The sequence below is a fragment of the Streptomyces sp. NPDC093149 genome, assembly GCF_044754145.1.
Classification (GTDB): Bacteria; Actinomycetota; Actinomycetes; order Streptomycetales; family Streptomycetaceae; genus Streptomyces.
This window is the reverse complement of the sequence record NZ_JBIVON010000004.1, coordinates 271,495-328,483: the sequence shown is the minus strand read 5'-3', so window position 1 is coordinate 328,483 and position 56,989 is coordinate 271,495. Positions and strand designations below refer to the sequence as shown.

Annotated in this window: 51 protein-coding genes and 1 pseudogene (2 of these 52 running past the window's edge); 22 read left to right on the top strand and 30 right to left on the bottom strand. The window is 70.8% G+C overall.

All coding sequences use genetic code 11. The features are described 5' to 3' along the window. From ACIQCZ_RS15075 to ACIQCZ_RS15010, 14 genes are all read right to left on the bottom strand, one after another. Positions 1 to 251: the start of a sirohydrochlorin chelatase gene (locus ACIQCZ_RS15075; RefSeq protein WP_402282567.1), read on the bottom strand. The gene continues 502 nt to the left of window position 1, outside the view; 251 of the gene's 753 nt are visible here — the first part of the coding sequence; the start codon lies at positions 249 to 251; the stop codon falls past the left edge of the window. Between the two features lie 8 nt (positions 252 to 259). Next, entirely contained in the window at positions 260 to 1,138 is an 879-nt protein-coding gene (locus ACIQCZ_RS15070) for an ABC transporter permease (protein WP_402282566.1), read from the bottom strand. Next, positions 1,125 to 1,913 carry an ABC transporter ATP-binding protein gene (locus ACIQCZ_RS15065; protein ID WP_402282565.1) on the bottom strand — a complete coding sequence of 263 codons (789 nt, stop codon included), beginning with the start codon at positions 1,911 to 1,913 and terminating at the stop codon, positions 1,125 to 1,127. The genes ACIQCZ_RS15070 and ACIQCZ_RS15065 overlap by 14 nt, the downstream gene beginning before the upstream one ends. 36 nt (positions 1,914 to 1,949) lie before the next feature. Next, positions 1,950 to 3,065, bottom strand: a complete 1,116-nt coding sequence (locus tag ACIQCZ_RS15060; protein ID WP_402282563.1) for an aliphatic sulfonate ABC transporter substrate-binding protein — start codon at positions 3,063 to 3,065, stop codon at positions 1,950 to 1,952. Positions 3,066 to 3,309: 244 nt separating this feature from the next. Continuing rightward, on the bottom strand, positions 3,310 to 4,692 hold the full coding sequence (locus ACIQCZ_RS15055; RefSeq protein ID WP_402282561.1) for a sulfate adenylyltransferase subunit 1: 1,383 nt from the start codon (positions 4,690 to 4,692) through the stop codon (positions 3,310 to 3,312). Continuing rightward, entirely contained in the window at positions 4,693 to 5,628 is a 936-nt protein-coding gene (gene cysD / locus ACIQCZ_RS15050) for a sulfate adenylyltransferase subunit CysD (protein WP_402282560.1), read from the bottom strand. Continuing rightward, entirely contained in the window at positions 5,625 to 6,170 is a 546-nt protein-coding gene (cysC, locus tag ACIQCZ_RS15045; protein WP_376220848.1) for an adenylyl-sulfate kinase, read from the bottom strand. The genes cysD and cysC overlap by 4 nt, the downstream gene beginning before the upstream one ends. Before the next feature lie 23 nt (positions 6,171 to 6,193). Next, positions 6,194 to 6,910 (bottom strand): phosphoadenylyl-sulfate reductase, encoded by a 717-nt coding sequence (locus tag ACIQCZ_RS15040; RefSeq protein ID WP_402282558.1) that lies wholly within the window; start codon positions 6,908 to 6,910, stop codon positions 6,194 to 6,196. Continuing rightward, positions 6,907 to 7,086 carry a hypothetical protein gene (locus ACIQCZ_RS15035; RefSeq protein ID WP_402282556.1) on the bottom strand — a complete coding sequence of 60 codons (180 nt, stop codon included), beginning with the start codon at positions 7,084 to 7,086 and terminating at the stop codon, positions 6,907 to 6,909. The genes ACIQCZ_RS15040 and ACIQCZ_RS15035 overlap by 4 nt, the downstream gene beginning before the upstream one ends. Next, complete coding sequence (locus ACIQCZ_RS15030; RefSeq protein ID WP_402282554.1) at positions 7,083 to 8,780, bottom strand: nitrite/sulfite reductase; 1,698 nt, start codon at positions 8,778 to 8,780, stop codon at positions 7,083 to 7,085. Before ACIQCZ_RS15030 ends, ACIQCZ_RS15035 begins: the two co-directional genes overlap by 4 nt. Positions 8,781 to 8,895: 115 nt before the next feature. Beyond that, on the bottom strand, positions 8,896 to 8,979 hold the full coding sequence (locus tag ACIQCZ_RS15025; protein WP_317864749.1) for a putative leader peptide: 84 nt from the start codon (positions 8,977 to 8,979) through the stop codon (positions 8,896 to 8,898). A gap of 168 nt (positions 8,980 to 9,147) precedes the next feature. Beyond that, positions 9,148 to 9,741 carry a GNAT family N-acetyltransferase gene (locus ACIQCZ_RS15020; RefSeq protein ID WP_376220841.1) on the bottom strand — a complete coding sequence of 198 codons (594 nt, stop codon included), beginning with the start codon at positions 9,739 to 9,741 and terminating at the stop codon, positions 9,148 to 9,150. A 243-nt stretch (positions 9,742 to 9,984) separates the two neighbouring features. Next, a complete protein-coding gene (locus ACIQCZ_RS15015; RefSeq protein WP_402282552.1) occupies positions 9,985 to 11,271 on the bottom strand; it encodes a GAF domain-containing protein in 1,287 nt (428 codons plus the stop codon). Positions 11,272 to 11,583: 312 nt separating this feature from the next. Further along, positions 11,584 to 13,221 carry an acyl-CoA dehydrogenase family protein gene (locus ACIQCZ_RS15010; RefSeq protein ID WP_402282550.1) on the bottom strand — a complete coding sequence of 546 codons (1,638 nt, stop codon included), beginning with the start codon at positions 13,219 to 13,221 and terminating at the stop codon, positions 11,584 to 11,586. A 17-nt stretch (positions 13,222 to 13,238) separates the two neighbouring features. On the opposite strand from ACIQCZ_RS15010, the gene ACIQCZ_RS15005 reads away from it, so the two are divergent. Next, entirely contained in the window at positions 13,239 to 14,417 is a 1,179-nt protein-coding gene (locus ACIQCZ_RS15005; protein ID WP_402282549.1) for a YihY/virulence factor BrkB family protein, read from the top strand. 254 nt (positions 14,418 to 14,671) lie between these two features. Beyond that, positions 14,672 to 15,409, top strand: coding sequence for a DUF6597 domain-containing transcriptional factor (locus ACIQCZ_RS15000; RefSeq protein ID WP_402282547.1), 738 nt, complete (start codon positions 14,672 to 14,674; stop codon positions 15,407 to 15,409). A 185-nt stretch (positions 15,410 to 15,594) separates the two neighbouring features. Here ACIQCZ_RS15000 and ACIQCZ_RS14995 read toward each other — a convergent pair whose 3' ends face one another. Then, positions 15,595 to 15,987, bottom strand: a complete 393-nt coding sequence (locus ACIQCZ_RS14995) for a VOC family protein (protein WP_402282545.1) — start codon at positions 15,985 to 15,987, stop codon at positions 15,595 to 15,597. A gap of 241 nt (positions 15,988 to 16,228) precedes the next feature. Further along, a complete protein-coding gene (locus ACIQCZ_RS14990) occupies positions 16,229 to 17,788 on the bottom strand; it encodes a 3-hydroxyacyl-CoA dehydrogenase (RefSeq protein ID WP_402282543.1) in 1,560 nt (519 codons plus the stop codon). 269 nt (positions 17,789 to 18,057) lie between these two features. On the opposite strand from ACIQCZ_RS14990, the pseudogene ACIQCZ_RS14985 reads away from it, so the two are divergent. Next, a pseudogene (locus tag ACIQCZ_RS14985) lies at positions 18,058 to 18,276 on the top strand (LysR family transcriptional regulator); the annotation flags it as partial. A 91-nt stretch (positions 18,277 to 18,367) separates the two neighbouring features. Next, a complete protein-coding gene (locus tag ACIQCZ_RS14980; RefSeq protein ID WP_402282541.1) occupies positions 18,368 to 19,597 on the top strand; it encodes an acetyl-CoA C-acetyltransferase in 1,230 nt (409 codons plus the stop codon). A gap of 80 nt (positions 19,598 to 19,677) precedes the next feature. Here the strand turns inward: ACIQCZ_RS14980 and ACIQCZ_RS14975 are convergent, their stop codons facing one another. The 4 genes from ACIQCZ_RS14975 to ACIQCZ_RS14960 form a co-directional block, all read right to left on the bottom strand. After that, entirely contained in the window at positions 19,678 to 21,144 is a 1,467-nt protein-coding gene (locus tag ACIQCZ_RS14975; protein ID WP_402282540.1) for a sialate:H+ symport family MFS transporter, read from the bottom strand. A 63-nt stretch (positions 21,145 to 21,207) separates the two neighbouring features. Continuing rightward, positions 21,208 to 21,888, bottom strand: coding sequence for an N-acetylmannosamine-6-phosphate 2-epimerase (locus ACIQCZ_RS14970; protein ID WP_402282539.1), 681 nt, complete (start codon positions 21,886 to 21,888; stop codon positions 21,208 to 21,210). Next, complete coding sequence (locus ACIQCZ_RS14965) at positions 21,885 to 23,012, bottom strand: ROK family protein (RefSeq protein ID WP_402282537.1); 1,128 nt, start codon at positions 23,010 to 23,012, stop codon at positions 21,885 to 21,887. Before ACIQCZ_RS14965 ends, ACIQCZ_RS14970 begins: the two co-directional genes overlap by 4 nt. Continuing rightward, positions 23,009 to 23,968, bottom strand: a complete 960-nt coding sequence (locus ACIQCZ_RS14960) for a dihydrodipicolinate synthase family protein (RefSeq protein ID WP_402282535.1) — start codon at positions 23,966 to 23,968, stop codon at positions 23,009 to 23,011. Before ACIQCZ_RS14960 ends, ACIQCZ_RS14965 begins: the two co-directional genes overlap by 4 nt. A 154-nt stretch (positions 23,969 to 24,122) precedes the next feature. Between ACIQCZ_RS14960 and ACIQCZ_RS14955 the strand changes: the two genes are divergently transcribed. Further along, positions 24,123 to 24,821 (top strand): FadR/GntR family transcriptional regulator, encoded by a 699-nt coding sequence (locus tag ACIQCZ_RS14955; protein WP_402282533.1) that lies wholly within the window; start codon positions 24,123 to 24,125, stop codon positions 24,819 to 24,821. Between the two features lie 152 nt (positions 24,822 to 24,973). Here ACIQCZ_RS14955 and ACIQCZ_RS14950 read toward each other — a convergent pair whose 3' ends face one another. Next, positions 24,974 to 25,564 (bottom strand): TetR/AcrR family transcriptional regulator, encoded by a 591-nt coding sequence (locus ACIQCZ_RS14950; protein WP_376216453.1) that lies wholly within the window; start codon positions 25,562 to 25,564, stop codon positions 24,974 to 24,976. A gap of 110 nt (positions 25,565 to 25,674) precedes the next feature. On the opposite strand from ACIQCZ_RS14950, the gene ACIQCZ_RS14945 reads away from it, so the two are divergent. Next, on the top strand, positions 25,675 to 26,796 hold the full coding sequence (locus ACIQCZ_RS14945) for an ABC transporter permease (protein ID WP_402282531.1): 1,122 nt from the start codon (positions 25,675 to 25,677) through the stop codon (positions 26,794 to 26,796). After that, the gene (locus ACIQCZ_RS14940; RefSeq protein ID WP_402282529.1) at positions 26,793 to 27,485 is read left to right on the top strand and encodes an ABC transporter ATP-binding protein; all 693 of its coding nucleotides are present in this window, start codon (positions 26,793 to 26,795) and stop codon (positions 27,483 to 27,485) included. The genes ACIQCZ_RS14945 and ACIQCZ_RS14940 overlap by 4 nt, the downstream gene beginning before the upstream one ends. Before the next feature lie 185 nt (positions 27,486 to 27,670). On the opposite strand, the gene ACIQCZ_RS14935 is transcribed toward ACIQCZ_RS14940, so the two are convergent. The 4 genes from ACIQCZ_RS14935 to ACIQCZ_RS14920 all read right to left on the bottom strand — a co-directional run bounded on the left by ACIQCZ_RS14935 (position 27,671) and on the right by ACIQCZ_RS14920 (position 32,469). After that, positions 27,671 to 29,107, bottom strand: coding sequence for an exo-alpha-sialidase (locus tag ACIQCZ_RS14935; RefSeq protein WP_402282527.1), 1,437 nt, complete (start codon positions 29,105 to 29,107; stop codon positions 27,671 to 27,673). 119 nt (positions 29,108 to 29,226) lie between these two features. After that, positions 29,227 to 30,522, bottom strand: a complete 1,296-nt coding sequence (locus ACIQCZ_RS14930; RefSeq protein ID WP_402282526.1) for a GDSL-type esterase/lipase family protein — start codon at positions 30,520 to 30,522, stop codon at positions 29,227 to 29,229. 14 nt (positions 30,523 to 30,536) lie between these two features. Further along, on the bottom strand, positions 30,537 to 31,550 hold the full coding sequence (locus tag ACIQCZ_RS14925; protein ID WP_402282525.1) for an acetylxylan esterase: 1,014 nt from the start codon (positions 31,548 to 31,550) through the stop codon (positions 30,537 to 30,539). A 187-nt stretch (positions 31,551 to 31,737) separates the two neighbouring features. After that, the gene (locus tag ACIQCZ_RS14920) at positions 31,738 to 32,469 is read right to left on the bottom strand and encodes a FadR/GntR family transcriptional regulator (protein ID WP_402282524.1); all 732 of its coding nucleotides are present in this window, start codon (positions 32,467 to 32,469) and stop codon (positions 31,738 to 31,740) included. 162 nt (positions 32,470 to 32,631) lie between these two features. Here ACIQCZ_RS14920 and ACIQCZ_RS14915 point away from each other — a divergent pair, with 162 nt between their 5' ends. From ACIQCZ_RS14915 to ACIQCZ_RS14895, 5 genes are all read left to right on the top strand, one after another. After that, positions 32,632 to 34,227, top strand: coding sequence for an ABC transporter substrate-binding protein (locus tag ACIQCZ_RS14915; protein ID WP_402282522.1), 1,596 nt, complete (start codon positions 32,632 to 32,634; stop codon positions 34,225 to 34,227). A gap of 116 nt (positions 34,228 to 34,343) precedes the next feature. After that, positions 34,344 to 35,294: an ABC transporter permease gene (locus ACIQCZ_RS14910; protein WP_402282520.1), complete on the top strand. Its 951-nt coding sequence runs from the start codon at positions 34,344 to 34,346 to the stop codon at positions 35,292 to 35,294. A gap of 1 nt (position 35,295) precedes the next feature. Next, a complete protein-coding gene (locus ACIQCZ_RS14905) occupies positions 35,296 to 37,263 on the top strand; it encodes a dipeptide/oligopeptide/nickel ABC transporter permease/ATP-binding protein (RefSeq protein ID WP_402282518.1) in 1,968 nt (655 codons plus the stop codon). Then, on the top strand, positions 37,260 to 38,267 hold the full coding sequence (locus tag ACIQCZ_RS14900) for an oligopeptide/dipeptide ABC transporter ATP-binding protein (protein ID WP_376271805.1): 1,008 nt from the start codon (positions 37,260 to 37,262) through the stop codon (positions 38,265 to 38,267). Before ACIQCZ_RS14905 ends, ACIQCZ_RS14900 begins: the two co-directional genes overlap by 4 nt. Further along, positions 38,264 to 39,199 (top strand): dihydrodipicolinate synthase family protein, encoded by a 936-nt coding sequence (locus ACIQCZ_RS14895; RefSeq protein ID WP_402282516.1) that lies wholly within the window; start codon positions 38,264 to 38,266, stop codon positions 39,197 to 39,199. The genes ACIQCZ_RS14900 and ACIQCZ_RS14895 overlap by 4 nt, the downstream gene beginning before the upstream one ends. A 117-nt stretch (positions 39,200 to 39,316) precedes the next feature. Here the strand turns inward: ACIQCZ_RS14895 and ACIQCZ_RS14890 are convergent, their stop codons facing one another. Beyond that, complete coding sequence (locus tag ACIQCZ_RS14890; protein ID WP_402282514.1) at positions 39,317 to 40,180, bottom strand: chaplin; 864 nt, start codon at positions 40,178 to 40,180, stop codon at positions 39,317 to 39,319. A gap of 437 nt (positions 40,181 to 40,617) precedes the next feature. Between ACIQCZ_RS14890 and ACIQCZ_RS14885 the strand changes: the two genes are divergently transcribed. The 6 genes from ACIQCZ_RS14885 (at position 40,618) to ACIQCZ_RS14860 (ending at position 44,064) form a co-directional block, all read left to right on the top strand. Continuing rightward, positions 40,618 to 41,019: a rodlin gene (locus ACIQCZ_RS14885; RefSeq protein ID WP_402282513.1), complete on the top strand. Its 402-nt coding sequence runs from the start codon at positions 40,618 to 40,620 to the stop codon at positions 41,017 to 41,019. A 294-nt stretch (positions 41,020 to 41,313) separates the two neighbouring features. After that, positions 41,314 to 41,547 carry a chaplin gene (locus tag ACIQCZ_RS14880; protein WP_402282512.1) on the top strand — a complete coding sequence of 78 codons (234 nt, stop codon included), beginning with the start codon at positions 41,314 to 41,316 and terminating at the stop codon, positions 41,545 to 41,547. Between the two features lie 243 nt (positions 41,548 to 41,790). Beyond that, complete coding sequence (locus tag ACIQCZ_RS14875) at positions 41,791 to 42,081, top strand: hypothetical protein (RefSeq protein WP_402282928.1); 291 nt, start codon at positions 41,791 to 41,793, stop codon at positions 42,079 to 42,081. 184 nt (positions 42,082 to 42,265) lie between these two features. Continuing rightward, positions 42,266 to 42,676: a rodlin gene (locus ACIQCZ_RS14870; RefSeq protein WP_402282510.1), complete on the top strand. Its 411-nt coding sequence runs from the start codon at positions 42,266 to 42,268 to the stop codon at positions 42,674 to 42,676. 657 nt (positions 42,677 to 43,333) lie between these two features. Beyond that, positions 43,334 to 43,534 (top strand): hypothetical protein, encoded by a 201-nt coding sequence (locus ACIQCZ_RS14865; protein ID WP_351073775.1) that lies wholly within the window; start codon positions 43,334 to 43,336, stop codon positions 43,532 to 43,534. 119 nt (positions 43,535 to 43,653) lie between these two features. After that, a complete protein-coding gene (locus tag ACIQCZ_RS14860) occupies positions 43,654 to 44,064 on the top strand; it encodes a rodlin (protein WP_402282509.1) in 411 nt (136 codons plus the stop codon). 164 nt (positions 44,065 to 44,228) lie between these two features. Here the strand turns inward: ACIQCZ_RS14860 and ACIQCZ_RS14855 are convergent, their stop codons facing one another. Beyond that, positions 44,229 to 44,729 carry a DUF5949 family protein gene (locus ACIQCZ_RS14855; RefSeq protein WP_402282507.1) on the bottom strand — a complete coding sequence of 167 codons (501 nt, stop codon included), beginning with the start codon at positions 44,727 to 44,729 and terminating at the stop codon, positions 44,229 to 44,231. Positions 44,730 to 45,107: 378 nt separating this feature from the next. On the opposite strand from ACIQCZ_RS14855, the gene rsgA reads away from it, so the two are divergent. Both rsgA and ACIQCZ_RS14845 read left to right on the top strand, forming a co-directional pair. Then, positions 45,108 to 46,292, top strand: coding sequence for a ribosome small subunit-dependent GTPase A (rsgA, locus tag ACIQCZ_RS14850; protein WP_402282506.1), 1,185 nt, complete (start codon positions 45,108 to 45,110; stop codon positions 46,290 to 46,292). A 72-nt stretch (positions 46,293 to 46,364) separates the two neighbouring features. Continuing rightward, positions 46,365 to 47,711, top strand: coding sequence for a DNA-3-methyladenine glycosylase 2 family protein (locus ACIQCZ_RS14845; protein ID WP_402282927.1), 1,347 nt, complete (start codon positions 46,365 to 46,367; stop codon positions 47,709 to 47,711). A gap of 54 nt (positions 47,712 to 47,765) precedes the next feature. On the opposite strand, the gene ACIQCZ_RS14840 is transcribed toward ACIQCZ_RS14845, so the two are convergent. The 3 genes from ACIQCZ_RS14840 to ACIQCZ_RS14830 form a co-directional block, all read right to left on the bottom strand. Then, positions 47,766 to 50,162, bottom strand: a complete 2,397-nt coding sequence (locus tag ACIQCZ_RS14840) for a glycosyl hydrolase family 95 catalytic domain-containing protein (protein ID WP_402282504.1) — start codon at positions 50,160 to 50,162, stop codon at positions 47,766 to 47,768. A gap of 163 nt (positions 50,163 to 50,325) precedes the next feature. Beyond that, positions 50,326 to 50,808: a DUF456 domain-containing protein gene (locus ACIQCZ_RS14835; protein WP_376271781.1), complete on the bottom strand. Its 483-nt coding sequence runs from the start codon at positions 50,806 to 50,808 to the stop codon at positions 50,326 to 50,328. Between the two features lie 129 nt (positions 50,809 to 50,937). Further along, positions 50,938 to 51,927, bottom strand: coding sequence for a helix-turn-helix domain-containing protein (locus ACIQCZ_RS14830; protein ID WP_402282503.1), 990 nt, complete (start codon positions 51,925 to 51,927; stop codon positions 50,938 to 50,940). 209 nt (positions 51,928 to 52,136) lie between these two features. Here ACIQCZ_RS14830 and ACIQCZ_RS14825 point away from each other — a divergent pair, with 209 nt between their 5' ends. Both ACIQCZ_RS14825 and ACIQCZ_RS14820 read left to right on the top strand, forming a co-directional pair. Further along, positions 52,137 to 55,901, top strand: coding sequence for a S8 family peptidase (locus ACIQCZ_RS14825; protein WP_402282502.1), 3,765 nt, complete (start codon positions 52,137 to 52,139; stop codon positions 55,899 to 55,901). 126 nt (positions 55,902 to 56,027) lie between these two features. Next, on the top strand, positions 56,028 to 56,989 hold the 5' portion of the coding sequence (locus tag ACIQCZ_RS14820) for a protein phosphatase 2C domain-containing protein (protein ID WP_402282500.1). It continues 556 nt past the right edge of the window; the window shows 962 of its 1,518 coding nt (coding positions 1–962); the start codon lies at positions 56,028 to 56,030; the stop codon falls past the right edge of the window.

The following is a 56,989-nucleotide window of genomic DNA, read 5'->3' as shown; positions in this document are numbered from 1 at the left end:
GTCGGGATGTCGGACTTGGCGTGGAAGGCCCGCGTGAGGAGCAGGGGAAGCGCGATGACGTCCCCCGCTCCCTGCGCGGCCAGCCGTTCCAGCACCCTGGGTACCGAAGGCGCGTTGAAGTCCAGGAAACCGGTCTCCACGCGCAGTCCCGGCCGCAGCGACCGCACCCGCGCGGTGAGCGCGTGCACGGTCGCGGCGTGCCGCGGGTCGCGGCTGCCGTGGGCGATGACGAGGAGTACCGGGGCGGTCATGGTGCGGCTCAGTTCCTGACGAGGAGACCGCGGCTGCGCAGCACCCACCGCTCCAGCGGACTGAAGATCAGCAGATCGATCGCGATACCGACGAACAGGATCAGGATGATGGCGAGGAAGATGCCCGGCATGTCCGCGTTGTTGCGGCCGTTCTCCAGCAGCTGACCGAGCCCCAGCCCGAGGTCGGGGGAGGACGCGATGATCTCGGCTGCCATCAGCGAACGCCAGGAGAACGCCCAGCCCTGCTTGAGCCCCGCCAGATAGCCGGGCAGTGCGGCCGGCAGCACGATGTGCCAGGTCCCGCGCAGCCCGGTGGCGCCGAGCGTGCGGCCCGCCCTCAGGAACAGCGGGGGGACCTGGTCGACGCCGGAGACCAGGCCGTTGGCGACCGAAGGGACGGCGCCCAGCAGGATCACCGCGTACATCATCCTGTCGTTCAGCCCGAGCCAGATCACGGCCGGTGCCACCCAGGCGACCGACGGCAGGGACTGCAGCCCGGACAGGATCGGGCCGATCGCGGCCCGTACGAACCTCACCCGGGCGACCAGCAGACCCAGCGGCGTGCCGATGGCCACGGCCAGCAGGAAGCCGAGCAGACCACGCGAGATGCTGGTCCAGACGACCTCCAGGAGCGTCCCCTGAAGCCACATGTCCAACGCGCTGTGCCACACCGCGGCCGGTGAGGGCAGCTTGTAGTCGTCGGTGACCTGGGCCTCGACCAGCAGCTGCCAGACGACGACCACCAGCGCCACCGCGAGCACCGGCGGAAGCACCTTGCGCAGCAGCACCTCGCGCACCGGGGTACGGCGCACCTGCACGGCGTCCAGCGCGTCGAGTCCGGCCTCCAGACCGGCCAGGTCGTCGGGCTTCGTGTCAGTGCTGGCCATGACGGCGGATCTCCCCACGCAGTTGTTCGGTGATCTCGACGGACAGTTCCGCGACGGCGTTGTCCTCGATCCGGCGCGGCTGCTCGATGTCGACCGTCCATTCACGGGCGATCCTGCCGGGGCGGGACGACAGCAGGACGACCCGCTCGGCGAGCCGCACCGCCTCGCGCACATTGTGTGTGACGAAGAGGACCGAGAGCCTCGTCTCGCGCCAGATCCGGGTCAGCTCGTCATGCAGCACATCCCGGGTGATGGCGTCGAGCGCCGCGAACGGCTCGTCCATCAGCAGCAGTTGGCTGTCCTGGGCGAGGGCCCGTGCCATGGCCACCCGCTGCCGCATCCCGCCCGACAGCTCGTGCACACGCTTCCCGTACGCCCCGCCCAGCCGTACGAGTTCGAGCAGCCGCTCCGCCTCCGTGCGGCGCTCGGACTTGGCCACGCCGCGCAGCCGCAGCGCGAGTTCGATGTTCTTGCCCGCGGTCAGCCACGGGAACAGGGCGTGCTCCTGGAACATCAGGGCCGGCCGCCCGCCGGGGGTCTCGATGGACCCCGCGGTCGGGCGGTCGAGTCCGGCCACCAGGTTGAGCAGCGTCGACTTCCCGCACCCGGAGGCCCCCAGGAGGGTGACGAACTCGCCCGGTGCGACATCGAGCGTGATGTCGTCGAGGACGGGCTGCTGCCCCTTCGGCCCGCCGAAGGACTTGGAGACATGGGTGATACGGGCGGCGTGCCCGACCGCCGTACGGTCCTCGGCCTCGGTGAGGGTGGTCGCCATGGTCGTCACCTCCTGGAAATCCTGGGTTCGGGTGGCTTACTTGACGCCGAGACCGGCGTCGGCGACCTCGGGCCTGCCCGCGGCCTTCAGGACCTTGTTCAGCGGCCTCAGGTCGTAGATGCCGTCGAGGTCCGGCTTCTCCAGCAGCCCGGCCTTCACCGCGTGCGCGGCCTCCGCGTCCAGCGTGGCGGCCAGCGGGTCGTCGGTGATCTGGATCGACTTCCACGCCGGGTCCAGGACCTCGGAGGGCAGCGCCTTGCCGGTCAGCTCTTTGAGCGCGGCGTTGGCGGAGGCCTTCGCCTTGTCCGGGTTGGCGTTGATCCACGCGTTGGTCTTCACCGAACCGCGCAGCACCGCCTCGACCACATCGGGGTGCTCGCTCAGGAACTGCTGCGACACGATGATGTTCGTGATCACGAACTTGTTGTCGGGCCACAGGGTCGACTCGTCGAGCAGTTCCTCGGCGCCCTCGGCGACCAGCTTGGACGCGGTGGGCTCGGGGACCCAGGCACCGTCGATGGAACCGGACTTGTAGGCGTCCGGGGTCACCTTGTTGTCCGTACGGATGACGGAGACGTCACCCTTGCCGCTCTGGGCGTCGACCTTCCAGCCCTTCTCGGAGATCCAGTTGAGGAAGGCCACGTCCTGCGTGTTGCCGAGCTGCGGAGTGGCGATCTTCTTGCCCTTGAGGTCGTCCAGGGTCTTGATCTTCTTCGGGTTGACGACCAGCTTCACCCCGCCCGAGGCGGAACCGCCGATGATCCTCAGGTTCTTGCCCTTGGACTTGGTGAATCCGTTGATCGAGGGCGAGGGGCCGATGAAACCGATGTCGATCGACTTGGCGTTGAGCGCCTCGATCTCGGAAGGGCCGGCGTTGAACTGGGAGGTCTTGAGCAGGGTGCCGCCGAGCTCCTTCTGGAAGATCCCCTCCTGGTCACCGACCAGCGCGGTGGCGTGCGTCAGGTTGGGGAAGTAGCCGATCCGCACGGTGTCCGTGGAGAGCTTCTTCGCGTCGGCGGCGACGTCCGACTTCCTGGAGTTGTCGCTCTTCGCCTCGGAGCCGTATCCGCAGGCGGTGAGCGCGGCGGCGAGCAGCGGCAGGACGGCGGCAGCGGAGAGACCGCGGCGCAGCGTGGTACGGGGGGCAGGCACGGGAGGCTTTCCTCTCGTTGGCCCGGTGCTCGCGTCCCTCGGGATCTACGGGGACGCGGCCGGGAGATCGGCAGGTCTTCGTCTGAACTGGCTGTGCTGGTGGTGCGGTCGGTGCGAGTGGGCGCGCAGGCAGTGCGCGTACGTCATCGCGCACATCGCGCGACCCCGCCCTGGCCGCTGCCGAGGGCGCCGCTGCCGACGCGACCGCCCTCCTTGGCGAACGTGGAGTAGACGTCGATGTCCATCAGAAGTCCCATGCGTCGTCGTCGGCGGCTGTGGCTGCCGCCCGGGCGTCGGCCGCGGCGGCGAACGAGGCACCGGCCATGCCGGCCGTGAGCGTGGTGCCGTCCGCCGGGTCGATCAGGAGGAAGGAGCCGGTGCGCCGGGAGTCCGCGTACGCGTCGAGTGCCAGCGGCTCCGCGGTGCGGACGACGATCCGGCCGATGTCGTTGGCGACGAGCCGGCCGGGCGCCGGGTGCTGGGAGAGGTCGTCCAGCGCGAGGCGCGAGGGGATGTCCTTGACGATCGCCTTGACGGTGCGGGTGGTGTGCTTGAGCAGCACCCGCTGGCCGACGGTGAGCGGCTGGTCGGCGACATGGCAGACGGTCGCCTCGACATCCTGCGTGACCGCCGGCGCGTCGTCGGCCGGTGCGATCAGGTCACCGCGCGAGATGTCGATGTCGTCGGCCAGGCGGATCGTCACCGACTGGGGCGCCCAGGCGATGTCCACGCTCTCGCCGAGCGCGTCGATCGCGGTGACCGTCGTCGTACGGCCCGAGGGCAGCACGGTGACGGCCTCGCCGACACGGAACGCACCGGCCGCGATCTGCCCCGCGTAGCCCCGGTAGTCGGGGTGCTCGGCGGTCTGCGGACGGATGACGTACTGGACCGGGAAGCGGGCGTGGCAGGCGGTGAGGTCATGGCTGACCGGCACCGTCTCCAGGTGCTCCAGGACGGTCGGGCCGCCGTACCAGTCCATGTGGGCGGACGGCTCCACGACGTTGTCGCCGGCCAGTGCGGAGATCGGGATCGCAGTACACCAGTTTTCCTGGGGGTCCCCCCCAGACCCCCAGCCGGGTACGCCCAGGGACGCGGCGTACGCGGTGAACTCCTCCGCGATGGAGGCGAAGACGGGCTCCGCGTAGTCGACCAGATCCATCTTGTTCACGGCCAGCACCACGTGCGGCACCCGCAGCAGCGCGGCGACCGCGGCATGGCGGCGGGTCTGCTCGACGACTCCGTTGCGGGCGTCGACCAGGACGACGGCCAGCTCGGCGGTCGATGCCCCCGTCACCATGTTCCGGGTGTACTGCACATGCCCCGGGGTGTCGGCCAGGATGAACCGGCGGCGCGGGGTCGCGAAGTAGCGGTAGGCGACATCGATGGTGATGCCCTGTTCGCGCTCGGCCCGCAGCCCGTCGGTCAGCAGCGCCAGATCGGGTGCCTCCTGCCCCCGGTTGCGCGAGGCGTGTTCGACGGCTTCCAACTGGTCGGCGAGGACCGACTTGGAGTCGTGCAGCAGCCGTCCCACGAGGGTGGACTTGCCGTCGTCGACGGACCCCGCGGTGGCGAACCGCAGCAGGGTGGTGGCCGACAGCTGCTCCGGGTGCCGGTTGAGTGTGGTCATCTAGAAGTACCCCTCGCGCTTACGGTCTTCCATCGCGGCCTCGGACATCTTGTCGTCGGCACGTGTCGCGCCCCGCTCGGTGAGCCGGGAGGCGGCGATCTCGTCGATCACGGCGTCCAGGGTCGTCGCGTCCGAGTCGACGGCGCCGGTGCACGACATGTCGCCGACCGTGCGGTAGCGGACCTGCCGGGTCTCGACCCGCTCGCCCTCCTTGGGGCCGCCCCAGTCGCCCGCGGTCAGCCACATGCCGGAGCGGCTGAAGACCTCGCGCTCATGGGCGAAATAGATGTCCGGGAGCTCGATGCCCTCGCGCGCGATGTACTGCCAGACGTCCAGCTCGGTCCAGTTGGAGATCGGGAAGACCCGGACGTGCTCGCCCGGCGCGTGCCGGCCGTTGTAGAGCTGCCACAGCTCGGGGCGCTGGCGGCGCGGATCCCACTGGGAGAACTCGTCGCGCAGCGAGAAGACCCGCTCCTTGGCGCGTGCCTTCTCCTCGTCACGGCGTCCGCCGCCGAACACGGCGTCGAAGCGGTGCTGCTGGATGGCCTCGGTCAGCGGCACGGTCTGCAACGGGTTGCGGGTGCCGTCCGGGCGCTCACGGAGCTTGCCGGCGTCGATGTACTCCTGCACGGAGGCGACGTGCAGCCGCAGCCCGTGGCGCGCCACCGTGCGGTCGCGGTACTCCAGCACCTCCGGGAAGTTGTGCCCGGTGTCGACGTGCAGCAGCGCGAACGGCACGGGCGCGGGCGCGAAGGCCTTGAGCGCCAGATGCAGCATCACGATGGAGTCCTTGCCGCCGGAGAAGAGGATCACCGGCCGCTCGAACTCGCCCGCCACCTCGCGGAGGATGTGCACGGCCTCGGACTCCAGGGAGTCCAGGTGGCTGAGTGCGTACGGATTGTCGGTGCCGTCCGGCACGGTCGCGACGGTCGTCACGCCGCCCCCCTCTCGCTCAGCAGCGCGTACAGCTCCGCCGCGGACTCCTGCACGGTCTGACGGTGCGACTCGATCCGCAGATCCGGCGACTCGGGTGCCTCGTAGGGGTCGTCGACCCCGGTGAGCCCGCTGATCTCGCCCGCCGCCTGCTTGGCGTAGAGGCCCTTCACATCACGTACGGAGCACACCTCGACCGGGGTCGCGACATGCACCTCCAGATACGCGGTCCCCTCGGCCCGGTGCCGCTTGCGGACCGCGTCCCGGCTGTCCGCGTACGGGGCGATGACCGGGACCAGCACCTTCACGCCGTTGGCCGCCAGCAGCTCGGCGACGAAGCCGATCCGCTGGACGTTGGTGTGGCGGTCCTCGCGGGAGAAGCCGAGACCTGCGGAGAGGAACTCGCGGATCTCGTCGCCGTCGAGCACCTCCACGCGATGGCCCTCGCCCCGCAGCCGCCCGGCGAGTTCGTACGCGATGGTGGTCTTGCCCGCGCTCGGCAGACCGGTGAGCCAGATGGTGGCTCCCGTCTCCGTCACGCTCATCGAGGTCTCCTGATCAGTCGTCATCAGTCGTGCAGCCCGCACTCGGTCTTGCCCCGGCCGGCCCAGCGCCCGGCACGTGCGTCCTCGCCCTCCAGCACCCGGCGGGTGCAGGGCGCGCAGCCCACGGAGGCGTATCCGTCCATCAGCAGCGGGTTGGTGAGAACGCCGTGCTCCGCCACGTACGCGTCGACGTCGTCCTGCGTCCAGCGGGCGATCGGCGAGATCTTGACCTTCTGCCGCTTCTCGTCCCAGCCGACGACCGGAGTGTTCGCGCGGGTGGGGGACTCGTCGCGGCGCAGCCCGGTCGCCCAGGCCGTGTACGGACTCAGGCCTTCCTCAAGGGGCTTGACCTTCCGCAGCTTGCAGCACAGGTCGGGGTCGCGGTCGTGCAGCCTCGGTCCGTGCTCGGCGTCCTGCTCGGCCACGGACTGCCGCGGGGTCAGGGTGATGACGTTGACGTCCATCACCGCCTCCACGGCGTCGCGGGTGCCGATCGTCTCGGGGAAGTGATAGCCGGTGTCGAGGAAGACCACGTCGACGCCCGGGAGGGCGCGCGAGGCGAGGTGCGCCACGACCGCGTCCTCCATCGAGGAGGTGACGCAGAACCTCTTGCCGAACGTGCCGGCGGCCCACCGGAGGATCTCCGGCGCGGAGGCGTCCTCCAGCTCCCGGCCCGCGCGTCCGGCCAGCTCCTCCAGCGCGTCCGAGCCGAGTTCTCCGGTCTGCAGGGTGTCCGTCATATCGCGTCCCCTTCAACGTCGTTGCGCGTCAGACCCCGGGTCAGCAGCCCCAGGAACTTCAGCTGGAACGCGCGGTTGCAGGAAGCACATTCCCAGGCCCCGTGCCCGGTCTCGTGCGGGCGCAGGTCCTCGTCGCCGCAGTACGGGCAGTGGAACGGTGCTGCGCGCTCGCTCATGACAGCGACTCCGTACTCGCGCGCGCCGCCCAGGTCGCGAACCGCTCGCCGTCCTCGCGCTCCTCCTGGTACCGGCCCAGCACCCGCTCGACGTAGTCCGGCAGCTCGGCCGAAGTGACCTTCAGGCCACGGACCTTGCGGCCGAACCCGGCCTCCAGACCCAGCGCGCCGCCCAGGTGAACCTGGTAGCCCTCGACCTGATTGCCGTCGGCGTCCAGGACGAGCTGGCCCTTGAGGCCGATGTCCGCGGTCTGGATGCGGGCGCAGGCGTTGGGGCAGCCGTTGATGTTGATGGTGAGCGGCTCGTCGAAGTCCGGCAGACGGCGCTCCAGTTCGTCGATCAGCGAGGCGCCGCGTGCCTTCGTCTCGACGATCGCGAGCTTGCAGAACTCGATGCCGGTGCAGGCCATCGTGCCGCGGCGGAACGGGGAGGGCCGCACCTGGAAGTCGAGCGCCTCCAGACCGGCGACCAGGGAGTCCACCTGGTCCTGTGCCACGTCCAGGATGAGCATCTTCTGTTCGACGGTGGTCCGCAGCCGGTCCGAGCCGTGCGCGGCGGCGAGGTCGGCGATCTTGGCGAGGGTGGATCCGTCCACGCGGCCGACCCTGGGGGCGAAGCCGACGTAGAAACGGCCGTCCTGCTGCCGGTGCACGCCGACGTGGTCGCGCCAGCGGCTGCTGGGCTGCTCCGGGGCGGGGCCGTCGAGCAGCGGACGCTTCAGGTACTCGTCCTCCAGCACCTGGCGGAACTTCGCGGGCCCCCAGTCGGCCATCAGGAACTTCAGACGGGCGCGGGTGCGCAGCCGCCGGTATCCGTAGTCGCGGAAGATGCCGACGACTCCGGCCCAGACGTCCGGGACCTCGTCGAGCGGCACCCAGGCACCCAGCCGCTCGGCCAGCCTCGGGTTGGTGGAGAGCCCGCCACCGACCCAGACGTCGAAGCCCGGACCGTGTTCGGGATGGACCACACCGACGAACGCGATGTCGTTGATCTCGTGCACCACGTCCTGCACGGGCGAACCGGAGATCGCTGTCTTGAACTTGCGCGGCAGGTTGGAGAATTCCTTGTTGCCGATGTAGCGGTCGTGGATCTCGTCGACGGCGGGTGTGCCGTCGATGATCTCGTCGGCGGCGATACCCGCCACGGGGGAGCCGATGATCACGCGGGGGCAGTCGCCGCACGCCTCGGTGGTGGAGAGACCGACGGCCTCCAGCTTCTCCCAGACGGCCGGGACGTCCTCGATGCGGATCCAGTGCAACTGGATGTTCTGCCGGTCGGTGATGTCCGCGGTGCCGCGCGCGTACTCCTGCGAGATCTCACCGATGACCCGCAGCTGCGCGGTGGTCAGCCGTCCGCCGTCGATCCGCACCCGCAGCATGAAGTACCTGTCGTCCAGCTCCTCCGGCTCCAGGATCGCGGTCTTGCCGCCGTCGATCCCGGGCTTGCGCTGGGTGTACAGACCCCACCAGCGCATGCGTCCGCGGAGATCGTTGGGGTCGATCGAGTCGAATCCCCGCTTGGAGTAGATCGTCTCAATGCGTGTCCGCACATTGAGACCGTCGTCGTCCTTCTTGAACTGCTCATTGCCGTTGAGCGGAGTGTGGTGCCCCACGGCCCACTGGCCTTCGCCACGGTGGCGTCCGGCCTTGCGGCGGGGCGTGGTGGTCGCAGGCTGTTCCGGGGTAGCGGCCATGACGGTACGTCCTTCGGGACTGCAGGAGGGCGGCTCTGAACTGCACACTCGCGCTGAGGCGCGGCGGTGCGCAGGGTTTGACGGAGAAAAGAGGAACGCGGCGGTGCTGGGACTCTCAGCTCGCCGGACAGATGGCGCTGGACACGCGGCCGAGATCGACGTGGCGTCGACTCACCAAGGCAATTCCAGTTCCAGGCATGACGGAAGCGTGTCACGCGCATCTCCGAGCAGTCCACCACTATCCATGATGTGGACGAGAGTGTCCCGTCATGCGAGACGTGTGGTGTCTGTCACTCCATCCGTCCGGGTCGGGTCGCCCGTAATGGCCGCAATCACCCCGATCGGCGCCGGAGCCGTTCTCCTGGCACTACCGCCCCGACCCCGGCCACGGTCCCGGTGTCGCCACCTCGGGCTCCAGCTCCACCTTCGTGTCGAACAGCCGGAAACCGCGCCGCAGGTAGTTGTCCATGGCGTGCGGGCCGTCCTTGGAGCAGGTGTGCAGCCAGACCCGCTTGGTCGGCGTCCGCTCCGGCCGGCGCTCGGCCAGGTCCCAGGCGCGGGCGACCCCGTACGAGAGCAGATGGCCGCCGATCCGGCGCCCCCGGAAGGCCGGTATCAGTCCGAAGTACATGATCTCGACCACGCCGTCGTCCTGCGGGTCCAGTTCGATGTATCCGGCCGGCGTGCCGTCGACGTACGCCACCCAGGTCTCCGCGCCGGGCCGGTCCAGGACCTCCTGCCACTGCGCGTACGTCATCGAGAGCCGGTCCGTCCACTGGATGTCGCCGCCGACCGCCGTGTAGAGGAACCGGCTGAACTCGGGGAGCGGTACCTCCGAGCGCACGATCCGCACGTCGCCCTCCGGGACCGCGGCGGGGCGCAGATCGTCGGGGGAGGTCTGTTCCAGGGACCAGATGGTCACCTCGGCGGTGGTGGCAGCGGTGCGCGCGGGGTTGTTCATGGCTGCCAGGGAACCATGCCGCGCGGTCCCGGCCCAAGCCGGTCCCGCCGCTCGGGACGGCCGGGCGCCTTCGGTACCGGGCCTGGTGCTGTGACCGGAGAGGTTCACCGGCGCGACGCCCGGCACGGTACCTCGCCGCGTTGTCGCATCACCCGAGTGCGGCCGGCACGAGGGCGATCCTCCGCCTTGCGACGCACCGCACCGGACGCGGCGAGCCTCCCGGCAAACCTGCCGGCCACAGCGCTAGCCGGCCGTACGCGCCCTGACCACCACCGGCGCGGTCGAGCGCGGCAGCAGATCGGCCGGGTGCTCCGGGTGGATCACCTCCACCTCGACCCCCTCGCCGAAGCGGTACGGGCGGTGCGCCAGTACCTCCGCCAGATGGCGCCTGATCCGTGAGATCTCCGCCCGCACCGTGACCGTCCGGGTCGCGTCGCCGAAGATGTCCTGCGCCAGCTCCGACGCCGTACGCCCCTCGCGGTGCAGCGCCAGGGCGTACAGCAGCTCCGCGTGGCGCGGCGAGAGCCGCTGTGTCCAGGTGCTGACCGCACTCGCCACATTGACCGTGAGACCGCGCGGCCGGCTCAGATCCAGTACCACCCGGCGCCGCGACTCGTCCGAGGGCCCGTCCGTGACCTGCACCAGCCAGCCGCCGGACAACGGCTCGATGCGGCACATGCCGAGCGACGGCAGCCACACCCGGCCCGGCCGCAACGACTTGGGCAGCGGCAGCCGGTCGACGGGCGGCATCCCGGTGACCCCGGCGAGCCACCCGTGGGTGTCCACCGCCAGGGCCCGGCCGCCCAGCCTGCACAGCAGCGGCGCCGCCACCGATCGCAGCCGGTCGATCGCCTGCAGATGACGGTTCTTGATCTCGCTCTCGGCGAGCCGGGCGACCGAACCGACCAGGGCGAGCGAGGCCGGATGGAACGTGGACGCCGGACCGCTGAGGTCGACGATGCCGATCAGCCGGTTGTCCCGCGGATCGCGCACCGGGGACGCCGCACACGTCCAGCTGTGCAGACTCCGCACGAAGTGCTCCGACGAATGGACCTGGACCGGTGTGCGCGAGACGAGCGCCGTGCCGATCGCGTTCGTCCCCATGCTCGCCTCGGCCCAGGCCGCGCCCTCCGCCAGACAGATGTCGTCCGCCCGGCGCAGCACCCCCGTATTGCCCTGGCGCCACAGCACCCGGCCCTCCACATCGGTGATCACCACGATCTGCTGGGCGGCGTCCGCGAGGGAGACCAGGCTCTCGTTCAGCAGCGGCATCACCTCGCCCAGCGCCGACGCCCGGCGCCGACGCTCGATCTCGTCCATCTCCAGCAGCACGCTGTCGGTGGACTGATCCGGATCGACACCGCTGCGCAGCACCCGGTCCCACGAGGCGCCGATCTCCGCCCGCGGAGCGGCCGGAGAACGCCCGCCGGAGAGCCTGGCCTCCCTGGCCCGGTGGATCACGCGCAGAGCCTCGACGGACTGCGGTACGGCCGATCGCGCCACCACGGCAGGGCTTGTCTCCACGCTCATTCCCCCAGATGCCAGAACCGGCTCGACGGCCCGCGGACCCATCCTGCCCGCTGTGAGGGGACCGATACTGCGCACTCCGCACAATGGTTGCAACCCTTTGCAACTCTGGCGAGCGGGTGCGGGTCCGTACGAGAGTGGCGGAACACCGTACGGCGGGGCCTGCGCTCCCTGTTCGGTGTGCACAGCATGGAGGGTGGTGCCGTGTCGGCGCAGCACCACCCTCCGTTGCTGTACGTCCGCCTCAGGGACGCCCGTTCGACTCGCACCGGGCGCGCCCCGCCCCCGGAACCGGCCCGAGCCGAACGGAAGGGCCTATCGCTCCACGGGCCGGGCCCGTTCCACGACCGAGCCCAGATCGAGGCTGTGCGGCAGTGTCCCCAACGCCGCGCCCCGGTCCCCGCCCAGCCGTGACGCGCAGAACGCGTCGGCCACCTCCGGCGGCGCCCAGCGCACCAGCAGCGAGCCCTGCAGCACGAGAGCCATCCGCTCGACCAGCCGACGGGCCCGCGCCTCGATCCCGTTCAGATCGGCCAGCTCCGTCAGCATGTCCTTGATCGCTCCGTCCAGCCGGTGATCGGCACCCCGTGCCCTGCCGACCTCCTGGAGGAACGCGTTCAGCGCCGACGGCTCGCGCTGCAGCGCCCGCAGCACATCCAGGGCCTGTACGTTCCCCGAGCCCTCCCAGATCGAGTTGAGCGGCGCCTCGCGCAGCAGCCGGGGCATTCCGGACTCCTCGACGTAGCCGTTGCCGCCGAGACACTCCAGCGCCTCGGCCACCATCGGTGTGCACCGCTTCGTCACCCAGTACTTCGCGGCGGGCACCGCGATCCGCAGGAAGGCCCGCTCGCTCTCCGAGTCGGCGTCGTACGCGGCCGCCAGCCGCAGCGCCAGCACCGTCGCGGCCTCCGACTCCAGCGCCAGATCGGCCAGCACATTGCGCATCAGCGGCTTGTCGATCAGCACCCCGCCGAAGGCGCTGCGGTACGTGCAGTGGTGGATCGCCTGTGCCACCGCCTGCCGCATCAGCGCCGCCGAACCGACCACACAGTCCAGCCGGGTCGCCGCCACCATCCCGATGATGGTGCGCACCCCCCGCCCCTCGTCACCGACCCGGCGCGCCCACGTCCCGTCGAACTCGACCTCGCTCGACGCGTTGGAGCGGTTGCCCAGCTTGTCCTTCAGCCGCTGGATCGCGAACGTGTTGCGGGTGCCGTCGGGCAGCACCCGGGGCAGCAGGAAACACGTCAGACCCTCCGGCGCCTGCGCGAGGACCAGGAAGCCGTCGGACATCGGGGCCGAACAGAACCACTTGTGGCCGGTGAGCAGGTACTCACCCGGGGCCGCCAGCGGCTCGGCCCGCGTCGTGTTGGACCGTACGTCCGAGCCGCCCTGCTTCTCCGTCATGCCCATCCCGAAGAGCACACCGGCCTTCTGCGCGGCGGGCCGCAGCTCCTGCTCGTACACCGTCGAGGTCAGCAGTGGTTCCCACTCGGCGGCCAGTGCCGGATCGGTCCGCAGCGCGGGCACCGCCGCGTGCGTCATCGACAACGGACAGCCGTGTCCCGCCTCCGCCTGCGTCCACACCAGGAAGCCGGCCGCCCGCCGCACATGACCGGCCGGCCTGCCCCAGGCGTCGGTCAGACCGGCGGAGACCGCATGGCCCAGCAGCCGGTGCCAGGCCGGATGGAACTCCACCTCGTCGATGCGGTTGCCGTACCGGTCGTGGGAGCGCAGCACCGGCGGATTCCCGTTCGCCTGCGCCCCCCACTCCTGCGCCTGCGCGGAGCCGGCGGCCCTGCCCAGCTCGCCGAGCTCGACCCGCGCCGTGGCCAGAAGTTCGGGTGGCATGTGACGTTGCACGGCCTCGGTGAGCGCGAGGTCGGCGGCGAAGACGTCGTAGCCGTTCAGCGGCGGTACCTGGTTGGACACTGTGTGGGTGGTGGCTGCCATGCCGATACGGTAAGGACGTGCAGGCAGCAAACGAAACACCCGAGCGGCCACCGGGGCGGCTCCACCGCGCCCGAGTCCTCTACCGCAACGTATCCAAGCGGCAGATGGTCTGGCAGTTGCTCAAGGACACCATCAACTCGTGCATGGAGTACCGCATTCTGGGACTCGCCGCCGAGGCGGCGTTCTTCACCCTGCTGTCCCTGCCACCGCTGCTGCTCGGTCTGATCGGGCTGCTCGGTTATGTCGACGAGTGGACCAACACCACCACGGTCGCCTCCATCGAGCGGAACATCCTCAACGCCGCGCAGACGGTGCTCAGCGAGCGGGGCGTGAACGACTTCGCCAAACCGCTCCTGGCGGACGTCACCACCGGCGCGCGGCCCGACGTCATCTCGATCGGCTTCGCCATCGCGCTCTGGTCCGGCTCCCGCGCCGTCAACGTCTTCATCGACACGATCACGGTGATGTACGGACTCGACGGCCAGCGCGGCATCGTCAAGACGCGGCTGCTCTCCTTCCTGCTGTACGTCGTCGCGCTGCTGCTCGGCGCCGTCGTGCTGCCGCTGCTCGTGGTCGGCCCGGACAGGGTCGTGGAGTTCATCCCCTGGGGCACCGAGCTCATAAGCGTGCTGTACTGGCCGCTGGTGATACTGCTGTCGATCGCGTTCCTGACGACGCTCTACCACGTGTCCGTGCCGGTCCGGTCGCCGTGGATCGAGGACGTGCCGGGGGCGCTGGTGGCGCTCGCGATGTGGGTGCTCGGCAGTTTCCTGCTGCGGATCTACCTCACCAGTACGGTCGAGGGGCCCACGATCTACGGTTCGTTGGCCGCGCCGATCGCCGTCCTGCTGTGGATCGGGATCTCCGCGTTCGCGGTGCTGGTGGGGGCGGCGGTCAATGCCGCCATCGACCGGGTGTGGCCCTCGCTGGCGACGGCCGCCGCGCGCGCGGCCAACGACCGGGTACGGGCGGCCCAGGCCGCGGAGTTCGTGGCCCGGACGCAGGCGGAGAACCAGGACGGCGACCTGGACGACGACGGGGAGGACGACGACGGCGGCAGCCCCTACATGCCGTCCGAGTTCCCGGAACGCTGGTCGAGATTCCTGCCGCCGGACGACGTGAAGTCCCGGCTGCAGCCGAGCCGCGACAAGGAGCCGGACCGGCCGGACCGGCCGGACGGCTCGTCCGGCGGGTGAGGACGTCCGCCGACTGGTCGGGGGATGCGGGTGGGGCGGCCGGTGAGGGTGGTGCGGCCGGGATCGTCGGCGCCGGACTCCCCGGGGGTGCCAGGGTGTTGTCGTCGCGCAGGGCGACGAGATGCGCGCCCGGCGTACGGCGGTCGACCTCGGCCGTGACCGTCGCGCCGCTGTCGGTGACGAGCTCCATCGGTGCCGTCATGACCGCGACCGGGAAGCCGATTCCGTCCGCCGACGAGATGAGCGTGTGAGGCATGGGCGACAGGTACGAGGAGTGGGCGTCGAGGTTCGACGGCGCGACCCTGTGGACGCTGGGCGTACCGGACGGAGCGGCCCATGCGGTGCTGCCGGACGGCTGCATGGACCTGCTCTGGATCGACGGACGGCTGCTCGTCGCGGGACCCGACACCCGCGCCACGACGGCGGCCGTCGGGACCGGCGGGCGGTACACCGGAATCCGCTTCGCACCCGGCACGGCCCCCGCGCTGCTCGGTGCGCCGGCGCACGAACTGCGCGACCGCCGGGTCGATCTCGCGGACCTGTGGCCGGGCGCGCTGGTCCGGGAACTCACCGAGCGCCTGGCACAAGCCCCCGACCCCGCTGCCGGGCTGGAGACCATCGCGCTGAGACGAGCGGTCGACACGGCTGCGCCGGACCCGCTGATGCGGTCCGTCGCCACGCAGCTCGGTGACGGCCGGTCCGTCGCCGACATCGCGTGGACTGTGGGCCTCGGCGCCCGTCAGCTGCACCGCCGGTCACTCGCGGCCTTCGGCTACGGGCCCAAGACGCTCGGCCGGATCCTGCGGCTGCAGCGTGCGCTCGCCCTCGCCCGGTCCGGAACGCCCTACGCCGAGGCGGCGGTCGCGGCAGGCTGCGCCGACCAGGCCCACCTCGCACGGGAGATGCGCGACCTGGCCGGGACGACCCTGACCGCCCACCTGGAGCCTCGTGAGACGCCCGGACGGGCAGCGGGCTCAGAGCCTGTCGGGTGACCTCCGACCGGGCGGCCACGCCCCGGCACGCGCGTTTCCCGCGTCGTCGTCGGTCGCCGATGCTCCTTCCCCGAGCTCTCAGCTGCGTTCGAGCAGGGGAGACCCCATCCGGCTCCCTCCTGCGCCTCAAAACCGCACGCACCGGATCGCGTCCGCCATCCGGTCCGAGGTCAGCCGGCGGGCTCTCAGCCGTTCGCGGCGAACAGCGACACCGCGCAACCGTCCGGGTCGAGGACCGTCGCGTAGCGCTGCCCCCACACCGCGTCCCACGGCTTCAGATGCCCTCGGTACCCGGCGCCGGTCAGGTCGTCGTACACCGCGTCCACCTCCGCCGGGCTGTCGCAGAGGAAGGCGAGTGAGAGGCGCTCACCGCCGTGCGGCGGAGACCATTCGGGATCGAACGAGCGGGTGACCTCCTCGGTGTCCCACAACAGACGCTGCCCGCCCGGGAGCGTCACTTCGGCATGGGGTGCGGATTCCGCGTCGGCGGGGATGTCGAGCCCGAGCCGTCGGTAGAAGGTGAGCGATGCGGCCAGATCCGCGGTGATGATGCCGATCGCGTCCATGCGTGGAGTCATGCTCCGACCGTAGGGCGGCCACCGTCGCGGGTCTTGTAGAAAACGGACATGGACGGTGGACCGCGGGGCCGCAGGGCGTTCTGGGACGCGGGAGCTGCGGGGCCTTCGCCGGCGTGGGCAGGTCCGCGGGCGGGCCTGCCGGGATCATGATCCCCGGCGGGCCCGCCCTGCCTCTCACCCCGCCCCGCCGTCGTGGCGGGCGGTACAGCCCCGCGTCATGGCGGGCGCCACCGCCCCGCCGTCACCGCGACGGGGTGCTCGCCGCGCAGTCGGCGGGCGATGTGCCCGGGTCGGTCAGCGCCAGACCGAGCTGGGCGCGTTCGGTCACCCAGCGGCTCGGGCGGTGACGCGGGTCGCCCGTCGTGCGGTGCAGTGCCCGGTGCAGCTCCAGCATCCGTCCGGCACCGATCCGGTCGCCCCAGGCCAGCGGGCCGACGGGGTAACCGAGCCCGGCCGTCACGGCCAGGTCGATGTCGGCAGGGGTGGCGATGGAGCGCTCCGCGATCGATGCCGCGACCGACACGATCGAGGCGAGCAGCCGCTGAGCGACCGAGCCCGCCGTGTCCCGTACCACCGAGACCGCGTACGCGGCCTCGCCGTCCGCGGCGCGGGCCAGCACGGCGCGGGCGTCGCGCGCGGCGGACGGGTCCGCTGCCGGGGTCACGGCCAGCACCCGGCGCCGGCCGGCCGCGGGCAGCGGGTCCACGCCGAAGGTGCGCCCCGCGGGCAGCCGGTGCGCGGCGACCGCGGAGGCCACCGTGGTGCCCCAGACCGGAACGAGTACGAGGGCGTCGGCGGACGGCTCCGTGCCGGTTTCGACGACGGCGCCCGCCGCGGTCAGCGCCGCGCGCAGCGCGGTCGCGTCCTGGTCCTGCGGTGCGGCGCCGTGGACGAACACCGGGCGGTCGGCGTTGCCCGTGACGGGCGGCTCCGGGGCCGGGCCGGGCGCCTCGGGGCCGTGCTCGTACCAGCCGCGCCCGGTCTTGCGGCCGTGCAGCCCGGCGGCCACCCGGTTCGGGGTGAGGTAGGACGGGCGGAGCCGGTCCGCGTACCGGAACCCCGTCCAGATCGAATCGATCACCGCGGCCGTCACGTCCAGACCCGTGAGGTCCATCAGCTCGAACGGGCCCATCCGCAGCCCGAGCACCTCGCGGGCGACCCGGTCGATGTCCGCCGGGTCGCAGACCGTCTCCTCCAGGAGTGCGAGGGCCTCGGTCACCAGGCCGCGGCCCGCGTGATTGACCAGGAAGCCGGGGGTGTCGGCGACCGTGACCGCACGGTGTCCACAGCTCTCGACGAGGGCGGTGAGGGCGGGCGGGATCTCCGGACGGGTGGCCGCGCCGGGCACCACCTCGACGATCCTCATCAGCGGCACCGGATTGAAGAAGTGCAGCCCGGCCAGGCGCGACGGGTCCTTGAGCGCCGCGGCGATCCGGGTGACCGACAGGGAGGAGGTGTTGGTCGCGAAGACGGCCGTCGTGGGCAGGGCCCGCTCCAGCCGGCCGAAGACCTCCGTCTTGGTGTCGAGGTCCTCCCGCACGGCCTCGACGACCAGTTCCACGTCCGGGCCCGCCACCCACGGGTCGTCCAGCGGGATCAGCCGCTCCAGGGCGGCCGCGGAGTCCTCGGCGGACATCCGGCCCTTCTGCACGGCCCGTTCGAGCATGGACCGTACGAATTCCACGGCGGCCGTCACCGCCTCCGTCCGTACGTCGCACAGCTCGACGGTGTGTCCGGCGGTCGCCGCCCACTGGGCGATGCCGCGGCCCATGGCCCCGGCGCCGACGATCCTGATACGCATGGCGGTTGCGGTCCTCTCGGGGTGTGACATGTGATCCTTCCCAGCGAAGATAGACGCGGTCCGGGCCCATGTCCTCGCGAGGCGGCCGCAGTTCGGCCACGGTCGGCGGCGGCACCGTGTCAGCGGCCATTGATTGCCGCCCGATATCGAATTAGGGTCCGATCAAGACGTCTGATCAATGAAACCCATCGGTGGGGCCGGTGACCGAAGGGGCGGACATGGAACTGCGTCATCCGTCCGCGTTCGTCGCCGTGGCGCAGGAATTGCGCTTCGGGCGGGTCACCTTCGGCTTCGCGGGCGCCTCCGGCCACGGGACCCTGCCGCTCCTCACCCGGGCCGTACGCGCCGCCCGCCCCGCCCTCGAACGGGTCATGAAGGGGCGGACAGACGCCGACGTCGCGCTCGACCGGGTCGCGGACGGCTCGCTCGACCTGGGGCCCGTCCGGCTGCCGGTGACCCGGCCGGGAGTGACGCGCCGGACATCGGACCGACTCGGTCGCCGGGTGCGAGGGCCGGCGACAGGCGCCACACGTCATCGAAAGGGCGAAGACGCGCCCCTCATCACCGAAAGGTCACGCCGTGCCCGACCAGCAGCTCGATGTCGTCATCTGTGAACCGCTGCGCACCCCCATCGGCCGTTTCGGCGGAGTGTTCGCCCAGCAGACCCCGGCCGCGCTCGCGGCTCGCGTCATCGCCGAGGTGGTCGCCCGCACCGGGATCGACCCGGCGGCGGTCGACGAGGTCGTCCTCGGGCACTCCTACCCGTCCGCCGAGGCCCCCGCCATCGGCCGGGTCGCGGCCCTCGACGCCGGGCTGCCCGAGACCGTCACCGGCTCCCAGATCGACCGCCGCTGCGGCTCCGGCCTCCAGGCCGTCCTCGACGCCGCGATGCAGATCCGGGCGGGCTTCAGCGATGTCGTCATCGCGGGCGGTGTCGACGTGATGAGCGCCGCCCCGTACTACACGCACGAAGGACGCTGGGGCATCAAGGGCCCCGGCCTCCAGCTCCACGACGCGCTGGCCAGGGGCCGGGTGACCGCGGGCGGCGTCAACCACCCCGTGCCCGGAGGGATGATCGAGACCGCCGAGAACGTACGCCGCGCCTACGGCATCAGCCGCGCCGATCAGGACGCGCTCGCGCTGCGCTCGCAACAGCGCGCCGGCCGGGCCGCCGCGGAGGGGTGGTACGACGCGGAGACCGTCCCCGTCACCGTACGGACCCGCAAGGGCGAGACGGTCGTGACCGCGGACGAGCACCCCCGCCCCGACACCACCGCCGAGCAACTCGCCGCGCTGCGTCCGATCATGGCGAAGTCCGACCCCGGGGCGACCGTCACCGCGGGCAATGCCAGCGGGCAGAACGACGCGGCCGCCGCCTGCCTGGTGACCAGCGCGGCCACCGCCGAACGGCTCGGCCTCCACCCGCTGGTCCGACTGGTCTCCTTCGCCCGCGCCGGGGTACCCGCCGCGACCATGGGCATCGGTCCCGTCCCGGCGACCCGGGCCGCCCTCGACCGTGCCGGACTCACCCTCGCCGACCTCGACCTGATCGAGCTCAACGAGGCATTCGCCGCCCAAGTGATCGCCTGTACACGCGAGTTGGGCCTGGGCGACATCGACCACGAGCAGCGCATCAACGTCAACGGCTCCGGCGTCTCCCTCGGCCATCCGGTCGGCGCCACCGGCGCCCGCATCCTCGCCACGCTCACCCGTGAACTGCATCGCCGCGAGGCCCGGTACGGCCTGGAGACCATGTGCATCGGCGGCGGGCAGGGCCTTGCCGCGGTCTTCGAGCGCATCGCCGCCTGAGGGCCTGCCGGGTGACCTCGGATCGGACGGTGGGCGCGGTCCGGTGCGTGCGGTGTCGGCGGCGAGGGGCACGCCGTGCCTCAGCCGACGTCGGTCCGGGCGCTCGCGCCCCGCTCCGTTTCCAGCGGTACCGCGAGGTGGTCCCACTCCGCCTCCGGGTCGGTCAGCCGGTTGAGCCGGGCCGGCACATCGAACCCGACCAGCAGCACCACGATCACCGTGCCGGCGAACGTGAGCACGGCCAGCGCCTGTCCCAGATCCATCCCGGACGCCAGGTGCGCGCCCAGAACCGGGGCCACGGCACCACCCAGCGCTCCCACGTTGTACGTGAAGCCGAGCGCGGCGCCCCGGCTCGCGGTGGGGAAGTGCCCGCCGATGTACCGGGGCAGCAGTCCGGAGATGCCGAAACTGGTCGCCTGGAGCAGGAAGAGCAGGATGCCGAGCAGCAGCAGATCGTCGTGCACGGCGAAGACCGGATAGACGAAGGCCAGCGAGGCCAGCAGCGTCAGCGCGTACGCCTTCTTCGCACCGATCAGGTCGCCCAGGAAGCCCGCGGCCCAGCAGCCGACCATGGTGCCGAAGCCCGCGAAGTACAGCACATCGGTGACCTGGCCGGTGGTGTAGCCGAGTTCGGTCTTCAGATACGTGGGCAGCAGCGCCTGGATCGGCCACGAGTACAGGAACGCGAAGAACAGCGTCACGATCATCGATAGATACAGCACCCAGCCCCGTTTTCCGCCGAGCTGTACGGCGAACGCGGCGAGCGCGAGTCCCGCGACCACCGAGAGCACCGGAATCATTCCGGCACCGCCCGGGGTGAAGACCAGAAAGAGCGAGACGGTGGCGACGACGATCAGCACCGTGTTGACCGTGGCCCGGACACGGGTCACGAACAGCGGCCGGAACGGATTGGGCCTGGCTCCCTGTTCCGCCACGGTCTCCGTCCACTCCTCGGCCTCCGGCAGCGCGCGCCGCATCCACAGCGCGATGGCGATCGGTATCAGGCCCAGATAGAACATCCACCGCCAGCCGAGCGACGGGACCACCCACTTGTAGACCTGTGCGGCGAGCACCGAGCCGACCGAGAAACCGGAGATCAGGAATCCGCTGGCCCGGCTGCGGAGCCGCGCGGGCCAGCTCTCCATCACGTATGTGGCGCTGGCGCTGTACTCACCGGCCATGCCCATGCCGATGGCGAGCCGGGCCGCGAACAGACTCTGGTAGTTCCAGGCGAATCCGCAGGCGAAGGTGCCGAGCGAGTACAGCAGGATGCTCAGGATCATGGAGAGCTTGCGGCCGTACCGGTCGCCGACGGCGCCGAGCAGCGCACCGCCCAGCCAGCGGGTGATGAACGCACCGGAGATCAGGCTTGCGGCCTGCACCGTGCTCAGGCCGAAGTCGTCACTGATCTCGGTGAGCACGAGCGTGATCAGCACGAAGTCGAAGCCGTCGAGGACGTAGCCGATCCAGGCGGCGAAGAACGACTTCCACTGGGTGCCGCTCACTTCGCGGTACCAGGGGAGCGTCGGAGGTGATGTGGTCTGCACGGTGACTCCAGGATGCGGGACGGCGCTCGCCGTTGAGCGGCCGGCCCGCGTGGTGGGGACAGGTCAGCGCCGGGCGATGCCCGCGACGAAGCGGGCGGTGAGGGCGGTGGGGGCGGTGATGGCGGTGCCGACGACGACGCTGTGGGCGCCGCGTGTCAGGGCCTCGGCGGCTTCGTCGGGCGTGTTGATACGGCCTTCGGCGACGACGGGGACATCGATCGCGGCGGAGAGCTCGGCGACCAGTTCGAGGTCGGGGCCCGTCTGTTCCGGTGTGCCGGGGACGTAGCCGGAGAGCGTGGTGGAGACGAAGTCCGCGCCCTGCCCGGCTGCCGTGATGCCCTCGGCGAGCGTGGAGACATCGGCCATGACCAGGGCTCCGGCCCCGTGGACGGCCGCGACCAGCTCGGCGAAGGACGAGCCGTCGGGGCGCGGCCGGTCGGTGGCGTCCGCGGCGACGACGGCTGCGCCCGCCTCGACGAGCGCCAGGGCGTGCCGGACGGTCGGGGTGATGTAGACGCCCACGTCACCGTCCTTCCACAGACCGATGACCGGCAGATCGACGGCCTCGACGATCGCGGCGACGACGGCCGGTTCGTTGGCGCGGATCGCCGCACCGCCACCCGCGACGGCCGACCGGGCGAGTCGGACGAGGGTGCCGGTCTCCCGCATCGGGTCGCCGGGGGGTGCCTGGCAGGACACGATCAGCCTGCCCTGGAGGGAAGCGGCCAGTTCCTGTGCTGTCATCGAACGGCTCCTGGGTGGTGGAGGGGAAGAGTGGTGGTCAGGGCGGCGGCGCCGAGCACGGCCGCGTCGGCGCCGAACAGCGGCGCCTCGGGTGTCAGCCCGCGCAGCGGCGGCATCAGCTCCGCGGCGAAGGCGGTGGCCAGGGCGTCCCCGTACAGCGGGCCGATCCGCGGCACACCGCCGCCGACGACGACCCGGTCGGGCCCCAGTGCGTTGGCGAGCCCGCCGAGCACATGGCCGGTGGCGGCCGCGCCGACGGTGATGGCACGGACGGCGGCGGCGTCTCCCCGCGCGGCGCGGGCCGCGACGGTTTCGAGCCGGTCCACCGGAGAACCGGCCAGCCGCTCGTAGTGGGCGACGATGCCGGGCCCGGAGGCGATGACCTCCAGATGTCCGGTGGCGCCGCAGGTGCAGGGCAGTCCGGCCGCCTCGGGACTGGGCAGATGGCCCAGGTGCCCGGCGATCCCGGCGGCACCGTGCAGCATTCGCCCGTCGACGGCGATCGCACCGCCCACTCCCGTACCGACCGCCACGAAGAGCAGCGACCCCCGGCCCGGACCGTCCGGGCCCGATGTGACGCGGTCCGGTCCGTCCGCGCCGGAGGACCCGCGACCCGCTTTGGGCCTGGCGGGCTCCATGCGGTCCGGTCCGTCCGCTCCGGCCTCCCGGTGATCCGGCCCGTCCGGTCCGGCCGCGCCCGACGACGGCCCGCGGCCCGTCCGGTGCGCCCGCAGTGCCGCGAGTTCCGGTCCGGCGGTGGCGCGTACGTCGTTGTCGCAGGCCACCGGGGACCCCGTACGGTCCGCGAGGCCGGCGCCCAGCACGGTGCCCGCCCAGCCGCGGATGGAATCGGTGGCGCTGGTGACCACGCCGGTACGGGGATCGACGACCCCGGCCGCCGCGATCCCGATCGCCGTTGCCAGCCGCCCGGGATCGACGGTGGCGGCGGCCCCGGCGAGCGCGTCCAGTACGGCGGTCGCGCCTTCCAGGGCCGGGGTGGGCCGGGTGTGGCGGGCCAGCACCGCGCCGTCCGCGCCGAAGAGCGCGGCTGCGATCTTCGTGCCGCCCAGGTCGAGGCCGATCACGGGGGCGCCGGTGCCCCCGGACGAGGTGGCGGAACTCATCGGACCGGCGGCAGACCGGCGGCGCGCAGACGCCGGGCGACCAGACCGACCGACTCGGCGTTCAGCCGGATCTGCGGGAAGGCGGTGTCGCCGCACTCGATGATGCCGAGCAGGTGGAGCGCCGCCTTGAACGAGCCGAGCGCCGAGGAACTGCGGCCCATGTCCGCCTCCGGCCCGACGTCGACCATGCCGAACAGCTCGACGAGCCGCTCCTGCTCCTTCGCGGCGAGTGCCCAGTTCCCGGCCCGCGCGGCGTCGTACAGCCGCACGTAGCCCGCCGGATCGACGTTGCCGATGCCCGGTACGACACCGTCGACACCGGCCAGCAGGGCGGCGTCCACGGTGAGCTCGGAGCCGGTGAGCACACTGAATCGCGGCGCCGGGCCCTCCTTGCGCCCGTCCCGTCCGCCCAGTTCGACGAGCAGCCGGCGCAGTCCGCCCTCGTCGCCGCTGCTGTCCTTCAGGCCGGCCAGCGTGCCGTCCTCGGCGAGCTCACGCACGAGCGCGGCGGAGAGCTTGCTGTGCACGGCGACCGGGATGTCGTACGCGAACAGCGGCAGATCGACCTCCGCGCGCAGCCGCCGGAAGTGCTGGGCGATCTCCTTGCCGTGGGTACGGGTGTAGAACGGCGCGGTCGCGACCAGGGCGTCCGCGCCCAGTTCCGCGGCGGACCCGGCGTGCTCGACGACGCGCGCAGTGGTGGTGTCGATGACACCGGCGAGCACCGGAACCCTTCCGTCGGCCACGTCGACCACGGTCTTCAGTGCCGTGGCGCGCTGCTCATCGGTGAGGTAGGCGACCTCGCTGGTGGAGCCGAGCGCGAACAGCCCGTGCACCCCACCGGCGACGAGATGCTCGACGAGCCGGGCGAGGGACGAGGTGTCGACCTCCCCCCGGGAGTCGAGCGGGGTGCAGACCGGCGGGACGACGCCGTGCAGCGGTTCGGTCAGAGACATGTGAGGGCTCTCCAGCTTGGTCGAAACGCCGATCCGCGGCCCCGGGCGGCTACACGGATCGAGACATGAGACGTAAGATGTCCTATGTCTGGCCTCACCTTAAACAGATGCTCCTGCGACCGGTCAAGGGGCAATCGCACCTCAGGAGGACGTTGTGGTCCGCCCCACCATGGCTCAGGACATAGAGCGCCGGCTCAAGGAACTGATCCTGGAGCGCAGACTCGCCCCCGGCGACGCCCTGCCCACCGAGGCGGAGCTGATGGAACTCTTCGGCGTCGGACGGGTGTCGGTGCGCGAAGCCCTCAAAGCGCTCCAGGCCGTCAACGTCGTGGAGATCCGCCGAGGCTCCGGCACCTTCGTCGGCTCGCTCTCCCTGTCACCCTTCGCCGAGGGGCTCGCCTTCCGTGCGGCCGTCCGTCACCGGCAGGGCGAACCGGGCCTCTACGAGCTGATGAAGGTGCGGGAGGTCCTGGAGGCGGGCCTGATCGGGTCCGTCTCGGCCGGTGTCCCCGACGAGGACCTCGAAGTGCTGCGTGGCCTGGTCGCGCGGATGGAGGAGGAGGCGCGCGACGGCGGCCGGGTGGCGCGCGACACCGACCGCGCCTTCCATCTCGCGCTCTACGCCTCGCTCGACAACCATCTGCTCAGTGAGGTGCTGGACGCCTTCTGGGCGGCCATGGACCGGGTCCGCGAAGACCTCGACGACGGCCATCAGGACCCTGCCGCCACGTGCGCACAGCACCGGGAGATCGTCGCGGCGGTCGCGGCGGCCGACGGGGAACGCGCGGTGCGTGCCATGCGCACCCACTTCGACGGCATCCGCACCCGACTGGAGCCGGTGGCCGGCCGGTAACGGGTGACCGGGGGCCGGTCGCCCGGGACCCGCGGAGGTCCGGTGGCCGGACGTCGTCACGCCCTGGAGCGCCGGCCGTCGGGCGCCGGCCTCCCGGAGCCTGCATCGGCCCGGTGGGGTGGCGGTGAGAGGGCGACACGGGGTCGCCACCGTCACCGCCCCGCGCCGGCCCCCGTGATCGCGGTGACCGCCATCCGTACCGCCCGCTCCGTCACCGCCGCATGGTCGTCGCCCGACTCGATCGCCGTCGTGGCGGCGTTGACGATGCCCTGCAGCAGCAGCGCCGTGCGCCGTGGATCCTCCTCGCCCAGGTCGGTGAGCGCGTCGATCAGCGGAGTGAGCAGCTCCCGGTGGGCCCGCACCGCGCTCTCCCGCACCACCGTCGCGTCCCGGACCCCGGCCAGCGCCTGGGCGATCCGGTGTTCACCGCTGCGCACCAGCTCCAGCTGGGACGACACATAGGCGGCGATCTTCTCCTCGGGCGTACCGGCCGCCGACATTCCGGCCCGGATGGCGTCCGTCCAGCGCGGCATCGCGTCCTCCACGACGGCGGCGAGCAGCTCGGGGCGGCCGGGGAAATACTTGTACAGGCTGTTGCGGGCCAGGCCGGTGGCCCTGGCGACCGCCGTGAAGGTCACGTCCTCGGCGTCGCCGCCCTCCAGCAGCTCGCGCGCCGCCCGCACCAGGGCCAGCCGCTGCTGGGCGTGGTGCTCGACGACCGTGGCGGCTCTGATCCTGGGCACGGGCCCAGTCTAGAAGCCCCGCGCCCTGTCGACCCCCACTTGGCGACGCCGCGTCCCCATCATCTATGTTGGCGACACATCGTCCCTAACATCCATCGAAGGGAACCGCTGTGTTCCTCGCTCTGCTGGAGCTGCGCGCCGCCCGAGGGCGCTTTCTGCTCATGGGATCCGTCGTGGTGCTGGTCGCCGCACTCGTGGGCATCGTCTCCGGCTTCACCACCGGCCTCGGCGACGACACCATCTCCGCGCTGCGCCGGCTTCCGGCCGCGCAGCTGGTGTTCTCCTCCGACGCCCGGTCCGACCAGTTCGCCCGCAGCCTCCTCGACGAAGAGACGGCCGCCGCCTGGCGCAAGGACGCGAACACCGACGCGACCCCGCTGGGCGTCTCCATCACCCGCGGCACGACGAACCGGGGCACCGAGGTCGATCTCGCCGCCTTCGGAGTCGAGCCCGATTCCTTCCTCAGCCCCTCCGTCACCCGGGGCCACGGCCTCGCGCACGCGCCGGCGGACAGCCTCGTGATGTCCGCCAAGCTCGCCGACGAGGGCGTACGCGTCGGAGACATCCTGGTCATCGACCGGCTCGGCATCAGGCTGCACGTCGTCGGAGCGACCGAACGCTCCAGCTACGGCCATGTGGCCGCCGCCTACGTGCCGTTGAAGACCTGGCAGCGCATCCGCTTCAGCACTCCGGGTGCGCCGGCCTCGTCCGCCGTCGCGATCCCCGACCAGTTCAGCGCCCTGGCCCTGCGCACTCCGGCCAAGGCCCCGACCGCCGAACTCGACGCGCGGCATTCCACCACCACGCTCACCAAGGAGAAGGCGTACGAGGCCGCGCCCGGCTACACCGGTGAACGCGTCACCATGAACTCGATCCAGGTCTTCCTCTACCTGATCGCACCCCTGGTGGTCGGCGCCTTCTTCGCCGTATGGACCGTGCAGCGCCAGCCCGAACTCGCCCTGCTGCGTGCGCTGGGCGCCTCGCGCCGACGGCTGCTCGCCCACACCGTGCTCCAGGCGGCCCTCGTCGTCGTCCTCGGCACCGCCGCGGGCGCCGTACTGGCCGGAGCGGTCGGACTGCTGGTCGGTGAACAGGTGCCGTTCAGCCTGCCCGCCGCCACCCTCGCCGCCACCATGTGCACCGTCGCGGCCGTCGGCCTCGCGGGCACCGCCCTGACCCTGCGCCGGGTCACGAGAGCCGACCCGCTGACCATGCTGGGAGCCAACCGATGAGCCTCGAACTGAGCGGCGTCACCGTCGCGTTCGGCCGTGCCGATGCCCGTACGACCGTCTTCGACGGCCTCGACGTCACCTTCGAACCGGGCCGGATGACCGCCCTCGTCGGCCCGTCGGGGTCCGGCAAGTCCACGCTGCTCGCCGTCGCGGGCGCCCTGCTGCGGCCCACCGCCGGACAGGTCCTGCTGGACGGTGAGGACCTCGCCGTGCTCTCCGACGCCCAGCGCGCCAAGGTGCGCCGGGAGCGCATCGGCTACATGTTCCAGAGCGGCAATCTGCTCTCCGGCCTGGCCGCCGTCGAACAGCTCCTGGCCGCCGCCTACATCAGTGGCGAACGGCCCCGCGCACACCGCTCCCGCGCCGAGGAGGCGTTGACCGGGGTGGGCCTCGGCCATCGACTGCGCCACCGTCCCGAACAGCTCTCCGGCGGCGAACGCCAGCGCGTCGCACTGGCCCGTGCGCTCTTCCTCTCCCCGAAACTGCTGCTGGTCGACGAACCGACGGCGGCTGTCGACCGCTCGCAGGCCGGCGAACTGGCCGAACTGCTCGCCGAACGCACCCGGCAGGATCACTGCGTCACGGTCGTGGCCACGCACGACCCGGCCGTGGCGGACGCCGCCGACCGGGTCGTGGACATGGCCGAGCTGACCGCCGCCGCGGCGGCGTCCGCACGGCCCGCCCGCTGAAGGCCCGAAGGGCGCTTCGGGCCTTACGGCCAGGTGCACGACAGAGAGTGGATCGGCGAGCGGCGTCATGCGGCTTCGGATCCGAGCGGAGGAGGGAGGCGACGCGCAGCGTCGTCGGCCGACGACAACGCCGGAGGCGAAGCCGCACGGCGCCGGGATCCCGCTCGCCGTCGTGCACCAGGCCGTTACGGGGTCACGGTCGCCGTTGCGCTGCCTGACGCCTGAAGCCCGCCCGTGCGGTAGGTCGCGGTGAGGGCGGCGCTGCCCGAGGCTCCGGCCGCCACGGTGACCGGAACCTTGATGTTCGCGCCCTGGCCCGGGTTCAGGGCGGGCGCGGTCGTCTGCTTCGCCGTCCAGCCGGACGGCACGGTCAGATCGACGGTGCCCGCCCCGCGCCGCACGTCCATCCGGTTGACGACACGGACCGTCACCGTCGTGTCCGTGCCCGCCTTCAGGGGCGTGGGCGGGGTGATCGTGATGTCCGCACAGGTGCCGCCCAGCCACTTCAGATCGAACGAGGCGTACGTGATGTGCGTGTAGTCGGCGCGCTCGTAGAGCAGGCCGAGCCGTCCGTCGGGGAGCCGGGTGAGCGTCGAGTAGGCCGCGGAGCCGGGGTCGACGACCTTCCTGATCGGCCAGGTCCTGCCGTTGTCGCAGGACATCTTCACCGTGAGGTTGCGCCGTGCCGAGGCGTCCTCCGTGTTGCTGAACAGCAGCCACGACGACTGCGGGTTCGACGCGGGGGCGTCGGCGTTGTAGCGCATCACCGACGCGTTGTCGGCCGGGTCGGTCAGCTGGGTGTCCTGGGTGAAGGGGGTGTAGTTGACGCCGCCGTCGGTGGAGTAGGCGATCGTCCGGTACGGCTTGGAACGGTTGTTGAGCATGATCCTGCCGTCGGACAGTTCGACGGTCTTGTTCTCGTCGCCCCCGGGACCGACCGGGTTGCCCATCTTCCAGGTCTCGCCGTGGTCGTCGCTGTACGCGCTGGCCGCGTAGTTGGCGCCGTCGATCCGGACGGCGTACTGCTGGATCAGCCGGCCCTCGTACGCGCCCTGCCGCACCTGGATGCCCTCGCCGGAGGCCGCGAACATGCCCGCCCAGGCGGGGTTCTTGATCTGCTTGGTGATACGGCGATGGGTCCACGTCAGCCCGTCGTCGTCGGAGTAGCTGTAGTCGGCCTGGATGATGTTCGGGTCGTTCTCGTCGTTGCCGGTGCCCGAGCCGAAGAAGCCCTGGTTCACCGAGGCCGCGTAGAAGAGGAAGATCCGGCCGGTGATGCGGTCGACGAGCAGGCTCGGGTCGCCGTAGCCCTGGGGCGCGGCATCCTTGCGGACCACCTGTTGCGGCTGCCAGGTCACGCCGCCGTCGGTGCTGCGGCGCAGCACGACGGAGATGTTGCTCGGCAGGTCGCCGAGGGTGGGGCGGGCGTCGTAGGCCGCGAGGACCGTGCCCTTCGTCGAGGTGGTGAGCGCCGGGATGCGGTAGTGGGGCGAGCCCACCCCGTCGACGGTCAGGTCCTGGGAGGTCAGTGCACCGGGGGCGGGCGCGCCGTGGGCGGTGCCGGCCGCGGTGGCCACCAGCATGGCGGCGCTGAGCAGGGCGACGGAGACGTTTCGCTGCATGGACGATCTCTCTTCTCGGAAGGAGTGATGCTTCTCGGAAGGGCGGAGAATCTGTGGAACTCCCCGCGAGGCGGGGGAGGGGCCCGCCGGGCGGGGCGCGGGGAACAGCCGGTGCCGCGCTACGGGATGTGCAGCGAGCAGACCCGGCTGCCGATGTCGAAGACCCGCAGATCTTCGATCATCTTCAGGGCGAGGCGGTGGTGGCCCCGCTCGTTGGGGTGGAGGCCGTCATCGAGCAGGGGGAGCGGGACCTGTCCGCCGTTGCCGCTCAGCCAGTCGGTGTAGTGGTCGACGAACACGACGCCCTCCTGCGCCGCGACCTCGCCCATCACCTGCGCGTACTGCGAAAGCCCCACCCTGCCGGGCCACTTCGCCGGATCGACCGGGTTCGGCGACTGGAGCACCGGAACGGGTGCGCCGGGCAGCGCGCGTACCGAGCGCACCAGCGAGACGAGGTTCGCCCGGTAGACCTCCGGGCCGAGGCCGGCCGTCGCGATGTCATTCGTACCAATCATGATGGAGACGACCTTCGGGGAGAACGCGGTGACCCGTTCCCCGAACCGGGCGACGAGTTCGGCGCTGGTGGCGCCGCTCACGCCGGAGTCGATCACGAAGTCCCGGTTCTTCGGCTTGCCCAGCTCCCAGCGGACCCGCTCCGTCCAGTGCTCCGGGTAGCTGCGCCAGCCGTTGGTGTGCAGGGCGCCGTGGGTGATGCTGTCGCCGGTGACGACCCAGCTGGCGGGCGTGTCGCTGTTGAGGATCGTGGAGATCCGGCCCAGGTCGGCGAGGTCGGGGCGGGGGCTCTGTGCGACCAGTTCGGACGCGTCGAGCACCCGGTCCCAGACCGCGGCCCGTTCGATCGTGCCGGTGCAGAACCACTCGCCACCGGGGTGGTCGCTGTCCAGGTTGCGCCCGAGGGCGAGTGCGCTCAGCCCGGAGGCATGGCCGAAGAAGGAGTGCCGGGCCGTCTCGAACACTGTGCGCCCGCCGGCGTGCAGCCGGGTGCCCGACGCGTCGACGGTGACGGCGACGGTGTGGCGCAGACCGTCGTCGTACCGTGTCCTGGTCATGACATTGATGAGTACGGCGCCCCGGTCGCGCACGGAGAACTGCAGGGCGCCGCCGGACAGGTTCAGCGTGATGTTGGAGGAGGGGACGGTCGGGTCGGAGGCGCTGAGCAATGTCATCGCCTCGTTGTGGCTGGTGGTGCGGAAGGTGACGACGATGGTCCCGGTGGTGAGCGGGGCGAGTGCACCGACCCGGTCCGACAGGTCGACGTACTCTCTGCCGTCCAGGTCCACCGGGGTGTCGTGGTCCAGGAGCGGGCCGCTGCCTGCGGCGGCGAAGGCGCGGCTGCCGAGCTGGGTGCCCAGGGCCGCCGCCCCGGCGGCGAGAAGCATGGATCGTCTGCGCACGGAAGAACCTCCGGTCAGGATTGACGGACCCGCTCCGACGGCGGGCCCGCGAACAGAGCCCGCACCCAGGCCAGTTGCTCCCGCTGGTGATGCGCCGTTCCGCCCTCGTGCCCGTTGAACTCGTAGACCCGGACGTCCTTCGGTCCCGCGTAGTGGTTGTAGGCGGTGAAGCAGGTGGAAGGCGGGCAGATCTCGTCCATCATCGCGATCGAGAACAGTGTGGGAGCGGTGGCACGGGTGGCGAGCAGTGCGGCATCGAAATGCGCCAGGGTGGTGAACACCGTCCCGGCGCGGTCGCGGTGGAGCTTCAGATACTCGGCGATCTCGGTGTACGGCGGCCGGCCCGAAATCTCAGCGGCCCGCCGGAAGTTGCAGAGGAACGGCACATCCGGCATCACTCCGGCCAGCCCCGGCACAAGACCCGACACGGCCAGGGCGATGCCGCCGCCCTGGCTGACTCCGGTGACGACGATCCGGGCGGGATCGACCTCGGGGTGGGTGCGCATCGCCTCGACGCAACGCACCGCGTCGGTGAACACCCGCCGGTAGTAGTACGTTTCGGGGCTCTCGACGCCGCGGGTGACGAAGCCGGGTACGGTGCCTGCCGCGCCGGCGTCCGTGTCGGCGGTGGAGCCCGACGCGGCCGACCAGCCCTGACCGCGGGTGTCCATGATCAGATGCGCGTATCCGGCGGACACCCAGAGCAGATTCTCGTGGGCGAAGCCGCGTCCGCGACCGTAGCCGAGGAACTCGACGATGCAGCCGAGCGGCCCGGTGGATCCGGCGGGCAGGTGCAGCCAGCCATGGACCGGTCGCCCGGCGAAGCCGGGCAATGTCACATCGTACGTACGGATCCGGTCGAGCCCGGTGTCGACCGGTGAGAACACCGGCTTTCCCGCCGGACCGGTTCCGCCGACCGCGGGTGTCGCGTCCAGGGTGCTCGACCAGAAGGCGTCGAAACCGACAGGAACAGGCAGTTCGGGCCGGTAGTCGAGGCAGTCGGCGAGTGAGAGGTCCGTCAACGGCATGGAGGTGCCCTCCTGGGGGTGCAACCGCGGTGCTGAACGCCGGGCATCGAGACAGAAGACGTCAGATGTCCTATCGGCACACGGACCCTAGGCAGCGCTCGCGGCGGCCGTCAAGGGCCCCACCCCGCCCGGATCCGCCCCGGTGGGGCCCTGGAGCTGCATCGCTCCGGGAGGAGCGGCGGTCGGGTCAGCCGGAGGTGTTGTCGCGGGCGCGGGCTTCCGAGATCCGGCGCCTGACCGGGGCGTAGTGCTCGCCCAGTGCCTTGAGGAAGCCGTTGATGTCCCCGGCCCGCGCGGCGTCCACGATGTTCTGGTGCGCCGCGATCGTCGCCGTCTCGTCGGCGTGCGTGAATCCGTCGAGGTGGGGCGCGACGATCGTGTACACGTCCCAGAACGCCATCGAGAGCTGGCCGATGAGGTCATTGCCGAGCGGAGCGACGAGCAGGGCGTGGAAGGCCCGGTCCGCCGCCACGAAGCCGTGCCCGTCCTGCGCGCCGGTCTCGCGCATGGTGGCGACCAGTGCGTCCAGCGCGTCGAGCTGCTCCGGGCTGAGCAGCGAGACGATCCGGTCGGCCATCCCGCGCTCGAAGAGCTCACGCACGTCGACCAGGTCGGCCATCACCTGGAAGTCGTCGTCGGGGGAGAGCAGGCCGCGGAAGGTCAGGCTCTCCACGAGCGCGGACAGGCTCAGCCTGCCCACGTAGGTGCCGTGCCCGTGCCGTACCTCAACGATGTCCAGCGCGTTGAGGATCTTGACCGCCTCGCGGACGCTGGAACGGCTCGCGCCGAGGGCCTCGCACAGGGCCGGCTCGGTGGGCAGCGGATCTCCGGGGTGGAGTCGCTTCTCGAGGATGTAGCGCTTGATGCCCTCGACGACTTCCTGCCGAAGCAGCTGCCGGCCGGGCCTCGTACCGGACATATGTGAACTCCCCACCTCTTGACCCCTCTCGATTGTCAAGCTACGTTCCCACGCTATCAAGGCATCAGACATCTGACGTCTGATGCTTTGGTTCCTGATCCTCGTGATCCCTGCGTTCCCACGCCTGTTCCCACCCCTACGTTCCACGTTCCTGGAGGACCCGTGCCCGAGCTGAGACCAGCCGGTGTCGAGCGCCGCACCTTCCTGCGTTACACCAGCGCCGTCGGTGCGGCGGCCGCCATCACGGCGAGCCTTTCCGCCTGTGGCGGACCGTCATCGACCGCCGAGGGCACGGCGGGCAAAGGCAGCGGCAACGGCCTCATCGAGGCCGGTCTCTCGTACCCCCTGTCGACCGGCTTCGACCCGATGATCACCTCGGGCGCGACTCCGTACGCCGCCAATATGCACATCTTCGAAGGCCTCGTGGATCTCGATCCCGCAACGCTCGTGGCCCGCCCCGCACTCGCCACCGAGATGCCGAAGAAGATCAACGCCACCACCTACCGGGCCACGCTCCGCAAGGGCGCGACCTTCCACGACGGATCGCCGGTCACCGCCGAGGACGTGGTGTTCAGCTTCGAACGCATCCTGGACCCGAAGAACGCCTCGCTGATGGCGCAGTTCGTGCCTTTCATCGACACCGTGAAGGCCGTCGACGCCGACACGGTCGAGTTCAAGCTCAAGTACCCCTTCGCGCTCTTCCCGTCCCGCATAGCCGTGGCCCGGATCGTCCCGAAGAAGATCGTCGAGCCCGATCCCAAGGCCTTCGACGCCAAGCCGGTCGGTTCCGGGCCGTACCGGTTCGTCGAGGCGACCCGGGAGGACAAGATCGTCTTCGAGGCGTACGACAAGTACAACGGCGCCCACCCGGCCAAGGCCGAGAAGATGATCTGGCGCCTGATGTCGGACCAGTCGGCCCGCGTCAGCGCCATGGAATCGGGCCGCGTCCAGGCCATCGAGGACGTCCCCTACATCGACGTCAAGCGCCTCGCGGGCTCCTCGAAGACCGAGTCCGTGCAGTCCTTCGGCCTGCTCTTCCTGATGTTCAACACCGCCGACAAACGGTTCGCCGACAAGCGCGTGCGCCAGGCGCTGCACTACGCCCTGGACACCGAGAAGATCATCTCCACCGCCATGGTCGGCAACGCCGCCCCGGCCACCGGATACGTCCCCGCCACCCATCCCGACTACCACAAGGCCGCCACGGTCTACACGCACGACGTGGCCAAGGCGAAGCAACTGCTCGCCGACGCGGGCGCCAAGAACCTCTCCTTCACCGTCCTCACCACCGACACCGGATGGGTCAAGGACATCGCCCCGCTGCTGAAGGAGAGCTGGGAGGCGGCGGGCGTCGAGGTCACCCTCGACATCGCGCAGTCCCCGGCCCAGTACGCCAAGGTCGACAAGGGCGCCTTCGACGTGCTGGTCGCCCCCGGCGACCCGTCCGTCTTCGGCAACGACGCCGACCTCCTGCTGCGCTGGTTCTACTACGGCTTCTGGCCCGAGAGCCGCTACGGCTGGGGCAGGTCCGCCGCGTACAAGAAGGTCAGGCAGACCCTCGACAAGGCAGCCCAGGCCCCCGACGACGCCAGGCGCAAGGAGCTGTGGGGCGAGGTCACCGACCTCGTCGCCGACGAGGCCGCGCTCTACCCGATCCTGCACCGCAAGCTGCCCACGGCCTGGAACGGCAAGGCCCTTTCGGGCTTCGAGCCGCTGCCCACCACGGGCCTTTCCTTCCTGGACGTCAGCCGCGCCTGACCGGCTGCGGCCCCGGCTCCGGCCCCGCGTCCAGGCGCCCGATCGTCCGGTCCGGGACATCTCCTCGACCCAGGTGTCCCGGACCGTCAGCCCGCCCAACCGCAAGGAACCCGACGATGGTTGCTTTTCTCCGGCTCGCGCTGCGCCGCGTCGCGATGATGCCGGTGATGATCCTCGGCATCGCGCTGCTCGTCTTCGTGGTGCTGCAGTTCTCGCCGGTCGACCCGGCCTTCAACGCGCTCGGGGAGAGCGCCACCCCCGAGGCACGTGCGGCGTTCGCCGAGGCCAACGGTCTCAACGACCCGCTCCCGGTCCGCTACTTCCACTTCCTCGGTCAGCTGCTCCACTTCGACCTCGGGACGACCGTCCCGCCGAGCCAGCCCGTACTCGACCGGATCACGGCCGCCTTTCCGCTCACGCTCCAGCTGACCCTCCTCGGGCTGATCCTCGCGGTGGTCCTGGCCGTCCTGTTCGGTGTGGTCGGCGCCATGTACCGGGACCGCTGGCCCGACCAGCTGTTCCGGGTGCTCTCCATGGCCGGGGTCGCCATCCCGTCGTTCTGGCTCGGTGTGCTGCTCATCCAGCAGTTCGCACTCAACACCCGGATCTTCCCGACCGGTGGATACACCAATCCCGCCGACTCGGTCAGCGGCTGGCTCACCACCATGGCGCTGCCCGCGATCTCGCTCGCGCTCCCGGTCTCCGCCTCCCTCGCCCGACTCGTACGGACCTCGATGGTCGCCGAACTCGACCGCGACTACGTCCGGACCGCCCGCGGCAACGGCCTCCCGCCGCTGCTGGTGATCCGCTCGGTGCTGCGCAACGCGCTCGTCACCCCGCTGACCGTGCTCGGCATCAAGGTCGGATACATGCTCAGCGGCGCGGTCGTCATCGAAGCGATCTTCGACCTGCCCGGCATGGGCAAACTCATCCTCGAAGGTGTCACCGGAGGCGACGTCGCCCTGGTCCAGGGCACCGTACTGACCATCGCCATCGCCTTCCTGGTGGTCAACGTCATCGTCGACCTGCTCTATCTGCTGGTCAACCCGCGCATCAGGACGGTGTGACATGTTCGCCACCGGCCGTCTGGCCAAGAAGCTCTCCCGACCGGGCATCGCGTTCCGCGCCCTCCCGGTCACCTCCCGCATCGCCCTCGGTGTACTGATCGTCGTCGTCCTCGGCGCCGTCCTCGCCCCGCTGTTCACCCAGGACCCACTGACCACCGGCACCCCGGTCCAGGCCCCCGGCGCAGCCCACTGGTTCGGCACCGACCGGGCCGGCCGGGACGTCTTCGCCCGGGTCGTGCACGGCTCGCGCTACTCGCTGATCATCGGCCTCGGCGCGACCGGCTGCGCCCTGGTCGCCGGCGCCCTGCTCGGCTCCGTCGCCGCCACCTCGCGCAGACTCGGCGACGAGTCCGTGATGCGCACGCTCGACGTGGTGATGTCGTTCCCGCCGATCGCACTGGCCGCCGTCCTCGTCGCGGTCTTCGGCACCAGCATCCCGGTGATCATCTTCACCATCGCCTTCGTCTACACCCCCTCGCTGGCCCGTGTGGTCCGCGCCAACGTGCTGTCCCAGTACGGCGAGGACTACGTCGCCGCCGAGAAGGTCATCGGTGCCCGACGCGGCTACATCGTGCTCCGCCACGTCGCCGTCAACTGCATGGCCCCGGTCATGGTGTTCGCGACCGTCATGGTCGCCGAGGCGATCATCTTCGAGGCCAGCCTCTCCTTCATCGGTGCCGGAGTGCAGGACCCCGACCCGAGCTGGGGCAGCGTCCTCGCCTACGGCCGGCAGATCCTCCTGGCCGGCGGCTGGTGGGCCACCTTCTTCCCCGGTCTCGCTCTGCTGATCACCGTGCTGGCGCTCAACATCCTCTCCGAGGGCCTCACCGATGCCTCCGCCGCGCCCAGAAGCGCCAAGGCGGCCGTCGACCCCGCCACGGACCCCGCACCCGACCCGGTCGAGGCCACCTCCACCGTGGACATCGACGCCGCCCTCACCAGGCTCGCGGACCGCGTCAACGCCACCGAGCCGTCCATCGACCCGGTACGGAAGGACGCCGCCGAGCTCCTCGTCGTACGGGACCTGGCGATCCGTTTCCCCGACCGCTACGGCCCGGTCCCCGTCGTCGACTCGCTGAACTTCACCGTCCACGAGGGCGAGACCCTCGGCCTGGTCGGCGAGTCCGGCTGCGGCAAGTCGATCACCAGCCTCGCCGTCATGGGCCTGCTCGCCCGCAACGCCGAGGTCAGCGGCGAGATCCTGTACCGGGGCCGGGACCTGCTGCGGCTCTCCCCGAAGGAACGCCGCGCCCTGATGGGCCCGGAGATCGCGATGGTCTACCAGGACGCGCTCTCCTCCCTCAACCCCTCGGTCCTCGTCGGTACCCAGCTGCGGCAGCTCACCTCGCGGGGCGGTACCAAGTCCCCCGCCGAACTCCTCGAACTCGTCGGTCTGGCACCCGAACGCACCCTGCGCAGCTACCCCCACGAGCTCTCCGGCGGGCAGCGCCAGCGCGTCCTGATCGCCATGGCGCTCTCCCGCAACCCCCGCCTGCTCATCGCGGACGAACCGACCACCGCCCTCGACGTCACCGTCCAGGCCCAGGTCGTGGAACTCCTCGTCGAACTGCGCGACGAACTCGGCTTCGCCATGGTCCTCGTCTCGCACGATCTCGCCCTCGTCGGCGACCTCGCGCACCGTGTCGCGGTGATGTACGCGGGGCGCCTCGCCGAGATCGGCGCCACCCGTTCCGTACTCACCGACCCCACCCACCACTACAGCCGGGGCCTGCTCGGATCGGTCGTCTCCCTGGAGGCGGGCGCCGACCGGCTGCACCAGATCCGCGGCATCGTCCCCGCACCGCAGGGCTTCGGTACCGGCTGCCGGTTCGCCTCGCGCTGCGCCGCGGCCACCGAACTGTGCCGCACCACCGCACCCGAGCTCACCGCACGCGGCGCCGCGAAGGACCACGGCTTCGCCTGCCACCACCCGGCGAAGGCCGCACAACTGGAAGGGAGCGCCCTGTGATCAGGCTCGACGGCGTCCACGTACGCCACAAGGCACGCAGCGGCGGAGTCTTCCGCCGTGATGCCGTGCACGCCCTCACCGACGCCACCCTGGAGGTCAAGCGCGGCGAGATCGTCGGCCTCGTCGGTGAGTCCGGCTGCGGCAAGTCCACGCTCGCCCGGGTGCTGACCGGTCTCCAGAAGCCCACCGAGGGCGAGGTCCGCTTTCACGGCCGCGACCTGTGGGAGATGTCCGCCGCGCAGCGCCGCGACGAATTCGGCTCCGCCGTCGGCGTCGTCTTCCAGGACCCGTCCACCGCCCTCAACCCCCGGCTCACGGTCCGCCAGATCCTCCGCGACCCCCTCGACGTGCACGGACGGGGCAGCCGGGACGCGCGCGAGGCACGTGTCGAGGAACTCCTCGATCTGGTCGGCCTGCCCGGCCACACGCTCGCCGCGCTGCCCGGACAGCTCTCCGGCGGCCAGCGCCAGCGCGTCGCCATCGCCCGTGCCCTCGCCCTCGAACCGGAACTGATCGTCGCCGACGAACCGACGTCCGCGCTCGACGTCTCCGTCCGCGCCCAGGTCCTCAACCTCCTCGTCGACCTCCGCGAACGCCTGGGCCTCGGCATGGTGTTCATCTCGCACGACATCCAGACCGTGCGCTACCTCGCCGACCGCCTTGCCGTGCTCTACCTCGGCCGGATCGTCGAGGAGGGGCGGGCGTCCGATGTCGCGGGCGCCCCCGTGCACCCCTACACCGAGGCACTGCTCTCGGCCACCCCCAGCCTGCTGGAGACCACCGAACGGATCGTGCTCACCGGCCCGGTCCCCTCGGCCACCAACCCACCGTCCGGCTGCCCCTTCCGCACGCGCTGCTGGAAGGCGGACGACGCCTGCGCCACGGTCTTTCCCACGGAGTCCTTCGGACCGGGGGAACACCGCTGGCACTGCGTCCACCCCCGTAGCCAGGCCGACCCCACCGGGGACCGGCCGCCCGTACCATCCGCAAGGAGCACCGCATGACCGCCCGCACACCCCGCTACTCCGGAGTGATCCCGCCCGTCGTCACCCCGCTCACCGCGGACGGCGAGATCGACCGGCCCTCCCTGGAGAGGGTCGTGGAGCATCTGCTCGACGGAGGCGTCAGCGGTCTGTTCGCCCTCGGCAGCTCCGGCGAGACCGCCTATCTGACGCCCGGACGGCAGGACGAGGTCATCGAGGTCGTCACGGCCGCCTGCGCCGGTCGGGTCCCGGTCCTCGTCGGGGCGATCGAGACCACCACCGACCGGGCGATCGAGCGGGCCCGCGCCGCCGAGGCGCTCGGCGCCGACGCCGTCGTCGTCACCGCCCCCTTCTACACACGCACCCACCACACCGAGATCGACCGTCACTTCCGGGACGTCGCCGCCGCGCTCGACGTGCCGCTCCTCGCGTACGACGTGCCGGTCTGCGTCCACAGCAAACTCGACCCGGAACTGCTGCTGCCACTCGCCGCGGACGGTGTGCTGGCCGGGGTGAAGGACTCCAGCGGCGACGACGCCTCGTTCCGGCGCCTGGCCATCGGCGCCCGCGAGCTGCCGGAGTTCTCCGTGCTCACCGGGCACGAACTGGTCGTGGACGCGATGATGCTCGCCGGGGCCGACGGCTCCGTCCCCGGGCTCGGCAATGTGGACCCGCACGGATACGTACGTCTCCACGAGGCCGCGGTACGGGGCGACTGGAGCGCTGCCGCGGCGGAGCAGGACCGCCTCGTCGCGCTCTTCGACATCGTCCGCGCGGCCCGTCCCGGCACGGCCTCGGCCACCGCCGCAGGCCTCGGCGCGTTCAAGACGGCTCTCATGCTGCGCGGAATCATCGCCACCCACGTGATGAGCCCGCCGATGCGCCCACTGGACGCGGCCGAGACCGCCACGATCGCCGCCTGTCTGGACCGCGCGGGGCTCGCCCGGGTCTGACAGGTTCCGAAGAACGCACAAGGGTGCGTGGGTACAGCCCCGGCTGTACCCACGCACCTGTCTGTTTCCGCCCGCTACCCACGGCCTCTCGGCCGGATCATGCCGGGCTCGCGTGCGTCAGTTCCGCGTGGCGCGGGCGCGGGTGCGGCGGAGCAGCAGGGCTCCGCCGAGCACCATCGCGGCGCTCGCCCCGCCGGCCAGGCCCAGGTTGGTGTCGGCACCCGTGTGCGCCAGCTGCGCGGTGACCGCACCCCCTGAGGTGGTCGTGGGCTCATTGCCGGGCCGCGTTTCGTCGATGACGGGCGTGGTCGGCGGCGTGACCACCGGCGGCGTGACCACCGGAGGCGTGACCGGCGGAGTGACGACCGGCGGAGTGACGACCGGCGGAGTGACCGGCGGAGTGACGACCGGAGGCGTCACGACCGGGGGAGTGACCGGGGGCGTCACGACCGGGGGAGTGACCGGAGGCGTGACCACGGGCGGAGTGACCGGGGGCGTCACGACCGGAGGTGTGACCGGAGGCGTGACCACCGGCGGCTCGGTGCCCGGCCCGCTCTGGTTCGTGCACTCGTTGCCGAAGGCAGGGTTCAGTGCTCCGACGACGTCGACGGAGTTGCCGCACGCATTGACCGGCACGTCCACGGGAACCTGGACGAGGTTGCCGGACAGCACACCGGGAGATTCGGTCGCGGCGCCTTCGGCGCTCGCTCCCTGGCCCCGACCACCGTTCCCGCTACCGGAATCGTTCCCGCACTTGTTGCCGAACGCGGGGTTGAGCAGCCCGACCACATTCACCGTGTTGCCGCACACGTTGACCGGAACGTGCACCGGCACCTGCACGGCGTTGCCCGAGCCGACGCCTGGCGAACCGACGGCGGCGCCATCGGCGGAGGCGTCCGCGAACGCGTATCCGCCGGCCGTGGTCAGAATGCCTGACGCCGCGGCCATCACCAGCACGCTCTTACTCAAGGCTTTTCGCATTGATTGCCCTTTCTTAGGGACACCTCGCGCGAGCGGATCGCTCGCGGTTCATTCACAAGACAATGGGGCTCATGCCGGGGACATCACCCCGAGGGCTCCCAAGCCACACGCCTGATGACACCCATAACGAGGAGGCGGTGTCGAAGAAACGCGTAATTCGTGGAAGTCTTGTGATCACTCGGACGGATTACGCACGGATGTTCAATCTGATTGCGGGTCTCCGTATTTCGGGTGTCCGACTCGACATGTTTGAGCGAGCCGTTGACGCCATCGCAATATTTCGGCACATGAATGACCGGGCGGTGGCCGGGACACCCATTCGTACTGTTGTCCGTGCGATCTCGGCATTCGAGTGAACGGAGGGAACCAAACGTCCGGTCGCGAGTTGGGCAGGGGGCTCCGGTACTACGGGGCATCCAGTACGAGAAGGGTTAATCGTGATCAAGAAGGTTCTGGCTACGAGTGCGGTGGCCGCCTCCGTCCTAGGCCTGGGCGCGACGCAGGCCATGGCGATCGGCGACGACGGCGGTACGACCTCGGTCAACGGCAACGGAGCCTCGCAGTCCTTCGGCAACGCCGAGACGCACGGTGACGGCAGCCCGCAGTTCGGCCTGGTCCAGGGCAGCCTGAACAAGCCCTGCATCGGCCTGCCGGCCAAGGTCAACGCCGGTTCGCTCGTCGGTCTGGTCCCGGTCGCGGTCCAGGACGTCAACGTGCTGGCCTCGCCGCAGAACCAGCAGTGCACCGAGAACTCCACCCAGGCCAAGGGTGACGAGCCCCTCTCGCACATTCTGAGCGACATCCCCGTGCTCTCCGGCAACGGTGCCGGCAACAGCTGATCCAGCCGCAGTGACAGGCCCGGGTCGCCGGCGTTCCTCCTCCACGCGGCCCGGGCCCGCTGCTGTCGTTTCCCACTGAGGACGTATCGGATTCTCCGATGAACTCGTCCACGGCGGCGAGCGATCGATGTTGCGTCATTCAGGCGATTTTTCGAGAAATTTCTTCTCGGAGGGTTTCGCCTACGGTCTTAAATCGTTACGAATTGCAGCGGCGGAGTTACGAGTGATCAGGACCGCGCTCGTGCGGCACGAAAGACGTGGCCGCCCCGGACTCCGTCGAAGAAAGGGATCAAAGTGAAGTACACCAAGGTTGCCGCCATCGCCGCAGGAACCCTGATGGCGATGGGTGCCGCCGCGCCCGCGTTCGCCGACTCCGGTGCGGATGGCAGCGCCACCAACTCCCCGGGCGTCGCGTCCGGAAACACCGTCCAGGTCCCGATCCACATTCCGCTGAACGTCTGTGGCAACACGGTCAGCGTCATCGGCCTGATCAACCCCGCGTTCGGCAGCACCTGCGCCAACAGCTGATCTCTGGTCGGTCGCGCCGAACGCTCGACGGGAAGGCCCCGGAACGCATCCGATGCGATCCGGGGCCTTCCCCGTTTCCGGTGGTCGTTCGAGTGGCCGTCGAGAAAATGCGATCCCGTCCAGTTGCCGTGTCGCAACCGCATCGTTACCCAAGATGAAAGCGGCAGAAGTCACAGCCAAAGAAGGCTGGTGCGGCGTGGAGAAACGACCGAAAAGAATGCCGCTGCAGAAGGGATCCTGAAAGTGAAGTACGCGAAGTCCGCTGCGTTCGTTGCCGGTTCCGTGGTCGCTCTCGGAACGGCTGCTCCCGCCTTCGCCGTTACCACCGCCACGGCCCCCGATTTCAGCCTCAACGGCGGCGTCAACCAGGTGGTGGAAAGTGCGCCGCAGGCTGTCGACCCGGTCGTCGACACGGTCGGCGGCGCCGCCGACGCGATGCAGAAGAACGGCAGCGTCACCAAGCTGACCGGCCAGGCCGCCGGTGCGGCCAAGGGGGCGGCCCCGCTGATGGGCGGTCTGCCGCTCGGCGGTTGATCCGTCGGACCGCGGTGTTCCCGGCTCGTCCGGGGCACTGGTAATCCTCCGGCGCCGGATATCCGTCGAACCATCTGGCGACAGAAGAATCGTTCGAGTGAATTGGCACAACCATTCCCGTCGCCGTGAGTTGATCAGTGCGCTCCGGACGGGCGAGCAAAAGAAGAACCAGAAGGGTTATTTCGTGATCAAGAAGATTATGGCCTCGGCAGCCGTCGCTGCTTCGATCGTCGGTGTCTCCGCCGCGATCGCCCCGCAGGCCATGGCCGTCGGGAACGACGGTGGTACGACGTCGTTCAACGGCAACGAAGCCGTCCAGTCGTTCGGCAACTCCGCCACCCACGGTGACTGGAGCCCGCAGTTCGCGCTCGTCCAGGGCTCGCTCAACAAGCCCTGCGTCGCCCTGCCGGCCAAGGCCAACGTCGGTTCGGTCCTCGGTGCCGTTCCGGTCTCGGTCCAGGACATCAACGTCCTGGCCTCGCCGCAGAACCAGCAGTGCACGGAGAACTCCACCCAGGCCAAGGGCGACGAGGCACTGTCGCACATCCTCAGCGACATTCCGGTCCTGTCCGGCAACGGCACCGGCAACAACTAAGGGGTGTCCCGCAGTCCCTGGTGGGTCAGCGCGCGGCGTCGGATGCGGGACAACGCTTAAGGCGTGTTTCGAAAGTCCCGCCTGCCAGGCGGCGTCCGGCACGCATGTTCGCTGCATTGTCGGGCTCGCCCCGATACGACCGGTATCGGGACGGCCCTCCGCCTTGCGATCGTACGCACCGGACGCCGCCTGGCCCACCCTGCGGGCGGACGACGCTACTTTCGAAACACGCCCTAGGTGGATGGGTATCCGCATACTGGATGTATGTGGACGTTCCGACAGCGCGGCGAGGCGTCGTAGCTGTCGTCGCGCGCCCGTCAGGGGGTACGGGACAGCCCTTGGGGTCATTGGTTCGGATCGAGCCCGCCGTGATCCGAACGAGAGGCCCCGGGACCGTGAGGCCCGTGCTGCTCGGCGCTGATTGCCCGAACCTGCCGAGAACGGCGCGACGCGCAGCTTCGAGCCTGCCTGTTTGCGGTGCGTGATACACCCGTGGGGTCGGCACATCCACGAGGCAGCCGTTCTTCGGCGGTCCGGATGCCGCCGGCCCCACGTCGTGCGTCCGGGATGCCGTCGGCCCCTCGAAGGGGCGGGCGGACTGGGCCGGTTGCCGTAGTGACGGCGGGCGTCACCCGTCGCACCGGGTAGGGGTCCTGCATGGACGAGTACGACAGCCAGCGGCCCCGCGGCCGGCAACGGCCCGCACAGGACGCCACCCCCATCTACGACCGACTGCTCGCCGAATGGCAGGCGGCCCACGGCGGCCCGGAGCAGAGCCCTTCAGCACGGTCGGACCTCCCCTGTGCGGGAAGCCGTGTCCCCGCCGCCCGTACCTCCGACGAAACCGTCGACGGGTGAGAAGGGGGTGCCGAACTCACCCCGGACCGAACCCGTTTGGGTGGTACCGCGGAACTCGCGCTTCGGCGGTGGGTTGATCAGTACGTTCCACAACGGGACGCTCCGAAAGGTGAAGCGTGATGAAGAAGATGATGGCCGGCGCGGCAGTGGCCGTGTCCCTGGTCGCTCTGTCCGCCGCCGTGGCCCCTGCGGCCATGGCGGTCGGCAACGACGAGGGCACCACGTCGGTCAACGGCAACGACACCGTGGACTCGTTCGGCAACAGTGTGACCCGCGGCGACGCCGGCCCGCAGGTCCAGCTCGTCCAGGGCTCGCTGAACAAGGCCTGCGTCGGCGTTCCGGTCGAGGCCAACGCCGGTTCTCTGGTCGGTCTGCTCGTGCCGGTCGCGGTCCAGGATGTCGACGTCCTGGCCTCGCCGCAGAACCAGCAGTGCGCCGACAACTCCACCCAGGCCAAGGGCGACGAAGCGCTGTCGCACCTCGTCGACGACATCCCGGTGCTCTCGGGCAACGGAACCGGCAACAGCTGACATCCGGTCGAGTGCGTGATGGTGGGCGGACGGCCCCCCTGATCACCCGCACTCCGGTGTGCGGCTACGGCCGAGTGGTGTCCGGGGCGCAGTGCCCGGGCCCGCACACGGTGATGCCCACCGCTCCACGGGGGGTGGTGGGCATCGCCATGTGCGGTGGCGGATCAGCCCAGGCTGCGCACCGGAAGGACACAGTGCGCGGAGGTCATGACGACCTCTTCGTCGGCTGCGAACGACCGCAGCAGTTCCTCACTGACCGGCCGGCCGGGCGCGCCCTCCGGCCAGGGACGCGTGGCGAACATTGCGTTCACCTCTCCCCGTTCCTCGGCCGCGGCCAGCCACTCGGGCGGCACGGGGTACTGGGCGGTGAAGTGAGGCAGCGTCAGGACCGCCTGGCCGGCCTGGACGAGCAGCTTCACCGGGAGGCCGGGGGTCTCGGCCGCGTACACCGGACCGGCGCCGACCGGCAGTCCGCTGCGGTCCAGGGCCACACGCATGGCCGCCTCACCGGCGGCCGGGCCGTCCGTCCCGTCACCGAGCGAGTAGACGAGAAGGAAGGCGACATCGGGTCCGCCGTCGGGGTGTTGGCCGCTCCACCCGATCAGTGTGATCGTGCCCAACCGGGCTTGTGTGAACGTGCCGGTGGCGGTCTGGGGTGAGGTCATGCTCGGCACCCTAACGGCCAGGGATCGGTCATTGTGCTTGTGTATCACCTGATCGAGGGACATCTACGGATATATCGGAGAAATGCGGTCGAGATGCTCTCCTCGTCGCGGCCTGAGAGCGCCGTGAATCAAATGTGTTGACGTCACCTGCGGGACGGGGGCTAAGGTGTGACGCGTTCCGGACGGCGGACAGGAGCCGTCGACCGGTGTCGACCCGCGCTTGAACCAGGAGGTGAGGACATTGATGACTGTCGTTGCGATGGGCGCTGCCCACAACCAGAAGAGCATCGTTCCCACCCCTGTGGCCGTCGGCTGACCTTCACTCAACTTCTCGCGTCCGAAGGCGCGTTGCCGGGGCCACCCTTTGAAGGGTTTCCCTTGTCTTTCCCGACCTCCTGGTCCTCTCCGTCCTTCTCCTCCTCTCTTCAGGGCCTCTCCGCATCGCATCCGCTGTCCCCGTACGGCTGGGACGACGACTGGGCCGCCGTATTCGCCCCGTACGCCGAACAGGGGCTGCTGCCCGGACGCGTGGTGCGGGTGGACCGCGGCCAGTGCGATGTCGTCACCGCGCACGGCACGCTCCGCGCGGACACCGCGTTCGTCGTTCCGCGCGATCCGATGCGGATCGTGTGCACGGGCGACTGGGTCGCCGTCGATCCCGACGGTGATCCGCAGTTCGTACGGACGCTGCTGCCGCGGCGTACGGCCTTCGTCCGCTCGACCTCGTCGCAGCGCTCCGAAGGGCAGGTGCTCGCCACCAATGTCGACCACATCGCCATCTGTGTCTCACTCGCCGTGGAACTGGACCTGGGGCGGGTGGAGCGTTTCCTCGCGCTCGCCATGTCCAGTGCCGGCGGCGATGCGCTGCTGCGGGACGGGACGTCCGCCGCCGACGGCGCCGCCCAGCCGATCGTGGTGCTCACCAAGGCCGATCTGGTGCCGGACACCGCCACGCTGTCGTACCTCGTCCAGGACATCGAGGCCATCGCCCCCGGGGTGCAGGTGCTGCCCGTCAGCTCCGCCTCGGGGGAGGGTCTCGATGTGTTCGCCGCCATCGTCTCCGGTGGTACGAGCGTGCTGCTCGGGGCGTCCGGCGCGGGCAAGTCGACCCTCGCCAACACCCTGCTCGGCCGCGACGTGATGGAGGTGCAGGCCGCCCGTGACGTCGACGGCAAGGGCCGGCACACCACGACGACCCGTAATCTGCTGGTGCTGCCGTCCGGAGGTGTGCTGATCGACACCCCCGGCCTGCGCGGGGTCGGTCTCTGGGACGCGGAGACCGGCGTCGGCCAGGTCTTCTCCGAGATCGAGGAGCTGGCCGAGCAGTGCAGGTTCCACGACTGCGGCCACCGGTCGGAGCCCGGCTGTGCGGTGCTCGCCGCGATCGAGGACGGTTCGCTGCCCGAGCGGCGCCTCGACAGCTTCCGCAAGCTGCTCCGCGAGAACCAGCGCATCGTCGCCAAGACCGATGCCCGGGTGCGCTCCGGAATGCTGCGTGAATGGAAGCGCAAGGGGGCCGAGGGCCGGGCTGCCATGGACGCGAAGCGTGGCCGGATCCGGTAGGGCGCAGCCGCCCGGTCGATGTCCGAAAGCCGCCAGTGTGCTGTCCGGGGGTACCGCACACTGGACGGTGTGATGGACGAACGGACCAGATACGAGGCGGTGAGCAGCCGCGACGCCCGATTCGACGGGGAGTTCTTCTTCGCCGTCGAAACGACCGGCATCTACTGCCGGCCGAGCTGCCCCGCCGTCACCCCCAAGCGGAAGAACGTCCGCTTCTTCCCGACCGCGGCCGCCGCCCAGGGCAACGGCTTCCGGGCGTGCAGGCGCTGCCGACCGGATGCCGTGCCCGGCTCGGCCGACTGGAACGTGCGGGCCGATGTCGTCGGCCGCGCCATGCGGATGATCGGCGACGGCGTGGTCGACCGGGAGGGCGTGCCCGGTCTCGCCCACCGGCTCGGATACAGTTCACGCCAGGTGCAGCGGCAGCTCAACGCGGAGCTGGGCGCCGGGCCCGTCGCGCTCGCCCGCGCCCAGCGGGCCCACACCGCGCGGGTCCTGCTCCAGACGACCGGGCTGCCCGTGACCGAGATCGCCTTCGCGTCCGGCTTCGCCAGTGTGCGCCAGTTCAACGACACGATCCGGCAGATCTACGCCCGTACGCCGAGCGCGCTGCGGACCGAGGCCGGAACGGGGCTGGGAGCCGGGGTACGGGAGGCCCGCACCACCGGGATCCCGCTGCGGCTCGCCCACCGGCAGCCGTACGCCGTCCGCGAGGTCTTCGACCTCCTGGCCGGTGAGGTGCTCGCCCGGATCGAGGAGGTCAACGGGGAGCCCGGGGCCCGAACCTACCGGCGCACTCTGCGGCTGCCCTACGGCACCGGCATCGTGGCCGTGGACGAGCGGTCCGCCGGGGCCTGGCTGGAAGCCCGGATCCATCTCACGGATCTGCGGGACCTGACGACGGCCGTGCAGCGGCTGCGGCGGCTCTTCGACCTGGACGCCGATCCCTGCGCCGTCGACGAGCGGCTCGCCGCCGATCCGGCACTCGCACCGGGCGTCGCCGCCCGCCCCGGGCTGCGCTCGCCGGGAGCCGCGGACCCCGAGGAGTTCGCCGTACGGACGCTGGTGGGCAGGGCCGGGGCGGAGCGGCTGGTCGAGACGTACGGGAAGGTCCTCGACATCCCCTGCGGCGGGCTCACGCATGTGTTCCCCGAGCCCGGGGTGCTGGCCGGCGCGGTGGACGAGCCGGTGCTCCGGGCACTGACGACCGCGCTCGCCGACGGGGACGTACGGCTCGACGCGGGCGCGGACCGCGAGGAGGCCGAGCAGGCCCTGCTGCGGCTGGGGATCGGCCCGGTCGCAGCAGCGCTCATCAGGATGCGGGCGCTCGGTGACCCCGACGTGGATCCGGACGGGAGGCCGGAGTCGGAACGGTGGCGGCCCTGGCGCTCGTACGCCGTACGCCACCTGAGCCGCTGAGATCTGCCCGCGGGGCCGGGAGCCCGGGAAGGTGCCGGGCTCCCGGGCCGGGGCTCAGCCCGGCAGGCCCCAGCGTGGCGCCGGCTCGTTCGCCGCGACCGGGCGGATGGTCAGGTCCGGGCGGTCGCCCCGGGCCGTGATCAGCGCAAAGTCGCCCTTGCCGAGATGGATGCGTACCGCTCCGTCGGCCGTCTCCTCGTGACGCAGCGGGCGCCCGTGCCGGTCCCGGATCTCGATCGGGCCCTCGATGCCATGGCGCACGACGCAGGGCGCGCCCGCCTCGCTGGTCAGCCGTACCCAGCGGGTGCGGCCCTCTTCGCGTACCGCACTGAGCAGGAACGCGCCCTGGGTACGGAAGTCATGGACGGTCATGTCCCGCCAGGCGGCGGGCAGGGCCGGGAAGACCCTGATCGTGCCGCCCCATGACTGGCAGACCATGTCGTGCAGCGACTGGGCCGCCGAGAGCGGGGTCTCGATGACCGGACCGGACTCCTTGTACATGGTGTTCGCCTGGATGAACCGGCTCATCAGCCGGCCGAGATACTTCAGCGCGTCCTCGCCCTTGCCGAGCAGTGCGGACATCGACGCGGCCCCGGTGAACGTGTAGCCCTGCAGGGCGCCTTCGAAGCCGACCCAGTGGGCGAGGGACTTCTCGATCAGCGCCCGTTCGTCGGGCGTCGCACCCGTCAGCTCGTACAGCGGGTACACCGCGAGCATGTGCGAGTAGTGGCGGTGCGACATGGCGAACGGAACCCCCGCGCCGATCATGAACCCGTTGGCGTCGACGGGATAGGGCGCGAGCCTGGCCAGCACCTCCTGCCAGCGGGCCGTCAACGGGTCGTGGACGCCCAGTTGCTCCGCCGAGTCCAGCAGGGTGCGGCAGCCCCAGCGCAGCAGCATCAGGTCGTAGTTGCAGTCGGGGGCGTTGACCCCGTACTCGGGGGAGAACGTGGCCGGGAGATGCAGTCTGCCGTCGGGTCCCGGCGTCAGGAAGTGCAGGTAGTAGTTGACGGCCTTGCGCAGCAGTGGGAAGAGCGTGTCGCGCAGGATCGACTCGTCCATGGTGTGGCGGTAGGAGAGCCACACGTTGTGCAGCGCCCAGGTCAGATTGCCGACCTCGGGGGTGGGCGGGTCCTGGCCGGGGATGCCGACGCCGTAGCCGCCGTCGGTGACCGACGCGCCGTTGACCAGGTGGGGGTCGGTGGTCCGGGGGATGCCGGCCGAGTCGGCCCGGTAGGGGGCGGCGACCTCGCGGGAGAGCTGGTCCCGGAACTCGCTGAGGGCGCGGGTGACGGCGTCCAGCTCCAGGTGGTTGGAGCCGTGGATCAGCCAGTACTCCAGCTGGACGTTGAGGTTCCACCAGGTGTTCGGCCAGGGCGTGGGCTCCAGCCAGGGGCCGGAGGTCGCCATCACGGGTGCGTCCTTGCGGGCCGCCGACGCCGTCTTGTACAGCTGGATCCAGTAGAAGCGCTGCAGCCGGGCATCGGGCAGGGACAGGAAGCTCTTCCGGTAGAACCGGTCCCACCAGGTGCGATGGGGCGCGGCCAGCTGATCGTACGGGTGCGCCGAGGCGGTCCTGACCGCACGCAGGGCGCGGTCACGGGCCGTCGTCCTCGGGTGCGAGTGCGTGACCGTGACGTAGAGCGTACGGCCGGTGCCCCGGGTGCGTTCCCGCCATGCGGTGACGTGCTGACCGCCCGCGAGCAGCGGCTGGACGGCCGCGGTGATCGCGCCGTGCTGCTCGGTCGCCGCGGGCGGGTTGCCGGTGTAACCGTCCGGGAGGGGCTTGAAAGCGGCGCGCGGGCTGATCGCGTCGGCCGGGTGGAACACCCAGCGGAAGTCCCGCTCGCCCGCGCTCGGGGACACCTCCACGGCGAGCAGATCGCTGGTGGAGTGGACGAAGGCCCGGAGCTTCAGGGTGCCCGCGGTCGTGGTGATCGTGCCTTCGAGTTCGGCGGTGCGCAGCCGCATCCACCACTCGATGCCCGTGATGGTGCCGACCGGTTCCAGCGTGAAGTGGCCGATCGGGAGGCGGGCGAGGCCGAAGAGGGAGCCGAACTCGGGCCGGTGGTCCTGGACCTCGGAGTGCTGGACGTTGAAGCGGATGGCCGTGGTGGTGGCACCGGGCTCGGCGTAGATTCCGGAGCCGAGACGGCCGTTGCCCAGGTACGGGCCCTCGTACCAGGTCTTCGGCAGCTTCTGCCAGAGCAGGTCGGCATCGTCCAGGACCGTGCGCCAGGCGTCGTCGGGGGAGTGCACCGTGACAGGGGCCGGGGCGGTGGCGGCCGGCGCGGCAGGGGCGGCGGCCTGGGCGGGGACGGCAGCCGCACCGCCGACCACGAGCGCGCCGCCGATCGCGGTGCCGGTGGCGAGAACACTTCTGCGGGAAGGGGCGGGGGCTGCGGGGACTTCGTTCCGGGACGGGCGGGAAGGGTCCGGTGCTGTGGGCAAGGCGTCTCCTGGCGACTCGTACGCAGGCACATCAATTCATCCGAGCTATTCCTCCAGGGAAAGTAGGCAGGAGACATCCATGCGTCAATAGAAAGGAAGAGATCCGATGTATTTCCTTCTATCTGGACGATGTCCACCTGGATGTCCATGAGGGTGAGGAGGGTCAGCCCCAGACCACCGCGCCCAGCCACGCCCCCGTCACCAGCAGGCATGCGAAGAGCTCGACGAGCACGGACCACCCGGTCGCCCGCATCACCGAGCGGACCGACGCCCATCCCGCCCCGTGGCTGCCGAGCCGCAGCCGCTCCGCCCCGTAGATCACGCCCACGTATCCGGCGATCCCGCCCACCACCGGCACCACGAAGAAGCCCACGATCGCGCCGATCCCGCCGAGCATCAGCGTCTTGCGCGGCGCCCCCGACTCATGGGGGCGCCGCGGCGGCAGCAAGGGCTTCAGCGCCTGGTTCAGCAGCAGCAGGGCGGTGGCGCCGATCAGTACGCCCCAGGCCACCGGAGTCACATCGGCCAGTGCCCACCACAGCACGGCGGCCCAGACGATCGCCTGCCCCGGCACCCCCGGCACCAGCACACCGACCAGGCCGAGGAACATGACCAGGCCGACGGCGAGGAGTTGCCACACACCCATCTCACCAGCCTGCCGGAGTCCGGCCGCCCCCGCCCGTCAGCGCGCTCCGGGTGGAAAACGTCGGCGCAGCTCAGAGCCGTACCGGCACGAGGGGGACACCGCGCCGGGGTATCCGGTGCGCCCCCCCGCTCAGGCGCGCGGCGTCCGGGACACCCAGCCCCGTTCGTACGCGTGCCAGCCCAGTTGCAGCCGTGTCGACACCCCGGTCATCTCCATCAGACCCTTCACCCGCCGCTGTACGGTCCGCAGTCCGAGTTCCAGCTGCTTCGCCACGCTCGCGTCCGTCAGGCCGGCCAGCAGCAGCGACAGAATCTCCAGGTCCGTCGGATCGGGCCCGTTGGACTCCTCCTCCAGCCATCCGCTCTCGCCGAGCCTGAGCGGCATGGCCTCGCGCCACACCGCCTCGAAGAGCCCCATCAGCGACTCCAGCAACCCGGAGGCGTGCACCACCAGCGCCGCGGGCTCGGCGCCCCGCCCGGTCAGCGGCACCATCGCCAGGGCGGTGTCGGCGATCACCAGCTTGGTCGGGACCCGGTCGACGACCCGGCACTGCTCGTCGCGGCTCAGCGCGGCCGACAACTCCAGGATCCCGGAAGGGAGCGAGAGGACCTCGCGCTCGACCACCACCCGGAACGACACCCCGCGCGTGGCGGCCTGCTCCTCGGACTCGTTCTCCATCCCGCTCACCGCGATCGGCTTCCCGGTGACCAGGGCGCACACCTCGCTCGTCGCCCCCAACTGCAACTGGTGGAAGCGGTGCGCCACCGCGCTCGCGCCCGTGACCACCTCGACCAGATCATGCACCGCCTTGTCGGTGGCCTCGGCCCGGTACTCCTCGGCGAGCAGCGCCGCCGCCAACTCCGCCTGCTCCAGCTCGTGACGCTGCTGGGTGAGCAGCGCCCCCAGTGCCACCCCCGGCGGCGCCGCCACCCAACGGCCCGTGCGGGACGAGGACTGGGCGGCCAGCCCGTGCTGTTCCAGTCGGCGCAGCGCCCGTTCGGTGTCCGATTCGGGAAGGGTCAGCCGGTGCGCGAGATCGGAGACCTCCGCGGCTCCCACCGCCACGAGCGCGCGGTACGCCGACTCCTGCAGCTCGTCGAGACCTATGGCTCCCAACATCCCGAACTCCTCCCGGACGCGTTGATTCCGCACCATGTCGCCGTCGCCGGGCGCCCGGACGTGGCGGAAAGCGGCCACGGCGTAAACCCGCCGTGTACATCATCCCTTTACTGCCCGTCGCTCTGCCAATGTGGCGCCACCGCAGTACCAACAACCTCCGGAAGATTGCGGTTTGCGCAACTTGGTTCCGGATTCACTTGGGGAGAGCGATGCGTCCGATATCGCGTACGGCACTGGGAGCGGCCACCGCCGCCGTCCTCGCCGTCACCGCGATCGCACCGTCCGCGGCAGCGCCGCAGGACGACACGACCGCGAAGAGACCACTGACCGGCAGTGCGGCCGCCGCCGCCGAGGCGGCCAAACCGGTCACCGTCACTCTGGTCACCGGGGACAAGGTTCTGGTGAGCACGGACAGTTCGGGGGCCGCGTCGGTCACCGCACTGCCGCGCGAGGACGGCACCGTCCCCCTCGTACAGACCCGGCAGAGCGGCAAGGACCTCTACGTCTACCCCGACACGGCCGTCGACGCGCTGGCCGCGGGCACGGTCGACCAGGAGCTCTTCAACGTCACCGGGCTGATCCGGCAGGGCTACGACGACGCGAGCACCAAGTCGCTGCCGTTGATCGCCGTCTACGGCAAGGGCACGGCCCGCTCCGCGCCCGCCACCCCGCGCGGCGCCAAGCGCGGACTCGCACTCGACGCGATCGACGGCGTCGCGCTCAAGGCGGACAAGGAGAAGGCCGCCGACTTCTGGTCGGACGTCACCAACACCCGTTCCCGCTCGGCCTCCGGCCTGAAGAAGCTCTGGCTCGACCGCAAGGTCCAGGCCACTCTCGACAAGTCGACCAAGCAGGTCGGCGCCGACCTCGCCTGGGCCGCCGGATACGACGGCAAGGGCACCAAGGTCGCCGTCCTCGACACCGGTGTCGACGCCGAACACCCCGATCTCAAGGGCCGGATCGCCGCCTCGGAGAACTTCACCGACTCCGACACCACCGACGACCGGCAGGGCCACGGCACCCACACCATCTCCACCGTGGGCGGCTCCGGCGCGGCCAGCGACGGCAAGAAGAAGGGCGTCGCCCCCGGCGCCGACCTGCTCGCTGGCAAGGTCCTCAACGACAGCGGCTTCGGCGCCGAGTCCTGGATCATCGCCGGTATGCAGTGGGCCGTCGACCAGAAGGCCGATGTCGTCTCCATGAGCCTCGGCAGCCCGGAGCCGACCGACTGCACCGACCCGATGAGCGTCGCCGCCGAGGAACTCGCGCAGAACAAGGGCACCCTGTTCGTGATCGCGGCCGGAAACTCGGGACCGACGCTGAACACCGTCTCCTCGCCGGGCTGCGCACCGAGCGTGCTGACCGTCGGCGCCGTCGACCGTGACGACTCCACGGCCCAGTTCTCCAGCCGCGGACCTGTGATCGGCTCGCACACCCTCAAGCCCGAGATCTCGGCGCCCGGCGTCAGCATCTCGGCCGCCGCGGCCGGCGGGCGGGGAGTCTACGCCTACCGCACCATGTCCGGCACGTCGATGGCCACCCCGCATGTCGCGGGTGCCGCAGCCATCGTGAAGCAGCGTCACCCCGACTGGACGGCCCAGCAGATCAAGGCGGCCCTCGTCTCGTCCGCGAAGAGCGACATCCCCGGCGACGTGCGCGAGACCGGCGGTGGCCGCCTCGACGTGAAGGCCGCCATCGACACCACCGTCGTCGGCGCCCCCGCCGTCCAGGCCGGCACCTTCAACTGGCCGCAGGACAAGAGCGACCGCACGACGGTCGACGTCCCGTACACCAACTCCGGCTCCAAGCCGGTGAAGCTGTCGCTGAAGGTCCAGGGCGTCACCGGCAACGACGGCTCGGCCGTCCGCTCCTCGGTCGCGAAACTCGACGCGAGCACCGTCACCGTCCCGGCCGGGGCCACCGTCGAGGTCCCGCTGCAGATCGACCCGACCGCGAAGCTGAAGGCCGCCCAGTACGGTGATGTCACCGGGCGTGTGCTGGCCACGGGCGCCGACGGCGTCAAGGTCTCCACCCCGTTCTCGCTGTACGTCGGCGCCGAGACGGTCACCTTGCGCGTCAAGCTGATCGACCGCACCGGCAAGCCCGCCACGGGCTCCTCCTCGCTGGACATCATCGGCACCGACACCGCCAGCGGTGAGCGCCGCTTCAACGACGGCGCCACCGATCAGGTCTACCAGGTGCGCCCCGGCGCCTACTTCGTCTCCAGCTTCATCGTCTCGCCGGACACCGAGGACGCCACCGGCAGGATGGCCGAGTCCGTCGGCTACCTCGCCAGGCCGCAGCTGGACGTCACCAAGGACACCACCCTGGTGCTGGACGCCCGCAAGGCCCATCGCCTGCAGGTGAAGACGGAGGACCGCACGTCCGAGAACCGCTCCACGACGCTCTCCTTCGGCCGCAGCTGGGACGGCGTCTGGCTGCACTCCGGCTCCGTCACCGGCGGATCCATCGTCAAGAACTACCTGGCCGACGTCCAGGGCAGGGCGAGCGACGGCGACTTCGAGTTCGCCAGCTTCTGGCGCGCCTACGCCCCCCGGATCGAGAAGCTGTCGGTCGTCGGCGGCACCGAACTGCACCCGGTCGCGGCCGGCACCGGCTCCGTCGGCCTCGACGGCACGGGTGAGGCCGTACTCGTCGACGCGGGCACCGGCACCCCCGACGAGCTGAAGGCCGCCGATGTCCAGGGCAAGATCGCCCTGGTCGCGGTCTCCGACGACGGCACCCTGCTGACCCCGGCACGGAACGCCAAGGCCGCGGGCGCAAAGGCGATCATCGCCCACCGGCCGTCCGCGGGCCCGTGGCAGCCGTCCGTCGGCTACGGTTCCGCGCCGCTGCCCACGCTGGGCATCGAGTCGGGCGAGGCCGACACCCTGAAGGCCGCCCTGGCCCGGGGCACGGTGAAGCTGAGCTGGAAGGCCACCGCCGCCAGCCCGTTCGTCTACAACCTCGCCTTCCCCGAGACCGGCCCGGTCACCTCGGACCGCACCTACAAGGTCCGCGACAGCAAGCTCGCCAAGTCCACCGCCCGTTACGAGGCGATGGGCGTCGCGGCCGACTACGTCGACACGATGGTCATCACCCGGCCCTACGGCGGAAGCTACTCCGGCGGCTTCGACACCGTCGCCGTCCCCGGCAAGCGCACCGAGTACTACTCGGCCGGCGACACCGCCTGGCAGCGGTACCTCTCCTCCAGCTTCCCCTGGGGCGAGCTCATGGCGGACCAGCCCCGCACCTACACGGCAGGCTCCACGCGTACGGAGAACTGGTACCGGGGCATCCCGGCCCCGACCGCTCCGCGTGACGCCCAGGGCAAGGCCGTGCTCGCCGGCGAACGCCAGGACAACCTGATCGGTGTCGCCCCCGGCTTCTGGAGCGACACCGAGCACGAGGGTCTCCAGGGCTCCTTCGGAGACATCGGCAACATGCGGCTGACCAGCGGCGGCGTGGTGCTGGGCGAGTCCGGCTGGCCGTCCGGGGTGTTCACCGTCCCGGCCGCGGACGCCGCGTACGAACTCACCATGACCACCGCGAAGTTCGGCCAGCCCGCTGCCGTGTGGAAGCGGTCCACCCAGACCGAGACCACCTGGAAGTTCCGCTCGAAGCGGGACGAGAACGTCTACTCCCAGGGCATTCCCATGCTCTTCCCGGGTTACGACCTGGAGACCGACGGGCTCAAGACCCTTGCGGCGAAGGACGGTCAGACGATCGGCCTGAGCGTCACCGGGCACGCCGGCTACACGCCCGGCAAGCTGGTCGCGGCCAAGGTCTCGTACTCGTACGACGGCGGCAAGACCTGGACCGAGGCCACCACCGCAGAGCACAACGGCCGCTGGACCGCGACCGTGAACCACGCGGGCGCGGCCGGCAAGCCGGTCACCCTGAAGACCGAACTGACGGACGCCAACGGCAACTCCGTCGTCCAGACCGTGAACGACGCCTACGCCGTGCGTTGATCACGTCCTGACCGGTTCGCCGGGCGTCCTTCCCGTGGGGGGTGGGGTCGCCCGGCGGACCTTTCTCATGGCCACTTTTTCCGGATGCCCCGTTTTCGTACGGGCCGTGCGGTGGACAATAAGGGCATGAGTCAGCAGGGGGAGACGCCCGCCGCCCATGAGGACGACTGGTGGCGCAGGCTGTACGACGAGACCGCCCGGGACACCGGGGCGAGCGATGCGGGCGACAGCCTCGACGACCGCTTCGACTCGGCGTCGGGCACGGTGGGTTCGGGCGGGCACGGAGGGAACAGTTCCGACACGGTGCATCCCCTGTCCGGCCGGCCGGCCGCCGAGGGTCCCGTCGCTCCCCGAACCGCTGACGTCCCTCAGGGCCCGGTTGTTCCTCGGTCCTCCGCGGTCCCTCAGGGCCCGGTCGCTCCTCACGCCTGTGCGGTCCCTCAGGGCCGGGCCGCTCCTCACGCCTCCGCGGTCCCTCAGGGCCCGGTCGCTCCTCACGCCTCCGGCGTCACTGTCACCCCACCGTCACAGGTGCAGGCACCTCTGCCGGCTCGCGGGCCCGGGCCCGACCACGAACCAGCGCCCGTCGCACGCCCCGTGATCGGCCATGTGGGTGACCGGCCGCCGACCTACGACGCCGAGCCCACCACGCTGCCCGCCACCGTCCCCCAGGAGCTGGACGGGCTCGTCGCCGACACCGTGCTCGACGGAGCCCGCTACGGGACGTACACCCTGCGCGCCGCCTCCGTGCGCGGGGACTCCGCACGGTTCCGGGGCGACCCCCGCCGCGACGCACTGCTCACCGTGCGCTTCGGCACCGAGCGGAACGCGCTCGTCCTGGTCGCCGTCGCCACCGGGGCTCGGGCCACCGGGCGGGCACATCTGGCGGCGGCCGATGCCTGCCGCTGGATCGGCGGTGCTGTGGGCCGCAGCCATTCGAGGCTCGCCGAGGACATAGGGGCGGGCCGCCGCGATGATCTCAAGTCCGGCCTGCACCGTCTCACCGACCGTGGCTACGGGAAGCTGCGCGCCCGCGCCGCCGAACTCGGGATCGAACCGCACGAGTACACGGCGGACCTGCGCTGCCT

Coding starts and splice junctions, on each gene's coding strand:
- ACIQCZ_RS15070 (WP_402282566.1), bottom strand. CDS start 1,138: ATGGCCAGCACTGACACGAAGCCCGACGACCTGGCCGGTCTGGAGGCC.
- ACIQCZ_RS15065 (WP_402282565.1), bottom strand. CDS start 1,913: ATGGCGACCACCCTCACCGAGGCCGAGGACCGTACGGCGGTCGGGCAC.
- ACIQCZ_RS15055 (WP_402282561.1), bottom strand. CDS start 4,692: ATGACCACACTCAACCGGCACCCGGAGCAGCTGTCGGCCACCACCCTG.
- cysC (WP_376220848.1), bottom strand. CDS start 6,170: ATGAGCGTGACGGAGACGGGAGCCACCATCTGGCTCACCGGTCTGCCG.
- ACIQCZ_RS15040 (WP_402282558.1), bottom strand. CDS start 6,910: ATGACGGACACCCTGCAGACCGGAGAACTCGGCTCGGACGCGCTGGAG.
- ACIQCZ_RS15035 (WP_402282556.1), bottom strand. CDS start 7,086: ATGAGCGAGCGCGCAGCACCGTTCCACTGCCCGTACTGCGGCGACGAG.
- ACIQCZ_RS15030 (WP_402282554.1), bottom strand. CDS start 8,780: ATGGCCGCTACCCCGGAACAGCCTGCGACCACCACGCCCCGCCGCAAG.
- ACIQCZ_RS15025 (WP_317864749.1), bottom strand. CDS start 8,979: ATGCCTGGAACTGGAATTGCCTTGGTGAGTCGACGCCACGTCGATCTC.
- ACIQCZ_RS15020 (WP_376220841.1), bottom strand. CDS start 9,741: ATGAACAACCCCGCGCGCACCGCTGCCACCACCGCCGAGGTGACCATC.
- ACIQCZ_RS15015 (WP_402282552.1), bottom strand. CDS start 11,271: ATGAGCGTGGAGACAAGCCCTGCCGTGGTGGCGCGATCGGCCGTACCG.
- ACIQCZ_RS15010 (WP_402282550.1), bottom strand. CDS start 13,221: ATGGCAGCCACCACCCACACAGTGTCCAACCAGGTACCGCCGCTGAAC.
- ACIQCZ_RS15000 (WP_402282547.1), top strand. CDS start 14,672: ATGGGCGACAGGTACGAGGAGTGGGCGTCGAGGTTCGACGGCGCGACC.
- ACIQCZ_RS14995 (WP_402282545.1), bottom strand. CDS start 15,987: ATGACTCCACGCATGGACGCGATCGGCATCATCACCGCGGATCTGGCC.
- ACIQCZ_RS14990 (WP_402282543.1), bottom strand. CDS start 17,788: ATGCGTATCAGGATCGTCGGCGCCGGGGCCATGGGCCGCGGCATCGCC.
- ACIQCZ_RS14970 (WP_402282539.1), bottom strand. CDS start 21,888: ATGACAGCACAGGAACTGGCCGCTTCCCTCCAGGGCAGGCTGATCGTG.
- ACIQCZ_RS14965 (WP_402282537.1), bottom strand. CDS start 23,012: ATGAGTTCCGCCACCTCGTCCGGGGGCACCGGCGCCCCCGTGATCGGC.
- ACIQCZ_RS14960 (WP_402282535.1), bottom strand. CDS start 23,968: ATGTCTCTGACCGAACCGCTGCACGGCGTCGTCCCGCCGGTCTGCACC.
- ACIQCZ_RS14940 (WP_402282529.1), top strand. CDS start 26,793: ATGAGCCTCGAACTGAGCGGCGTCACCGTCGCGTTCGGCCGTGCCGAT.
- ACIQCZ_RS14935 (WP_402282527.1), bottom strand. CDS start 29,107: ATGCAGCGAAACGTCTCCGTCGCCCTGCTCAGCGCCGCCATGCTGGTG.
- ACIQCZ_RS14925 (WP_402282525.1), bottom strand. CDS start 31,550: ATGCCGTTGACGGACCTCTCACTCGCCGACTGCCTCGACTACCGGCCC.
- ACIQCZ_RS14920 (WP_402282524.1), bottom strand. CDS start 32,469: ATGTCCGGTACGAGGCCCGGCCGGCAGCTGCTTCGGCAGGAAGTCGTC.
- ACIQCZ_RS14910 (WP_402282520.1), top strand. CDS start 34,344: ATGGTTGCTTTTCTCCGGCTCGCGCTGCGCCGCGTCGCGATGATGCCG.
- ACIQCZ_RS14905 (WP_402282518.1), top strand. CDS start 35,296: ATGTTCGCCACCGGCCGTCTGGCCAAGAAGCTCTCCCGACCGGGCATC.
- ACIQCZ_RS14895 (WP_402282516.1), top strand. CDS start 38,264: ATGACCGCCCGCACACCCCGCTACTCCGGAGTGATCCCGCCCGTCGTC.
- ACIQCZ_RS14890 (WP_402282514.1), bottom strand. CDS start 40,180: ATGCGAAAAGCCTTGAGTAAGAGCGTGCTGGTGATGGCCGCGGCGTCA.
- ACIQCZ_RS14865 (WP_351073775.1), top strand. CDS start 43,334: ATGGACGAGTACGACAGCCAGCGGCCCCGCGGCCGGCAACGGCCCGCA.
- ACIQCZ_RS14860 (WP_402282509.1), top strand. CDS start 43,654: ATGAAGAAGATGATGGCCGGCGCGGCAGTGGCCGTGTCCCTGGTCGCT.
- ACIQCZ_RS14855 (WP_402282507.1), bottom strand. CDS start 44,729: ATGACCTCACCCCAGACCGCCACCGGCACGTTCACACAAGCCCGGTTG.
- ACIQCZ_RS14845 (WP_402282927.1), top strand. CDS start 46,365: ATGGACGAACGGACCAGATACGAGGCGGTGAGCAGCCGCGACGCCCGA.
- ACIQCZ_RS14835 (WP_376271781.1), bottom strand. CDS start 50,808: ATGGGTGTGTGGCAACTCCTCGCCGTCGGCCTGGTCATGTTCCTCGGC.
- ACIQCZ_RS14830 (WP_402282503.1), bottom strand. CDS start 51,927: ATGTTGGGAGCCATAGGTCTCGACGAGCTGCAGGAGTCGGCGTACCGC.
- ACIQCZ_RS14825 (WP_402282502.1), top strand. CDS start 52,137: ATGCGTCCGATATCGCGTACGGCACTGGGAGCGGCCACCGCCGCCGTC.